The organism is Shewanella hanedai (assembly GCF_007197645.1).
GTDB lineage: Bacteria > Pseudomonadota > Gammaproteobacteria > Enterobacterales > Shewanellaceae > Shewanella > Shewanella hanedai.
The window spans coordinates 1-45,082 of the sequence record NZ_VKGK01000041.1 but is presented as its reverse complement, the minus strand read 5'-3'; the positions used below and the strand labels follow the sequence as shown (position 1 = coordinate 45,082).

General features: G+C 42.1%; 33 protein-coding genes and 2 pseudogenes. 17 read left to right on the top strand and 18 right to left on the bottom strand.

The annotated features are described in order from the left end of the window. The first annotated feature begins 59 nt into the window (after positions 1–59). Positions 60–587, top strand: coding sequence for an FAD-dependent 5-carboxymethylaminomethyl-2-thiouridine(34) oxidoreductase MnmC1 (gene mnmC1, locus FN961_RS22690; RefSeq protein ID WP_342353821.1), 528 nt, complete (start codon positions 60–62; stop codon positions 585–587). A gap of 81 nt (positions 588–668) precedes the next feature. Here the strand turns inward: mnmC1 and FN961_RS22685 are convergent, their stop codons facing one another. Both FN961_RS22685 and FN961_RS22680 read right to left on the bottom strand, forming a co-directional pair. Then, positions 669–1,922, bottom strand: a complete 1,254-nt coding sequence (locus tag FN961_RS22685; RefSeq protein ID WP_144042435.1) for a sensor histidine kinase — start codon at positions 1,920–1,922, stop codon at positions 669–671. Between the two features lie 47 nt (positions 1,923–1,969). Then, positions 1,970–2,638 carry a response regulator transcription factor gene (locus FN961_RS22680; RefSeq protein ID WP_144042434.1) on the bottom strand — a complete coding sequence of 223 codons (669 nt, stop codon included), beginning with the start codon at positions 2,636–2,638 and terminating at the stop codon, positions 1,970–1,972. A 100-nt stretch (positions 2,639–2,738) separates the two neighbouring features. On the opposite strand from FN961_RS22680, the gene FN961_RS22675 reads away from it, so the two are divergent. Further along, positions 2,739–4,067, top strand: a complete 1,329-nt coding sequence (locus tag FN961_RS22675) for a DUF5666 domain-containing protein (RefSeq protein WP_144042433.1) — start codon at positions 2,739–2,741, stop codon at positions 4,065–4,067. 99 nt (positions 4,068–4,166) lie between these two features. Here FN961_RS22675 and FN961_RS22670 read toward each other — a convergent pair whose 3' ends face one another. From FN961_RS22670 to prmB, 6 genes are all read right to left on the bottom strand, one after another. Next, positions 4,167–4,700 carry an RNA methyltransferase gene (locus FN961_RS22670; RefSeq protein ID WP_144042432.1) on the bottom strand — a complete coding sequence of 178 codons (534 nt, stop codon included), beginning with the start codon at positions 4,698–4,700 and terminating at the stop codon, positions 4,167–4,169. Further along, positions 4,697–4,966 carry a YfcL family protein gene (locus tag FN961_RS22665; protein ID WP_144042431.1) on the bottom strand — a complete coding sequence of 90 codons (270 nt, stop codon included), beginning with the start codon at positions 4,964–4,966 and terminating at the stop codon, positions 4,697–4,699. The genes FN961_RS22670 and FN961_RS22665 overlap by 4 nt, the downstream gene beginning before the upstream one ends. Before the next feature lie 65 nt (positions 4,967–5,031). Continuing rightward, positions 5,032–6,156 (bottom strand): ATP-NAD kinase family protein, encoded by a 1,125-nt coding sequence (locus FN961_RS22660; RefSeq protein WP_144042430.1) that lies wholly within the window; start codon positions 6,154–6,156, stop codon positions 5,032–5,034. 36 nt (positions 6,157–6,192) lie between these two features. Continuing rightward, positions 6,193–7,356, bottom strand: coding sequence for an MFS transporter (locus FN961_RS22655; protein WP_144042429.1), 1,164 nt, complete (start codon positions 7,354–7,356; stop codon positions 6,193–6,195). A 157-nt stretch (positions 7,357–7,513) separates the two neighbouring features. After that, positions 7,514–8,608: a chorismate synthase gene (gene aroC, locus FN961_RS22650; RefSeq protein ID WP_144042428.1), complete on the bottom strand. Its 1,095-nt coding sequence runs from the start codon at positions 8,606–8,608 to the stop codon at positions 7,514–7,516. 147 nt (positions 8,609–8,755) lie between these two features. Next, positions 8,756–9,700: a 50S ribosomal protein L3 N(5)-glutamine methyltransferase gene (gene prmB, locus FN961_RS22645; protein WP_144042427.1), complete on the bottom strand. Its 945-nt coding sequence runs from the start codon at positions 9,698–9,700 to the stop codon at positions 8,756–8,758. A 123-nt stretch (positions 9,701–9,823) separates the two neighbouring features. Here prmB and smrB point away from each other — a divergent pair, with 123 nt between their 5' ends. Next, complete coding sequence (smrB, locus tag FN961_RS22640) at positions 9,824–10,354, top strand: endonuclease SmrB (RefSeq protein WP_144042426.1); 531 nt, start codon at positions 9,824–9,826, stop codon at positions 10,352–10,354. Positions 10,355–10,442: 88 nt separating this feature from the next. Here smrB and sixA read toward each other — a convergent pair whose 3' ends face one another. After that, positions 10,443–10,913 carry a phosphohistidine phosphatase SixA gene (sixA, locus tag FN961_RS22635; RefSeq protein ID WP_144042425.1) on the bottom strand — a complete coding sequence of 157 codons (471 nt, stop codon included), beginning with the start codon at positions 10,911–10,913 and terminating at the stop codon, positions 10,443–10,445. 228 nt (positions 10,914–11,141) lie between these two features. Here sixA and FN961_RS22630 point away from each other — a divergent pair, with 228 nt between their 5' ends. From FN961_RS22630 to FN961_RS22620, 3 genes are all read left to right on the top strand, one after another. Beyond that, the gene (locus FN961_RS22630; protein ID WP_144042424.1) at positions 11,142–13,931 is read left to right on the top strand and encodes an insulinase family protein; all 2,790 of its coding nucleotides are present in this window, start codon (positions 11,142–11,144) and stop codon (positions 13,929–13,931) included. 393 nt (positions 13,932–14,324) lie between these two features. Continuing rightward, a complete protein-coding gene (locus FN961_RS22625; protein WP_144042423.1) occupies positions 14,325–18,605 on the top strand; it encodes an EAL domain-containing protein in 4,281 nt (1,426 codons plus the stop codon). Between the two features lie 147 nt (positions 18,606–18,752). Continuing rightward, a complete protein-coding gene (locus tag FN961_RS22620) occupies positions 18,753–19,328 on the top strand; it encodes a hypothetical protein (RefSeq protein ID WP_144042422.1) in 576 nt (191 codons plus the stop codon). A gap of 908 nt (positions 19,329–20,236) precedes the next feature. Here FN961_RS22620 and fadJ read toward each other — a convergent pair. Both fadJ and fadI read right to left on the bottom strand, forming a co-directional pair. Continuing rightward, positions 20,237–22,375: a fatty acid oxidation complex subunit alpha FadJ gene (gene fadJ / locus FN961_RS22615; protein WP_144042421.1), complete on the bottom strand. Its 2,139-nt coding sequence runs from the start codon at positions 22,373–22,375 to the stop codon at positions 20,237–20,239. A gap of 6 nt (positions 22,376–22,381) precedes the next feature. Further along, positions 22,382–23,692 (bottom strand): acetyl-CoA C-acyltransferase FadI, encoded by a 1,311-nt coding sequence (gene fadI, locus FN961_RS22610; RefSeq protein ID WP_144042420.1) that lies wholly within the window; start codon positions 23,690–23,692, stop codon positions 22,382–22,384. Positions 23,693–24,114: 422 nt separating this feature from the next. Between fadI and FN961_RS22605 the strand changes: the two genes are divergently transcribed. The 10 genes from FN961_RS22605 (at position 24,115) to FN961_RS22560 (ending at position 35,876) form a co-directional block, all read left to right on the top strand. Then, a complete protein-coding gene (locus FN961_RS22605; RefSeq protein WP_144042419.1) occupies positions 24,115–25,071 on the top strand; it encodes an AAA family ATPase in 957 nt (318 codons plus the stop codon). Then, entirely contained in the window at positions 25,072–26,001 is a 930-nt protein-coding gene (locus FN961_RS22600; protein WP_144042418.1) for a DUF58 domain-containing protein, read from the top strand. Continuing rightward, positions 26,001–26,534, top strand: a complete 534-nt coding sequence (locus tag FN961_RS22595; RefSeq protein WP_144042417.1) for a DUF4381 domain-containing protein — start codon at positions 26,001–26,003, stop codon at positions 26,532–26,534. Before FN961_RS22600 ends, FN961_RS22595 begins: the two co-directional genes overlap by 1 nt. Further along, complete coding sequence (locus tag FN961_RS22590; RefSeq protein WP_144042416.1) at positions 26,528–27,520, top strand: vWA domain-containing protein; 993 nt, start codon at positions 26,528–26,530, stop codon at positions 27,518–27,520. Before FN961_RS22595 ends, FN961_RS22590 begins: the two co-directional genes overlap by 7 nt. 2 nt (positions 27,521–27,522) lie before the next feature. Continuing rightward, positions 27,523–29,496 (top strand): vWA domain-containing protein, encoded by a 1,974-nt coding sequence (locus tag FN961_RS22585; RefSeq protein WP_144042415.1) that lies wholly within the window; start codon positions 27,523–27,525, stop codon positions 29,494–29,496. An 85-nt stretch (positions 29,497–29,581) separates the two neighbouring features. Then, positions 29,582–31,225 (top strand): BatD family protein, encoded by a 1,644-nt coding sequence (locus FN961_RS22580; protein WP_144042414.1) that lies wholly within the window; start codon positions 29,582–29,584, stop codon positions 31,223–31,225. A gap of 118 nt (positions 31,226–31,343) precedes the next feature. Then, positions 31,344–31,907, top strand: a complete 564-nt coding sequence (locus tag FN961_RS22575; protein ID WP_144042413.1) for a sigma-70 family RNA polymerase sigma factor — start codon at positions 31,344–31,346, stop codon at positions 31,905–31,907. Further along, the gene (locus FN961_RS22570; RefSeq protein ID WP_144042412.1) at positions 31,900–32,604 is read left to right on the top strand and encodes a DUF3379 domain-containing protein; all 705 of its coding nucleotides are present in this window, start codon (positions 31,900–31,902) and stop codon (positions 32,602–32,604) included. The genes FN961_RS22575 and FN961_RS22570 overlap by 8 nt, the downstream gene beginning before the upstream one ends. Positions 32,605–32,762: 158 nt before the next feature. Continuing rightward, positions 32,763–34,214 (top strand): sodium/proline symporter PutP, encoded by a 1,452-nt coding sequence (gene putP / locus FN961_RS22565; RefSeq protein WP_144042411.1) that lies wholly within the window; start codon positions 32,763–32,765, stop codon positions 34,212–34,214. Positions 34,215–34,571: 357 nt separating this feature from the next. Beyond that, a complete protein-coding gene (locus FN961_RS22560) occupies positions 34,572–35,876 on the top strand; it encodes an OmpP1/FadL family transporter (protein WP_244950675.1) in 1,305 nt (434 codons plus the stop codon). Positions 35,877–36,395: 519 nt separating this feature from the next. On the opposite strand, the gene FN961_RS22555 is transcribed toward FN961_RS22560, so the two are convergent. Then, a complete protein-coding gene (locus tag FN961_RS22555) occupies positions 36,396–39,410 on the bottom strand; it encodes a Tn3 family transposase (RefSeq protein WP_144042410.1) in 3,015 nt (1,004 codons plus the stop codon). A 219-nt stretch (positions 39,411–39,629) separates the two neighbouring features. Here FN961_RS22555 and FN961_RS22550 point away from each other — a divergent pair, with 219 nt between their 5' ends. After that, complete coding sequence (locus FN961_RS22550; protein WP_144042409.1) at positions 39,630–40,265, top strand: recombinase family protein; 636 nt, start codon at positions 39,630–39,632, stop codon at positions 40,263–40,265. A gap of 394 nt (positions 40,266–40,659) precedes the next feature. On the opposite strand, the pseudogene FN961_RS26255 reads toward FN961_RS22550, so the two are convergent. From FN961_RS26255 to FN961_RS22525, 6 genes and pseudogenes are all read right to left on the bottom strand, one after another. Next, positions 40,660–40,779: pseudogene (locus tag FN961_RS26255) on the bottom strand (tRNA dihydrouridine(20/20a) synthase DusA); the annotation flags it as partial. A gap of 47 nt (positions 40,780–40,826) precedes the next feature. After that, entirely contained in the window at positions 40,827–41,567 is a 741-nt protein-coding gene (locus tag FN961_RS22545) for a hypothetical protein (RefSeq protein WP_144042408.1), read from the bottom strand. Between the two features lie 703 nt (positions 41,568–42,270). Continuing rightward, positions 42,271–42,459 (bottom strand): annotated as a pseudogene (locus FN961_RS22540) (transposase); the annotation flags it as partial. Between the two features lie 203 nt (positions 42,460–42,662). After that, on the bottom strand, positions 42,663–43,010 hold the full coding sequence (locus tag FN961_RS22535; RefSeq protein WP_144042406.1) for a hypothetical protein: 348 nt from the start codon (positions 43,008–43,010) through the stop codon (positions 42,663–42,665). Positions 43,011–43,212: 202 nt separating this feature from the next. Then, entirely contained in the window at positions 43,213–44,352 is a 1,140-nt protein-coding gene (locus FN961_RS22530; protein ID WP_144042405.1) for a hypothetical protein, read from the bottom strand. 137 nt (positions 44,353–44,489) lie between these two features. Beyond that, positions 44,490–44,813, bottom strand: coding sequence for a hypothetical protein (locus FN961_RS22525; protein WP_144042404.1), 324 nt, complete (start codon positions 44,811–44,813; stop codon positions 44,490–44,492). Positions 44,814–45,082: the final 269 nt, after the last annotated feature.

Below are 45,082 nucleotides of genomic sequence, written 5' to 3'. Positions count from 1 at the left end.
CAATGGACTTCGTTACATTGTCAGACTCGCTGCTTTATTCAGAGTCTTAGGGTCATCTAGTGATACAGATGGTTCACTCTTATCGCGGTGAACAGCGCTTCATACGACCTCAGGTCGCACGTACAGGTGCAAGTTACATTAAAAATCCTGAGCACCTTGAGTATTGCCCAAATGAGCAAATAGAAAACTTACACAAGGTTGAACAAAGTTACCCAGATAAGAGCTGGACGGAAGATGTGGATATCAGCGGTCACAGTGCGCGAATTGGCGTGAGAATGGTGACTCGCGATCATGCACCGATGATGGGATGTGCACCTGATCTCGATGAAATACTCGTCAATTACCAAGAGCATCAACACACCAAAGCCAGTATCAAGTATTGGCAGGAAACGCCAGCGCCAATCCATCAAGGTCTGTTTATCTTAGGTGGTCTGGGATCCCGCGGGATCACCTCTGGTCCATTAGCGGCAGAGGCATTAGCCGCGCAACTTTGCGGTGAAATAATCCCACTCGATGGACCAACCCTGGATATGCTGAACCCCAACCGCATGTGGATGCGTAAATTAATTAAGGGCAAAGCCCTGTAGTTTCACGCTTAACCTTACACATGAATGTAATGTAAAAGATGGTGTGTGACATCGCTTTGTTCATTAACGAACAAAGCGAGTTTACGTTTCGATATTGACCGCGAAATTAACTACCGCGGTATAAAACTCGGCGCTGTTTTCATGTTCAAACGTCCAATCCATACGCTCACATATTCGCTCTACAATGACTAATCCGCAGCCATAACCTTCGTTATACACATCATGACCATCATGGCGATTGCAGATCGTAAGCTTAGTACCTGCGAGGTTAATGTCGATATCACCAAGACTGTAACTAAAGGCATTTTTAATCAGATTGTTAATGATAACCGTAATGAAACTTTTCGGAGCGTACACTTCACTTGTTTCACTGACCTTAAGCTGATAGCTGGCATCATTTTTAGCAAATAATATCGCCAGCTCACCGATCTGTTTAGACAGTAAATTTTCCAGAGATTGCACTGCCATATACCTTGGTTCAATCGATGAACGTCCCAGTAAGAGAAAGGTCTCAGTAAGTAGTTCCATCTCATCACTGGCACGCTCTAAACGCGCAATGGCTTTAGTGGCAAGAGGTGGCAAATCTGGGATTTTTTGTAACAGCTCAGTAGAGCCCTTAATCACCATAATCGGCGTTCTTAATTCATGGGAGGCAAAGCGACTAAACTCCTTTTCTCGAATAAAGAAGTTACTGATATTGATTTTACTTTCAAGCAGAGTGCTCTCAATTTCGCGTGTTTCACGAAATTTAGTTTCAACATCAAATAGTGGATTTCCCGGTGGCATTTGACTCACTTTTTCCTGAATTTTAGCCAAAGGCTTCGACAGAGTACGCACAAAATAGAGCCCGTAAAACAACATCGCGATTATTAGAAAGCCGCCGAGGAAAAAGGTTAAATAGTGCAGTTCTGCTTCATAATTATCTAAATAGTCATCCGCATCATCTTGAAAAACAATATAGAGCAAACCTTTGCCTGAAGGATGTTCGCTAACAATGAAATGCTTATCTTCACTGCCAATTAAATGTTCGTAGAAGCCCATTTTTGTGTATTGGGAGAGCCAATCAGGTACCTTTTCTTCACTCCAGTAACTCTTGAACTCCGACCTATTCGGTAGCGGTGCTTTTAAACCAAATTGCTCATAACTTTTTGCATATTGACTCGCTTCAGTATCAAGCCAATGATGTAGGCTCAACACTTCAAGTCTATCCTCTGCAAAATAGATAAGTGACCCAAATAAGCTAAAAGTCAGCAAGGTCATCAAGCCGAAACTCCAGCGAATTTTCCAGTAGAAGCTTGGGAAGTGACGATGGTCAGCGATTGGGATCTTATCCATTGAGTTCTCGATTTCGTATGAGTAAACACGGTTCGGTACAATAGCGGTTATGCTTTAATTCTGTAGCCCTGTCCATGTAATGTTTCTAGTCTGGATTCATCAAACCCTTTATCCAGTGCAGTTCTTAAACCATATACATGGCTTCGTAACGAATCACTATCAGGGGATTCATCACCCCACAGTGCTTGAATGAGTTCTTTTCTACTGACGATTGCTGGCGCATGTTTAAGCAGCAACTTTAAAATCTTCAGCTGAGTACGACTCAACTTTATGGCGACACCATCGCGACTCACTTTATCGGTACTGGTATCAATGACGATATCTGCAAAAGTGACCTGACCAACATCACGTCTTGGCCCTCTGATATCAAGGGCATGCAGACGTAAACTTAACTCTTCTAACGCAAATGGCTTAAGCAGGTAATCGTCCCCGCCCGCATTAAATGCCGCAATTTTATCTTCTAGGTGATCCTTTGCCGTTAAAAATAGAATAGGCGTCGGACAAAACAGCTCTTGTCGCAGTTTTTTCACGGTAGAGATACCGTCTAGCTTAGGCATCATGATGTCCATGATAATCACGTCATAATAGTTGTCACCAATAAGCTTGATGGCACTCTCGCCATGATATGCACAGTCGACAACCATGCCCTCAAGTTCTAAATAATCAGCAATAGTTTCAGATACATTGTGATTATCTTCGACAATTAGCACTTTCATAGATTTTACGCCTTTATTCTTTCTTCACGATACCTTCACGCTCGCGACATTATAATACAAATAAGCAATCTATCTCATTGAATTTTAGGTAAAACGACTAATGAAAAATACCAGTGTTAAAAATGTAGTATTGGCAAGCATACTCGCAACCTTTGTTGTTGGATGTGGTGGTGGCAGCGACTCTAACGGCGACACAACGCCTCCAATCCCAACGCCGACTCCAGCTAAAATTTTTGGCACTGTAGATAGCATTTCACCTACTAACCAAACGATTACAGTCAATGGACGTACGCTGGCAACCGCCAGCACAATGGTTTCTTATCAGCAAGATACACTGACTACTGATGCAATATCCAAAGGTATGCAAGTCGAAATACTCACTGCAAACAATAATGCTAAAGCCATTGCATTAAACCCTGCGTTTACTGGCATCGTCTCTGCAATTGGCAAAGATACTATCACGGTTAACGGAGTACAATTTACCTCAGCTCAACCTCAACTCAGAAATGATATCGCCATTGGTACTTGGGTGATGATCTCTGCCAAGCTACAAAGTGATGGTAGCTGGTTAGCATCATCTGTTACCTCACCTGCTGGCGTAACCACACAGGACTCTGAAATTGAAGGTCGTGTATCACAGCTAAATGAAGTCGCGCATCAGTTCAACATTGGCAAGGTTATCGTCAATTACACTAATGCTGAATTTGACCTTTTAGCCAATCAACTTGCCAATGGCCAATGGGTTGAAGTTGAAGGTCGTTATGACAGCCAAAATCTTACCCTCTTTGCTGAAGAAGTCGACATCGAAAATGAGATGGACTTTAATGACGCTGAAATTGAAGGCGTGGTGACTTGGGTAAATGCTGAACAAAATAATTTCGAGATTGATAGTCGCACAAGAATTCTAGTCACACCAACAACCCAATTTGAAGACGGTAAGCGAGTTGATTTGAAAAACGGTCGTGTTATCAGCGTCGATCTGATTTCAAAAGGAATGGGACTTGAAGCCACCGAAATTGAGTTTGAAGATGCAACAGGCACAATCCCACAGCCATTTGTGCGTGAACTGTCTGTCGAAGGACTAGCACAAGTGACCAATGATGTATTCACTATCAATGGTATTGAATTTACCTTAGATGCTGGCACTTATTATGACGATGGCTTAACAGCTGCAACACTCAACAATGCTTGGGTAGATGTAGAAGGCATTGAAGTAAAAGCCACCACTGTGACACCTGCACACTGGTTAGTTAAAGAGATTGAGCGCGAATTTGAGCAGAGCAACATCAGCTTAGAAGGCCCAGTAAGCAACAACAGCTTATGGGGCTACACCTCATCAGATAATACATTAGCTAAGTTTAACGGTAAGTGGGTCGAAGTTGAATGTACACGTAATGGTGACGACTTACTAAATTGCCGTTTAGATTAATCTTCAACATACGCTAAAAAGAAACCCAGTAACGTGAGTTACTGGGTTTTTTATTGTCTCTTGATGGTGAGCGATAACAATGAATGAATAAGCTCGTCGTTATGACTTCACTCTCACCCGATTGTTATTATCTCGGCTGCGCTTAATCAATTCATCATTGCCAATCTGGCTCGCTGATTTGGCGAGTCTGTCATAAAGCAATACGTTCACCGACGCTGCCAGATTCATACAACCGACAGTCGGCACATACACCACGGCATCGGCATGATCGACAATCTCTTGACCTATGGTGCCATCTTCAGGACCAAACACATACAGCGCTTTTTCTGGGTGGATGAATTCAGGCAGAGGAATCGCGCCCACCACGAGATCAACACAAACAATTTTCACGCCATCGGCTTTCGCCGAAAGTAGACTCTCGACACGCTGAAGCGGAATATGGTGCCCTGCTCTTTTGGTATCCGTATTGTATTGAGCATTGCCACTTCTGGCCGCCAATTCATATCGGTTGCCCGTATAGAACACTGCATCAGCTTGATAACAGCCCGCAGCGCGCATTATACCGCCCACATTGGTTGGACTCTTAGGGTTAACAAGCCCTATCTGAACCACACTATTACGCTCAGAACTCACGCGGCTAGTCGATCACTAAGCTGCTTCCATGCAGAGTCAACAAGTGCGTAATCGGTATCGGCCAATTCTTCTTTAGCCAGTTCCATACACACATCCATCTTTTCACTTAAAGCTGAAAAATCTTGTTCAGTTTCAGCTTCAAGTTGTGAAATGGCCACAGCAAAATGTCCTTGTAGATAACCACTGGCAAACAGGGAATCTTCATTACCTTGAGCAACGATATCTTCAATCCACTCATACAAGGTTGTTTCATACTGCTCTAACATAGATAACTCCACTATTTTTACTTACAGCAAGCTGCAAAATTTATTTCAATTTAATTTAACGGTGTTTATACCAGATCGGGATTCGCCACCTGATACATCACATGATCATGAAAACCCGTAATGACGCGATAATAGCCACACAGGTCTCTGTCTAATTCTGGGTCGCCACTATCCACAATTAATGGGCGTCCTTCAAGTGCTTTTAGCTTACTTTTAGTTGCCAGGATAATAATATTGTCTTTTGTGACCCGTTTTATCAGTTCACTGGACAGTTGCTGGTTTCCTCGGCCTAAAATATGCCCTTGACCACCAATTAACGTGATGACCAATTTTACCGGTTGATTAAGGGTCTGTTCAAGCAATTGAGCAGCGCTGAGATCAGACGCCACCAGCTCTCTATCGCGAACCAGATCGACACCTAGCAAGGTATTTTCAAGATTAAGCTCATCCATCACCGCGGCAACAGTGGATCCCGACCCCATGATGTACAGTTCATCTTCCATGGTATCGAGGACTTCTGCAGCAATGTCGAGTAACACCAGCTCATCGACCTCTACTCCCCCCATCTTTACCGATTGAATATATCGAGGTTCAGCAGGCACTAACATCTCGCCATAACGACGCGCTTTTACAGTGCCCTGCCTAAAGGCGACTTCATCAATGTCCATCACATCGGCATTCATCAGGCTCACAAGCTCGCCATCGAGTAACATCTTAACCACTGTACCACTGGCATGAGGCGTGATCCCATACACGCCAGAATGGATTTTAACTCCCGCCGGAACGCCCAACACAGGCAGATAATCCCCAGCAACACTGTAGATATCACGCGCCGTACCATCGCCACCTGCAAACAGCAAAAGATCTAAGGTTTCATCCAACAAAACCTTAACTACCGCTTGGGTATCTGTCGCTAACGTCTCTTGATTGGCTTGATGTACAACTCTGACATCAAATCCCATCTCTTTGGCTAAAGACTCCCCCATGGGGCCCGATGCGGTAATGATCTCAATACGATCTCGATAAGGTAATATCACCTCAAGCGCCTGTTGCATACGCAGATGGGATTTTGGCTCTGCACCTCTGGCGATAGCCTCAGCCGCAACACCATCACTGCCTTTTAATGCAACACTGCCGCCTAATCCTGCAAGAGGGTTGATGATCAAGCCTAAACGAAATCGAATTGTCATTAAGTATCCTTGTTCAATTTATAATAAGGTCAGGACTTAAGCCCGACTCTTGTCTGCATTGGGTATAAAGAATATGGCTAACATAGAGATAAACGCACAAACCGCCGCCGCAATCCACGCAAGTGATGCACCAGAGCCATCACCCCAAATCATGCCACACAACCAAGTACCCAGCGCACCGCCAACACCAAAGCTGAGGCTAGCATAAAGTGCTTGGCCTTTACTGCGATGACTGATGTCAAAATGTCGATGCACAAACTGAATCGAAGCTGCATGCACCAAACCGAAAGTAAACCCATGCAATAGCTGGCTAACGCCCAATAGGATATAGCTTTCAACAAAATATGCCATCAACAACCAGCGCACCGTCGTAAAACCCAGACTCACGATTAAGAGTCGATTTACCCCAAAGCGCCCTAATAAACGTGGCGCTAACATAAACATTAAAATCTCAGCGAGCACGCCTAATGCCACATATATGCCGGCTAACGCTTCGCTGTAACCTGATTGCTTAAGGTACAAAACAAAGAAGCCATAAAATGGCCCTGCACTCATCTGTAATAATGTGGCTGAGGCCAGAAACCAAAATAGCGCTTTATCCAGCACGAGTTTAGGTTTATCAAACCGATGTTTCGTCACCACTCGCTCTGATGGCAACGGCAAAGCGCTTAAGAGTAACCCGATAAAGAGGGTCATTCCGACATAGGGTAAGATTTCTGTCCCCCACGCACTAATGGCAAAACCAACGGCCACAACAAAAACCAAATACCCTAAACTACCAAAGCTACGAATTGAACCGTAACGCGAGGTATTTTCCCCTAATGTTTCAAGAGTTATCACTTCTAGCTGCGCTAAAATGGCATTCCAGAAGAAGGTATATATGGCCAAACTAACAGCTAAATAGGTAAAGCTACCATTATAAAAGAAAGTCAGATAACTCACGGCTGCAGCTGCTGCACCCCACTTTACCAATTGAGCCCGCATCCCAGTTCTATCCGCAACCATGGCCCAAATGTTCGGTGCAATGATTCTGGTCGCCATTAAGATGGCGAGTAAAAAACCGATCTCCTGCGCGTTAAAGCCTCTATTTTCGAAGAAGACACCAAGGTATGGCACCATCACGCCTAAAATAGCGAAAAAGAAAAAATAGCAGGCGCTTATCCAACGCAACTGCACACTAGCAAGGGAGGTTTGAGTCATTGAGTTTATTTGAATTATGTATGTGTCATAGGGTCGCGCTATGTTAACGTCAAGCGGGCTAAACAGTAAGCAGATTTTTCAACATTCTTGATGAAAAAGACAATAAAAAAGGCGCTTAATGCGCCTCTAAATATTCACTCGAGCTAAACACACAAGATTATCGCATTCCGATAATCGGTGTATCGCAATTCACATCCATATTCTGAGCTCGATGTCTGAGCAGATGATCCATTAGGACTATCGCTAACATCGCTTCTGCAATTGGCACTGCGCGAATGCCAACACAAGGATCATGGCGCCCTTTGGTTATCACCTCTGCGCTCTCACCTTGAGCCGTCATGCTCTCGCCGGCAATGCTGATACTCGATGTCGGCTTCATGGCAATATGAGCCACTATAGGCTGACCTGAAGATATGCCACCTAAAATACCGCCAGCATGGTTAGAAGCAAAGCCTTCTGGTGACATTAAATCTCTGTGTTCTGAGCCTTTTTGAGTGACAACCTCGAAACCATCACCAATCTCAACGCCCTTAACAGCATTAATGCCCATAAGTGCATGCGCGATTTCGGCATCAAGTCTATCAAAGACTGGCTCACCTAATCCTACTGGTATGCCAGTGGCGATAACGCTCACTTTTGCACCGATAGAATCGCCACTCTTTTTAAGATCTCTCATGTACTCATCGAGTTCATCGAGCTTTGATGCGTCAGGAAAGAAAAATGCATTTTGCTCAATTTGAGTAAAATCGATGGTCTCAGCCTTGATAGGACCAAGTTGAGATAGGAAACCATTAATCTCGATACCATGAACTTGCTTGAGGTATTTTTTAGCAACAGCGCCTGCTGCAACCCGCATTGCGGTTTCACGTGCAGATGAACGTCCGCCACCACGATAATCCCTTAAACCGTATTTCTGTTGGTAGGTATAATCTGCATGACCTGGACGAAAAAGATCTTTAATGTTGGAGTAATCTTTGCTGCGTTGATCGGTATTCTCAATCAACAGTCCGATCGAAGTACCCGTGGTTTTACCTTCAAATATTCCGGACAGCACACGGACTTCATCAGGTTCACGTCTGGCGGTGGTATAACGAGAGGTGCCCGGACGTCGACGATCTAAGTCATGCTGCATATCGGCTTCATTGAGCTCGAGACCCGGTGGGCATCCATCAATAATACAGCCTAAAGCAACACCGTGGCTTTCGCCAAACGTTGTTACCACGAAATTTTGACCAATACTGTTTCCCGACATCCTATTTATCTACCTCTGAACTAATGATTAAAATACTCTAAATTACATACACTCCCTGAGATTAGCCCATATGCGCTTGGAGTAACAGAATTAAAAAAGGCTAACATATTCGTTAGCCTTTTTTATGCTCAGATTCGTAACGAACGATTATTCGGTATCTTTGTAGATAGCGAACACGGATTCATTTTCAAGAAGTTGATCACGGGTTAGTACAAACACCCCGTCGCCACCATTTTCGAAACTGACCCAAGTAAAAGGTACGTCAGGAAATTGCTCATCGAGGTGAACCATGGAGTTGCCCACTTCTACCACTAAGATCCCATCTTCAGTCAGGTAATCTGCAGCATTGGCTAAAATTCGCTTAGTGATCTCTAAACCATCTCGACCCGAAGCTAAACCAATCGCTGGCTCATGGTGATATTCTTGTGGCATATCATCAATATCCTCAGCATCGACATAAGGAGGATTTGAGACGATCAGATCATAATGCGCGCCTTTAGGAATGGCTGAAAACAGATTCGACTCCATCGGGAAAACCCTGTCCATCACGCCTAAGGTTTCGATGTTAATCTGCGCCACTTCAAGCGCATCTTCACTGATGTCTAGCGCATCGACTTCCGCTTCATCAAATTCGTATGCACAAGCAATGGCGATACACGCACTGCCGGTGCAAAGATCCAACACACGATTAACCGGCTTATTGTATAACCAAGGGCTGAATCGATTACCAATCATCTCTGCGATAGGTGAACGCGGCACAAGTACTCGCTCATCAACATAGAACTCTAACCCAGCGAATACCGCTTTATTGGTTAAATAAGGAACCGGTAAACGCTCACGAATTCGTCTGAGGATCAGCTCAACAATTTTGTGTTTTTCGCTACTGGTAAGGTTTGAATTTACTACTTGCTGACCAATTTCTTCAGGAAGGTGAAGCGCATGAAAAACCAATGCAATGGCTTCATCCCAAGCATTGTCGGTACCATGACCATAATAAATGTTAGCATCGTTAAAACGACTGACACTCCAACGCAACATATCTCCGATAGTACGCAGTTCAGTCACAGCTTCATCAACAAAAATCTTATCCAAAACGCTCTCCAGCATAATTATTCCGAATCATTGTAACTGAACTCTATTCATATGGCATCGGATTCAATAAAATAGAGGGCCAAATTGAAAGCTAATGAGCATAGATTTAAAGAAAATAGTGATATGAATAAGAAAAACAATACTGAAGACCAAGATCTATTTTCAACGTTAACTGAGGGGATCATCCCCTTTAAGCAGAATAAACGTCATTTTGGCACGCCTCAGAAAGATAAAAAACAACTAGAAGAGAAAGAGCAACAGTTACACGCCGACAGCTACTTTTCTGACACCTATCAACCACTCCTGCCCAGTGAAGGCGCGATGCGCTGGAGTCGTGATGATATTGACAATTTTGAGGTTAAACGTTTGCGCCGAGGAGATTACCAGCCTGATCTGCTGTTAGATCTACATGGTATGCGTCAATCAGAGGCCAAACTTGAGTTGGCTGCATTGATCCAAGCCTGCATCAAACAACAAATCCACTGCTGTTGTGTCATGCATGGTCATGGCACCGGTATTTTAAAGCAAAATATTCCCATGTGGTTAGCTCAACACCCCCATGTAATGGCGTTTCATAAAGCCCCTAAAGAGTGGGGAGGCGATGCTGCGTTGTTGGTATTAATCGATATTGGCGATCAACCATACAGAAGATAATCAAGTGGTGAGCTAAAGACAGGGCAAGAAAGTCTCGAAAATTTTCAATGATGCTTAACCAGTATCATTGCCCTGTTAATAATGCGATTTAACTTATTGAATGAGGAGTGTGTTGCCAGACTAAATTTGTCTTTTCGCCATCTTTATCGATAAGAGACACCCCGGAAGTCGCAAACAATGGAGGCTCTGTACCCGCCACTAATTCGCTCACCATATAACCGAGTAGTGGCATATGGGCTATCACTAATACGTTATCGGCTTTATATTGCTCTGCATACGCTAAGGTTAAATCAGCTGCAGTGCTTGGATCACCCGATGGAACAAGCTCATCGAGCACAAGCCACTTTCTTGGCTCAGGAAAATGTTTACTGACCTCTTGCCAGCTCTGTTGAGCTCGCAAATAGGGACTCACCAATACCAAATCAAATTCCACGACCGACTTAGCCAACCAGTTACTCATCTCACTAGTGTGAAACCGACCAGCTTCGGTCAACGTCCGTTCTCTGTCAGAATGAGCTAGGTAACTTGCTTCACCATGACGCATTAAAAATAGCTGCATACCACTCTCGCTACTCATTATTATTATTTTAATCCCACATTGTAGCGCTAAAGCTCATTTGGAAAAACCTTAAATAAGTTATTAATTAGTCGAATAGATCGTGAGATATTTGCCAAACTCAGCGAAGGAGACCAATATGTAATACCTTGGCAATGAATAACCACTAGTGGTACACATATTTTGTGACTTAGTGGTAACAAAAAAACGTCTCAACATGGAGTTTGCGACTTGAGTGAATCTTTGCAAATAATTAAAAGCCCAAATGATCATCGCCGCTATCAATACCTTCAATTGGACAATAATTTGTCGGTATTACTGGTCGAAGATAAGCTGGCTAGCCAAGCTGCTGCATCAATGGCCGTCAATGTTGGCCATTTTGACGATCCTGTTTCACGTCCCGGCATGGCACATTTTCTTGAACATATGCTTTTTCTTGGTACAGAAAAATTTCCTGATTCTGGCGAGTATCACGCATTCATAAATCAACACGGTGGTAGTAATAACGCGTGGACAGGTACGGAACAAACTAACTTTTTCTTTAGCATTGACGCAGACGTCTTTGCCGAGTCTCTCGACAGATTCAGCCAATTTTTTATTGCCCCTCTATTTGACCAAGATTTAGTTGATCGTGAACGACATGCTATCGAATCTGAATTTAGTCTCAAACTGAAAGATGACATACGCAGAACTTATCAAGTTCAAAAGGAAACGGTTAACCCAGAGCACCCTTTTTCCAAATTCTCTGTCGGTAACCTAGAAACATTAAGTGGCGATCAAACAGAATTAAGAGCTGAACTGCTTAACTTTTACCTCAGTCACTACAGCGCAAACTTAATGACGCTTTGTCTCGTTGCCCCTCTCCCTCTAACAGAACTTGAAAAACTAGCTGGGGAGTTTTTTAACAGTATCGAAGACCGACAATTAACTAAACAATACCCAGATGTACCAATTTACCAAGCAGAGCAACTGCAAACACGCATCAATATCATCCCGATAAAAGATCAAAAGCGCGTGGCAATCACCTTTTCCTTGCCTGCTATTGATCCCTACTATAAACATAAACCGCTCACTTTCATCAGTCACTTGCTAGGCTACGAAGGCCATGGCAGCCTGCTCTCCTATCTCAAAGATAATGGCTATGCGGTTAACCTATCTGCAGGTGGTGGGGTCAATGGTTATAATTTTAAAGATTTCAACATCAGTATCCAACTCACTGACAAAGGGGTTTTGGAACTCGACACTGTTATAGACTGTGCGTTTGAATATCTTGAATTAATTAAAACTCAAGCCATGCAAGAGTGGCGATACCAAGAGCGAGCGAATCTCCTCAAGTTAGCATTTAAATATCAAGAGCAAATTAAACCACTGGATCTCGCCAGTCACCTCAGTATTAACATGCATCATTATGATGTCGAAGATTTGGTTTTCGGCGACTATAAAATGGATGGCCTTAATGTTACTGAAACCTTAAACATACTGAATATGATGACGCCATCAAATATGCGTATTCAGATAATTTCACCTAAGCTAGAAACCAATAATCAAGCAGCTTGGTACCATACTCCATACCAAATGAAATCGATTCCAGAAGAAAAGCTTGCTCGTTGGAACCAGGTTAACATCCGTGCTGAACTGACATTACCCACACAGAACCCCTTTATCATCTCCGACTCAGTCGCTAGAGTTGAGAAAAGTGAAACGAAAGTCCCCGTAATTGTATCTCAACAACCTGGTTACCGTATTTGGCACAGAAAAGATGATGAGTTCAATGTGCCTAAAGGTCACCTTTACCTATCTCTAGACTCGATACAAGCCGCCTCATCACCAAGAAATGCCGCGTTAACTCGCCTATATGTTGAGATGCTGCTTGATTACCTCACCGAATACACTTATCAGGCTGAAGTCGCGGGGTTAAGTTATAACATCTACCCTCACCAAGGTGGGATCACGCTTCATCTCACCGGATTTACTGGCAAACAGGAAGTCCTACTCGCCTTATTGATTGAAAAAGCCAGAGAACGAAACTTTACCCAAGATCGATTTGACCTGATAAAGCGCCAGATCTTAAGAAATTGGTATAATCAAACCCGTGCCAAGCCGATCTCACAAATTTTTACCAGCCTAACTGTCTCTTTGCAAAAGCGAAGTTACGAGCCATTTCGTATGGCAGAAGAACTTGAATCAATTACCTTAGATGATCTTCATAATCATGTAAGAAGCTTCTATGAGAAGATACATCTTGAAGGCTTAGTATACGGGGATTGGTTAGTCAGTGAAGTTCAAGTTCTGGGTAAACGACTCGAGCATATCTTATCGTTAGTTTCTTCCCCCAGCAGAGAATCTGAAAGAGAGTTTGTCAATCTGTCGGGACGTGGTACGTTAATGCGCGAGCTTATGGTCACCCATCAAGACAGCAGTATCATTGTCTACTACCAAGCCGACTCAGCCACTCCAGACATGATGGCTTTATTCAGTTTATTGAACCACACCATGTCATCCACTTTTTTCCATGAATTAAGAACCAAAAAGCAACTAGGTTATATGGTCGGGACTGGTTACCTCCCCTTAAACCGGTATCCAGGAATGATCTTTTATATTCAGTCTCCAACATGCGGTCCACTTCAACTGCTAGAAGCGATTGATGAGTTCATTGCTGATTTTAATTATGCCATCTTGCAAATAACCAATGAACAATGGGAACTGACAAAGCAGGGGTTAATTAACCAAGTGATGGAACATGATTCAAACTTGAAAACCCGAGGACAACGATATTGGTCAAGTATAGGAAACAAAGACTATGAATTTAACCAAAGAGAACTAGTTGTAGAAGAGATCACAAAGCTGACTCGTTCTGATCTGATTAAATTCATGATGCTAAAGATGCGCAGTAAACACAGTGACCGTTTAGTACTTTTTACTACGGGTGAAAATCATCAACAACAGGAACGATTAACTTCTGACAAGATGATCACGGATCTGAGAAACTTTAAAGAAACTGCTGCCAAATTCAACTATTGAAGCATCTTTAAGAAATATCTAAATAAGGCTCACGGTCATGTAATAAATGTAGCCGTGAAGTCTTAGCAACTTTGACGCCACATTAAATACCAGCCCAATCGTCACAAAAAATATTATTTCGCATAAATATTAACCTTTCGGTAGCGAGTCGAGAAGATAGCACATCATCATAAATACGCACCCAATACAGTGTGAATCGCTAAAAAAACGCAAAAAAAACAACAATAAACCAGTTTGCATACATTATTAAGAATAAAAACTGCTTTTGAAATGAAAATAGTAATAATTATCAGCAGTAAAAACCCTTGATACTTTGACAAATAGGTCACTTTCTGAAAAAGTAAGGTTAAGTAACTGTTACAAACGCATTACTGACTAATAATTAAACTAAAAATGATGCCTAACGCGCTTATGAAAATAATTATATCTTTACTGTTAACCTTCTTCATTTTGGGTCAATCAATTGCTACTGAACGCAATGTTTTATTAGCAATAAACTCATATAGTGTTCCTGAAGGGCTCACGCAAACAACAGTGACCTCACTTGTAGAGGATGCTGAAGGCTTTATTTGGGTTGGTACACTTAATGGACTGAATAGATTTGACGGTGAAGAGTTTGAACATTATTTATCATCAAACTCAGTTAATTCTCTTCCTAGCTCATTTATCCGAAGCCTTTTAATAACTTCAAACCAAACACTTTTAATTGGTACAGATAAAGGATTAGTTACCTACAATCGGAAAACCAATGACTTTATATATGAAGATAATTTCAAAGGTTTACCTATATGGTCTATGAGCCAAGATGGCAAAGAAATATTCATTGGAACTGAAAATGCTATATTTACTGTAAATGAAAATTTAGAAATTTCCAGTACGATTAAAGGAGAGTTGTCAGGAGTAAAAGAAATTGTAAAACAGAATAAAACTTTTTTCATACGAAACTACTTTGGTAATATTTTAAAATTAAATATAAACAAGAAACAAGAAACAATACTTTCTGACGCAAGAGGTTTAATTAAAAACAATAACATTCTTTATTCTTACAACAATGATGGACTATTTATTATTTCAGAGCAGAATGTAATAAAAATAAGCTCAGATATTTACGATAGCATAACCACTTATGAGTCCAACCTACTTGCCCTATCCGGTTACAATATCTATACAGTAAACATTAATGGTTCAGATCACTTGATTGGCACACTAAACATCAAAGGGAAAAACCTTACTAAACCAGAAATAAAAACTGGTAAGGAAAATACTTATATCACGACTCAGAATGTTGGATTTATAAAAGAGTCAGAAAGAAAAAATATCATATCAAAACTAAATTTAACGAACAGTAATGTTTGGTCAATAAAGCAAGATGAACATTCTAATCTATATGTCGCAACGGATTCTAACTACATAACACAGCATGACATCTACAATAAAGAGATAACAAGATATGATTCTGAAACTACTGGGCCAAAACAAATACTAATATCAAACGACAGTATTTTCATAGCTACTGACAATGGTTTATCTATGATAGATACGGCAACAAAAGTTAAAACCAGTATAAGTAACGACCAATTTTTCGCGATAGGAGAGTCCACAAATAAAAGCTTACTGTATGCTGGCACAACTACAGGCAAGTTGTTAATTATCAATACAAAAACACTACAGATTGAAGCTAAAGTAATTGATAAAGGGAACCCTATTTTCGATATAAAAGAGTCTAATGGGACAGTTTGGGTTGCTACACAAGGCGGACTATTTAGTTTAGAGAAAAATAAAATAAAAAATATCTACAACAAAGAAATTGTTATCAGCTTACATATTAAAAACAATTTCATTTACTTTGGAACGGAATCATCTTTACTATCATATAACTTAGATTCTAAAGAAATATTTAAAATATACTCTAACAACAAGCCTATTTATTCCATCACAAGTATTGATAACAACATTTACGCATCTTCAATAAAAGAGGTCTCTGTAACTGATATTAACAGCAATAAAACAATCAAACTTTCAGAAGACCATGGTAGTCAAGCAGAATATAATGCTCAATCGATGATAAACATAGATGGAACCATTCTCATAGGTGGAATATCAGGAATAAGTAGCATATCTCAGAACAAACTAAATAATCACCTGTCAAAACAAACGGAAACCAATGTCAATTTAAAGCAACTACTGATTTTTAACACACCTGAGGAAATTGGAGGTGCAATTCTAAAGGAAAGGCTATCATCAACAAACAAAATTGAATTGAAGTATTCTGATTACCCTTTTACCTTTACATTTAATAGCCCTCAAAGTAATTATCCTAATACAGAGTATGTCTATCAAATGAATGGTTTGTCAGATACTTGGATTGAATCAAAAGGGACAAACTCTGCCACATATACAAATTTATCTCCTGGTGATTATGTTTTTAAAGTATACGCCGTAGATCCTTTAACACTGCGACATGGTCCAATAAAGAGTATCGGTATAGAGATAACACCACCTTGGTGGCTGTCTAAACAAGCAAAGCTGGTCTATTTCATTATCACACTCATCATTTCAGCCGTGATAGTACAAGCCATTCTGCGCCGCCGTGAAGTCCAGAAACAGATCGCTAAATCAGAGGAGAGACTCAAGCTTTCTCTATGGGGAAGCGGCGATGAGATGTGGGATTGGGATATTGAGACCGGACAGATATACAGATCTAATATCTGGGGCTCTTTAGAATTTCCCCGAGATGGCCAGAGATCAGGGGAAAGCGGTGAAGAGAGTAATATCCACCCTATGGATCAAGAGCGTGTTAGCACAGCACTTAATAATCATTTCGACAGTAAAACCGACCATTTTGAAGCAGCATATAGAGTGAAGGGGAAGTCTGATGAATGGGTATGGATCTTAGATAGAGCCAAAATAGTCGAACGAGATGAGAAAGATAACCCTCTGCGTATGACAGGGACAATCAAGAACATAAACAATTTTAAAAATGCCGAAGAGCAACTGAGGTTATTTGAGCGCGCCATCGCCAATATATCCGAAGGCATGTTTATTTTAGACCATAACTTCATTTTCGTTGAGGTTAATGAAGCTTGTTGTGACCTGAGTTTAATACCAAAAGAGCAGTTTATAGGCTCTCTGTTCAAGTTTAACCTCTATCCTGATAGTTATTCAGAGCAAATTCGCTCCATTTTACATCAACAAGGCAGTTGGAGTAATGATGTCGAATCTGCTAAGGGTGACGGCACCAGTTTCTTGATGGAGTTAACGGTCGATGCTATTTATGATGAACAAGGCCAGCTCTCGCATTATGTCGGAGTCTTTTCAGATATTTCACGCCGAAAACTTCAGGAAGAGGAGTTAAGAAAACTCACTAACAATGATCTTCTGACAAACCTTCCTAACCGTTCAAGCTTAATGGTGACTCTAGGTAACTTGGTTAAAAGAGACACTCACCATACGTTGATGGTATTAGATCTCGATAATTTCAAAAAAATTAACGACTCCATGGGTCACCAAGTGGGCGATGAGCTGTTAATTAAAGTAGCAAAACGCATCGAAGCGACAGTCCCTTATCACACCAGTATTTATCGTTTAGGTGGTGATGAATTTGCCATCTTAGTCGATAATAACCCCGATATTGGCTCCAGCGCAGTCATCGCAAATAATGTTATCGATGCTTTTGTTAGCCCCTTTGAGATTACTTCCGAAAAAGTGGTGGTTGGCCTCAGTATTGGTATTGTTCTTTATCCTGAAGATGATCAAAACGAACAAGCATTGCTGCGTAAAGCAGATATTGCCATGTACCATGCAAAATCAGGTGGTGGCAACCGTTACCAATTCTATTCAGAATCAATCAATCGAAATGCAATCAGGCAGTTAGAAGTTGAAAACCTTATTCGTGAAGGACTGCGAGATGATCTATTTGAAGTCTATTATCAACCAAAAATAGCCTTAAAGACGGGAAGGATGGCAGGAATGGAGGCCTTAGTCAGGCTAAATCATCCTGTTCATGGTTTAATTCCTCCAAGTGAGTTTATTCCTTTAGCCGAGGAAAACGGATTAATTGTCGATATTGGTGATCTCGTTATGAGAAAAGCCTGTTTTGCAACTCAAAAATGGCGAAGCCAAGGTTTATTCAATGGGAGAGTTGCCGTCAATTTATCATCGTATCAGTTTGCTCTTCCCGATCTGCAGCAAAGAATAGAGTCAATTTTACGACTGACCCAACTACCAGCTGAAAACTTAGAGCTAGAGATCACTGAAGGAACCGTCATTAAACAGCCAGAAAAAGCAATTAAGGTGATGCAGCAATTATCTAAGATGGGCGTCAGTTTAGCTCTAGATGATTTTGGCACTGGATATTCCTCTCTCTCTTATCTTAAACGCTTTCCGATTCATACATTAAAAATTGATAAAGCTTTTGTTGACGATATTGATAAGTCAGACAGGGATCTAAAAATGGTCGATTCTATTATCACAATTGCGCACAATATGGGGCTATCTGTCGTTGGTGAAGGCGTTGAAGATGCATCTCAACTGAGCATACTTAAAGCGCTTAACTGTGAGGAGATACAAGGGTTCATATTCAGCAAAGCAGTGACAGAATCAGAGTTTAGTAAACTGCTGCTGTTAGATTTTATCGAACCTGACATAGTACAAAAAAACATAAAAGCAACTTAAAGACCGAATAAAAGCAACAAAAATTGCAAGATATTGAAAACATGGCACAACAACTGCAACATTTATCTCAAGTGTCAAAAATAATGACAACCTTACTGACTTCGAAGGCATCAATTGTTGCCTTCAATAACTTGAGAGAAGAATAATATGATTAAAGTACTAGCTACATCTATCGCCCTTGTATTATCAGCACCAACTATGGCTTTTGACATTCCATCAACAAACTCTAATCAATCACTTCTTGAAGTTGCTGGTGTTCCTCATGTTAAATTTAAGCCAATCGAAGTTGCTGGTGTTCCTCATGTGAAATTTAAGCCTCTAGAAGTTGCTGGTGTTCCTCATGTGAAATTCAAGCCAATCGAAGTTGCAGGTGTTCCTCATGTGAAATTCAAGCCTTTGAAAGTTGCAGGTGTTCCCCATGTTAAATTTAAGCCTCTAGAAGTTGCAGGTGTTCCTCATGTTAAATTCAAGCCTCTAGAAATTGCTGGTGTTCCCCATGTGAAATTCAAGCCTCTAGAAGTTGCTGGTGTTCCCCATGTGAAATTCAAGCCTCTAGAAGTTGCTGGTGTTCCCCATGTGAAATTCAAGCCTCTAGAAGTTGCTGGTGTTCCCCATGTAAAATTCAAGCCTCTAGAAGTTGCTGGTGTTCCTCATGTTAAATTCAAGCCTCTAGAAGTTGCTGGTGTTCCCCACGTGAAATTCATCAACTCTGACATTGCATAAACTCTAGGAGACTGATTATGTTTGATTCAATCATGAAAGCTCTTGGCCTTATCAACAAGACAGAGCGTAAGCAAGTACAACTTCCTGAAGGACTTAGTCACCTAGAAGTTATCCCTGCAAAAGTTTGGTGGCATTAAAGTATAATCGTTAAAGTGACGATAGAGATTAAATGGAGCTTAATTAAGGCTCCATTTTTTTTTCTAAGCTGAGCAGGATAAAAATGTGTCACTACCAAGGCGGAAAGCCCTTACCGATGTAATAATACCAATCAGTATAAAGATTTGATCGCTCAGCGAGAGTTTAGCGGTCCTGAGGCAAGGCAACGAGTGAAGAGCATAGTTATTTACGGTAAAGCTCGTTAACGCAGGATCAGAACCGCTAAAACTCGCCTGTAAGGAGTGTTTTTGGCTGCCTACTTCTGTGTTGAATGAACTCACAAGGGAACAACCATTATGTCATCCATTCGCCTTGAATTAGTTTGCCAAAAAACACTCTGAGTAGATCAACTTCTTATACTGATTGGTATAAAACAGGTAGGGATGTAAAAAGTACGATATATGCCTCATCGCCTAGTTTATTGATGTTGATTTTTAATTACGTCTTCTTCTGCTCCACTATTCTCTTCATAGCAAATATGAAGATAAGCAGCTTACCATCTCCCACTTTCCCCCTCCCCTTTAAAAGACATGTCTACTTATCGCAAAAGCTTGAATCGGCTATGTGCTTAACGGATGGCTTATCAGTACTCAATAAAGCACAAATTCTCATGAGCTAGCCCCAGCTCAAAACACAAGAAATAGGCTAACTATTTCCGTACAGGCAAAAAAATGCGGCAATAGATTGCCGCATTTTTAAGCTTAAAAAGTCACTCTAACTAAAAAAAGTAGACCAAAGCGCCTCGATATAACTCAAGAGAAGAACTTTGCACCACTGGAAGCCATTTCAACCAGTTGATTGCATGGCTTAAATCTATCACCATAGACGCCTTGATAAGCTTCAAGCTTAGAAACCAGGTCTTTGGCACCTAGCGTATCAATATAATGGAACGGTCCACCAAGGAATGGTGGGAAACCAATACCAAAAATAGCCCCTATATCACCATCTCGTGGTGAGGCAATGATCCCCTCCTCCAAACAACGGACAGCCTCATTGAGCATCTGTACTACACAGCGTTGTGACACTTCTGCCAGTTCACTGGAGTTAGCGCCATTATTAACCGGTGTTGATAAGCCTAATATTCCATAAACTGAGGTATCAACTTGCTTCGCCTTCTTGGCTTTACTGCCATAAAGATAGAAGCCTTTGTTATTCTTACGGCCTTTACGGTCATCACTAAGTAGCTTGTCAAACGCCGCAGGTGCTTTAAATCTATCGCCAAGCTCACGCTCCAAAATAGGTGAAATTTTAGCACCAACATCTATCCCCACTTCATCTAGTAGTGTCATAGGGCCAACAGGGAAACCAAATTTAACCAGCGCTTTATCTAATCCTTCAACAGATTTGCCTTCAAGAAGAAGCTGCGCGGCTTCATTCATGTAGAGCGCCAAAATTCGGTTTACATAAAAACCTGCGCCATCTTGGACAACAATCGGGGTTTTACCTTGCTTGCGGGCAAAGGCAACCGTCGTCGCAATCGTTTCTGCTGAGGTTTTCTTATGGGCGATAACCTCAACGAGCGGCATCTTCTCTACAGGGGAAAAGTAATGTAAACCGATCACATTTTCCGGACGACTCGCGGCTTCTGCAATTTGCGAAATAGGCAATGAAGAAGTATTCGAAGCAAAGATCGTATGCTCACCACATTCACGCTCCACATCCTTCACCATCTGATGTTTCAGATCCAGATCTTCAAATACAGCTTCAACCACGATATCCGCATCTTTAATGCCTTTATACTCGGTCGTTGTCGTCATCAAGGACATAAGATTATCTCTCACAGCTGGCGTCATATGACGACGCTTCACTCCTTTATCTAACAACTTGTAAGCATATGACAATGCGTTACTGAGTCCCTGCTCACTAATATCTTTAACGCGAGCTGGGATCTTGGCTTTAGTCGTTGTGACAGAAGCAATGCCACCGCCCATCAAACCGCCACCCAATACCATGACTTTCTTGATGGTGCGAGGTTTAGCATCGCCAGCACCACTCTCTTTTTTCATCTCTGTGGTTGCAAAAAAGATACTTCTTAATGCCGCAGACTCTTTAGATAGTACAAGCTCAGAAAAATGACTCGCTTCAACCTCGAGTCCTTTTACCATTCCTTTAGCCATGCCCTGTCGAACACAGTCAATAATTTTGTCCGGTGCAGGAAAGTTACCTTGGGTCTTTTTCTGTACTTGTTTACCTGCTTGGTCGAAAATAATATTTCGGCCAATGTTAGAGCCTTCGAGTAGACGGTTAACAAGTGACAACTTAGGTTTCTTAGGTGCACGCTTGCCTTTCAGCGCCATCTCAACTGCGGTTTGCAGTAATATTGAATCTGGCACCATATCATCGACTAATCCCATTTTTAACGCTTGCTTAGGTCTTAGCTGTTTACCCGTTAACATCATATCCAAAGCGGTTGTAATGCCAACTAATCTAGGTAATCGTTGTGTTCCACCACCACCAGGAAGTAGACCCAACTGCACTTCAGGTACACCCATGACGGTTTTATTGTTATCACTACACACACGCTGATGACACGCTATTGCCAACTCAAGCCCGCCACCAAGGCAAGCACCGTTGATTGCAGCAACGACAGGAATAGTTAATGACTCAAGTTCATTAAATACCACATGACCTTGCTGTGATAATTGCTTTGCATCTGCTGCGGTTTCACATGCATCTAGCATTGAGATATCGGCGCCGGCGACAAAAGAGTCTTTCTTACCCGAAATAAGCACTAAACCTTTAATGCTGCTATCGGCCTTGATTTCTGCTAACACTTGACTAATTTCAGGTCCGAACTCAGCTCTTAGGGTGTTCATCGTCTCACCAGGGACGTCCATGGTCAGTACGGCAATACCATCTTCACGTTTAGTTAAATTAAATGTCTTGTCCATTATCATCTACTCCACTTCAACTATCATTGCCGCACCTAAACCACCCGCTGCACACGCGGTCGTTAATCCTGTTCCACCGCCACGGCGTTTAAGCTCATTACACACTTGGGTAATGAGACGAGTCCCTGTTGCAGCAAATGGGTGACCATAAGCAAGAGAGCCGCCAAGGACATTAAACTTGCTCATATCTATCTCACCGATCGCACGGTTACGACCTAGCTTTTCAGCTGCAAACTTTTTCGATCCAAACATCTGCATATTCGCTAAGGTTTGGGCAGCAAACGCTTCATGCATCTCTATTAGCGTTAGGTCTTCAAGCTCCATTCCTGCACGCTTTAGCGCAAGAGGCGTGGCATAAGAAGGCCCCATCAACATGTCTTCCCAGACATCAATGGCACTGAATGCATAGCTTTTTATGTAACCAATAGGTGTATAACCCAGCGCCTTAGCACGGCTTTCACTCATCAACAGGACAGCAGAAGCACCATCTGTAAGCGGCGTACTTGTCGCTGCAGTCACAGTGCCGTGCTTACGATCAAATGCGGGTCTTAACTTGGCATAGGATTCAAGCGACGAGTTTTCACGTATGTTGTTATCACGTTCAATAAAGTGTTTATAAGGTGGAACATGAGCGGTCATCACCTCTTGGGCCAAGTGACCGGCATTCCAAGTCTCTGTCGCCAGTGAGTGAGAACGATGGGCTAAGGCATCTTGATCAGCGCGGCTAATGTTGTAGGTCTTCGCCATCTGCTCGGCAGTTTGCCCCATGGACAGTCCAGTTGAAAACTCAGCAACAGCTGGCGGAACTGGCAAGAGATCTTTTAATCCAAGACGTCTAAAAATAGCCAACTTCTGACTAAATGTGCGCGCCTTATTAAGGTCGACCAAGGCAATGGCTAATTTCTTTGACACACCAATGGGCACCAAAGATGAGGAATCAGCACCACCAGCAATACCGATGTCGATGTTACCGGTCATAATTGACTCGGCCACATTCACGGTTGACTGAAAACTGGTGGCGCAAGCACGGGTAACACTATAGGCGTCGGTAGCGACATCCATACCTGTGCCTAACACGATTTCGCGCGCAATGTTTGGCGCCGCGGGCATCAACACTACTTGTCCATAGACGAGTTGCTGTATCTCTTTAGCATCAAGCTCTGAGCGTGAAAGCAGTTCATTGACAACCATCTTGCCCATATCTAATGCGGATACACCATGAAATGCGGTGGCTTGCTTCGCAAAAGGCGTTCTAAGCCCTGTTACTATCGCAATACGATCGCCCTTAGCGTTCGTGACCTGTTGTCTGTGACTCATTTTTCACCCTCTTCTTATACGCCCCGCTGTGTCAGCGGCTAACGATATTATGTCTGTGCGGCTATTAACGAACCGACCCAATAAACAGATATCCTTTATAACAGGTCTGACCATTAAAATGTGATCTGATTCTAACTTCTTACGACAAAGTTTTAAACACTTGTTTGGTTTTCTATCAAAATAAATATATAAAAGTCATGATTAACAATGTTTAATGAAGCATATTTGAATCTCTATTGTCCTAAAAATATCGATATAAAATATGTAAATGTAACCAAAGCGACAATCAAAAATTAATATAAGCCTTACAATAATGACCACTTTTCATACGAATGGTAAATTGGCACTAGCCAAACCCTATGGGAATTTTTTACCATGTTCATGGTCTATATCCTGACAAACTAAAATAACCGAGTAGCATCATGCCTTTGAGTCGATTTCACGCATTACGCGAATACCTGAACAAGGTCATTTTAGGACAACCTGTCCTGACCGAAAACCTGCTAATAGCATTAATAGCTGACGGACACTTACTGGTTGAGGGGCCGCCAGGTTTGGCAAAAACTCGAGCTGTTAAAGCACTATGTGATGGTGTTGAAGGGGACTTTCATCGAGTTCAATTTACCCCAGATCTTTTGCCAGCGGATCTCACTGGAACCGATATCTATCGTGCCCAAACCTCAACCTTCGAATTTGAAGCAGGTCCTATCTTCCATAATCTAATTTTGGCTGATGAGATCAACCGAGCCCCGGCAAAAGTACAATCAGCATTGCTCGAAGCTATGGCTGAAGGGCAAGTTACTGTGGGGAAAAACAGTTATAAGTTGCCTGAACTATTTTTAGTGATGGCCACTCAAAACCCATTGGAAAACGAAGGAACCTATCCTCTCCCAGAGGCTCAGTTGGATCGTTTTCTCATGCACCTAAATCTTGATTACCCCAGTGCAGAGACTGAATTTCAGATCATGCGTATGTCTCGTAAAGAAGCATTGAAACAAGATGCACCTACGGTTGAGCCTATTATTCAAAAAGATATTTTTGAAGCCCGTGAAGAGTCTCTCGAGCTCTACCTAGCTGAGCCGCTTGAACATTACATTGTCAATATTATTATGGCGACCCGTCAACCACAAAAATTCAGCGATGAACTCGCTTCTTGGCTTGAGTATGGTGTCAGCCCACGTGCAACCTTGGCCCTTGAGCGCTGTGCTCGTGCACGTGCTTGGTTGTACGAGCGTGATTTTGTTTCACCTGAAGATATCCAAGCTGTTGCGCCAAATGTGTTAAGACACAGACTGCTATTGAGCTATCAGGCACAAGCCGAAGGGATCACCAGTGACCATGTGATTAACCATATCCTCTCTCAAGTTGCGGTACCTTAAATGGCCGATACTAGACTCCCGCTTTTTTCTGACGGGGTTAACCTGACTCAAAAAGAGCTGTTGGCTTGTCAAACCATCGCCAGAGCGTTGCCAGAAAAGCGCTCTAAGGCCCGTGCAAATTTAGCCGGTCACAGAGCCAGCTTAATTAAAGGTCGGGGGATGGAGTTCGCCGAAGTACGTCATTATCAACCCGGTGATGATGTGCGCACCATTGACTGGCGCGTCACGGCTCGAACAGGAAAAGTGCACACTAAGCTTTTTGTGGAAGAGCGTGAGCGTCCCGTCCTTATCTTACTGGACCTTAGCCACAGCCTCTATTTTGGCTCAAGCTTACTGCTTCAGTCAGTACAAGCTGCACACTTAGCCACCACTTTAGGTTGGAATGCCATTCAACATGGCGATCGACTCGGCGCACTTATAGCCACTGAGAGTGAGCATTTGGAGTTAAAACCCAGAAGCCGTCAACAAGGCATCTTGCAGCTTATTTCAGGGATCAAATCGTTACATGAAAAACAGCTGAGTCAACTTTCAGAATATCAAACTGAACCAGGACATCTATTTCGTGCATGTCAGCGGCTAAGGCGCATCGCAAAACCCGGCTCCTTAATTTGGATCATCAGCGACGGCAGTAACTTCAATGAAGCCTGTCTTGCGCCTTTATCAGATCTTAAGCGTCACTGTGATATGGGGGCCTTCCTTATTACCGATCCCTTAAGACAAGGTACGTTAACTTTGCCTAAACAGTTCCAACTGCCTGTCAAAGAGGGCAATAAAGAGATGACCCTCAATAGAGCGGGTTATGATGCTTGGCTGCAAAAACAGCTGAGTTCACAAACCCACTTTACCGACATGATGCAAAAACTGAATGTGCAGACCCGAATTGTGGACGCAGGCAAAAGTTTAAACGATCAGCTAGGGGCTTTGAGATAATGCAAGCAGCAACGAATCCGGCACTGGAAGCATTAAAAGATATCCACACTCCAGCGATAATCGAGAGCTGGCCCATAGCGTTAGGCTACTGGTTAATCCTCCTCGTTTTCATCGGTGTGCTTATCTTCAGCATTCTTTGGCTAACACGCCGATATAAGCGTTCGGCGGCTAAACGCGCAGCCATCATGGAGTTAGCACTCCTCGACATTAATAACCCAAATATCTCAGTTGAGATAAATACCTTAATTAAACGGGCTGCTATCAGCTATCTTCCACGAGAGCAGGTGGCAGGACTTCAAGGGCAAACTTGGTCTGTCTGGATGGACAATCAAGTAAAGCAAGCCACACCAAAACTCCATCAGCTCTTAGACCGACGTTATCAAAGACAAGGGCTAACACCCGATGAGGCCCAAGAGTTAAAACGCTTAACCAAACTCTGGCTAAACGAAGCGCTTCCGCTCACCATAAAAGCAAGTAACCACTCACATTCTCAGACATTTGCAGAGAAGCAGGAGCAAGAAGTTAAATGCTAACACTCGCATGGGCATGGTTACTCCTGTTGTTACCTTTACCCTTAATATTTCGAAAAAAACAGCAAGATGTTGAGATTAGTGGCCACTTACACCTGCCCGGTATCGCAATAAATGGCAGTCAGCAGATAGAACAAGCCCCTGCATCCCGTAAAGCTTACTGGATCGTCTGGGTGCTATTGATTATCGCCGTCGCACGCCCACTTTGGATGGGTGAGCCTATCGAGCTGCCGAGTAAAGGCCGTGACTTGATGGTGGCTGTGGATTTATCCGGCAGTATGCAGATTGAAGATATGGTACTTGAAGGGCAAACCGTCAATCGATTTACCCTAGTTCAAAGTGTGGTCAGTGATTTTATCGAGCGCCGTAAAGGTGACAAGCTTGGCCTTATTTTGTTTGCCGATCATGCTTACCTCCAAGCCCCATTAACTCAAGATAGACGCTCGGTTGCGCAGTTCCTTAAAGAAGCCCAAATTGGATTAGTCGGCAAACAAACTGCCATTGGCGAAGCCATAGCCTTAGGGGTGAAACGTTTCGATTTGGTTGAAGAAAGCAACCGTGTATTAATCCTGTTAACCGATGGTTCTAATAACTCAGGCTCAATATCTCCAGAGCAAGCGGCACAAATTGCGGCTAAACGAGGGATCAAAATATATTCCATTGGCGTAGGCGCTGATGTGATGGAACGTCGGACCCTATTTGGTAAAGAACGAGTCAACCCGTCAATGGACTTGGATGAAAATCAGCTCACCTCATTGGCTGAAACCACCGGTGGGCAATACTTTCGCGCCAGAAATGCCCAAGAGTTAGAACAAATCTATCAAGAGATAGATAAACTTGAGCCGATTAGCAGAGATCAAATCAGCTATCGCCCTCAATCAGAGCTTTTTTATCTGCCATTAGCAGCGGCATTATTTGTTAGTATCTTAATGGCCTTAGCTCAACTTCCAATGATAAGACGCTTGAATATGAACTGGGGTAAAAAATAATCATGTTGCATTTCCTACGCCCCGAATGGTTTTTCGCGCTACTGCCTTTGCTGATCATCTTAATATTGATTTGGAAGAGCGAGCGATTAAACTCCACCTGGAGTCGCTATATCTCGCCTCACTTAGCCAATTTTTTGGTGTCGAAAAGCCAGCAAGTTAAGCGCAGTAATCTAGGTTATCTCGCAGCATCTTGGTTTATCGCCGTACTTGCGCTATCAGGACCTGCAATATCCAAACAATCTTTGCCCGTTTTTGAAGCTGCGCAAGGTCGGGTCATTATCATGGATATGTCCCTGTCGATGTACGCAACGGATCTGGCACCTAATAGATTGACGCAGGCAAAATTTAAAGCAACAGATCTCATCGAGGCATTAACGGAGGGAGAAACTGGGTTGATCGCCTATGCGGGGGATGCATTTACCATTAGCCCACTGACGCGAGACAGAGCCACTTTACTCAATTTATTACCCACCCTTTCGCCAGCCATCATGCCCGTTAGAGGGTCAAACCTGCCCGCAGCGTTAGAACAAGGTAAAAGCCTGCTTGCTCAGGGTGGTCATATTCAAGGCGATATTATTTTACTCGCGGATGGAGTCAGCACAAATCAGATTAATGCGGCTAAAAAAGTACTGCAAGGCACCCAATACCGTTTATCAATATTGGCATTAGGCAGCAAACAAGGCTCTCCCATCCGTTTACCTGATGGCCAACTATTGCGTGATAGAAGCGATCAGGTCGTGGTTGCCAAAACGGACTATTCACAACTCAATGAACTCACCCAAAGCGCCGATGGGATTTTGGTTCCCTTTCGAAGCGATGGCGCTGATCTGCAACAATTAACCTCATGGTTAGACAACAGTGGTGAGACTAAAGCCACTGAGCTTAACGGCGAGGTCTGGCAAGATGCTGGCCCATACATCGCTCTATTACTACTGCTCCCTGTACTGTTGAGTTTTAGGCACGGTTTAGTTGCCTCATTACTGATTTTTACTATTTATCAGCCCGCTCCAGTTCAAGCTTCAGCTTGGGATGATTTATGGAAAACTAAAGATCAACAAGGCATGCAAGCTTATAAAGCACAAGATTACAGCAATGCATCGACCACCTTCACTTCTCCTCAGTGGCAGGCGAGTGCTCACTATAAAGCCGGCGAGTATGACGAGGCACTCAGTTTATTTGAACAAGATAGCAGTGCATCAGGTCTCTATAACCAAGGCAATGCTCTGATGCAAAAAGGCGAGTTTGAAGAAGCAGCAAAACGCTATTCAAGCGCACTTGAACTCGACCCGAATCTTGAAGGCGCAGAAGATAATCACCAACTTGCAGAGAAATTAGCCCAACAAAAACAAGATAAGCCTGAAAGTGACTCAGATAAGAGTGACGATTCTGACAAGAGCGAAGACTCAGATCAGAACGACAAAGGCGATAAGCAAAACCAAGATAAGCAATCGGATCAGAACAAAGATTCTAAACAGGACAAAGACAAGGATCAGGACCAACAGTCAGATCAAGAGCAAGGTTCAGAACAAGATAGCAAAGAGCAGCAGAACTCTGACCAATCAGGTTCAGATCAAAATGAGCAACAATCATCGCAAGAACAAGACAACGATGCTGAAATGCAAGCTGATCCGAATCAAGCAAAAGATGAGCCTCAGGGCACTGATGATCAGCAAGAGCAATCAGCTGAAGCACAACAATCTGCAAAAGCTGAAGAGGAAAAAAATGCTGCACAAGAGCAAACTGCAGAAGCTCAAGCCGCACAGCAGAATCAAGATGAAAACCAAGCTGATAGCAATGAGCAACAAGCTCAAGCAGCACAGGCTGTATCCGGACCTGAAGAGCTGCCACCAGAGATGGAACGAGCAATGCGTGGCTTAGTCGATGACCCTCAGGTGTTACTAAGAAATAAGATGCAGCTTGAGTATCAAAAGCGTCGTATGCAAGGCTTAACCTCTAAGGATCTGGAGCAATGGTAGTTTCAAATAAGCTATTACTTACTATAAATCAGCAAGGTATTATATCTTCTATGGGTTTCAATATGATTTCAAAGGAGCACGAACAGTGCTAATACGACAACTGACTCTTTTAGCTTTCATCACGCTATTCGCCTCCTTCCCCACTTTTGCCCTGACTAGCATCGAGGCCAGTGTCGACCGAAACCCCGCCGTCGAAGGCCAATATCTAGTACTTAGTATTGAAGCTGATGACGATGTGAGTACAGGAAAACTAGACACTTCGGCCCTGCTTAAGGATTTTATTGTCGGGCGGACCAGTGTCAGCCGCAATACACAAATTGTGAATTTCGATGCCAGTAGAAAAACCACCTGGCAGGTTCTGCTCGCCCCACTCCGCGCTGGTAATGTTCAAATCCCAGCATTAACCATCGATGGTGTCAGCTCAGCCCCTATTTCGCTCACCGTCGTTACCGCGAATAGCCAGCCTGAGCAAATGGAGAGTCTGTTTATTCGCGGCACCTTGTCGACTGATGAAGCTTATGTGGGACAAATGATCACCTACAAGGTAAAGCTTTATCTGGCTGTAGATCTGCAACGTGGCGTGCTGAGTGCACCGACACCTGATGGTGCGCAAATCAAACAACTCGGTGAAGATATTGATAAAAATGAGATTGTTGACGGAAAACGCTATCGAGTGATTGAGCGGACTTACAGCATTATTGCCGATCAACCAGGAGAGCTAACCATTGACGGAGCAGGCTTCTCTGGCGACGTGTTAGTGCAGTCATCGAGACGTGGTGGCATGTTTGCCTTTAATGAAAGTAAACCCATGCAAGCAAAAGCGCCCAAATCCGTCATATTGATCAACCCGATCCCTAACGAATTTCACGGTGAATGGCTGGTTTCAGACCTTGTTGCGCTCAATGAAGATTGGCCGATCGAGGCACAAGAGTATGAAGTTGGCACACCGATAACGCGTACCATTAACTTATTAGCGTCTAATACTGATGAAACCAGTTTACCTGAGCTGACGATTCAGCTTCCTGCAGATTTAAAGAACTATCCTGAAAAATCTGTGAGAAAAACTTTTCTTCGCGATAAACAGATGGTATCTCAACTGACACAAACATTGGCTATCGTACCCACTAAAGCAGGTACTTATACCTTACCTGAGATCCGCGTTCCATGGTGGAACCCGTTTACCAAAAAGCAGGAATTGGCTAGTTTGCCTGCCCGTACAATCAAGGTTGTCGCCAGTCAAAATGTCGAAAGTGAGCTGCCAGTGGTCGACTTTGAGTCTGAAACTTCTTCAAACAGTGGATTATGGCCATGGTTAACCCTGCTCTTTGCCACTTTGTGGATCGTCACGCTTGTATTGTGGCGTAAAGCCCTGACACAGACTGGCACAAACAAGCTAAAAGTCAGTAATGAGCCAACGTCTAATGCACCTAAAAATACCGGTTCTGCATTTCAAAAACTTGAAGCGGCATGTCATGAAAAAGACGCGGGGAAAGTGCTGTCAGCTTTACAGACTTACTTCGGTGACACTTACAAAAAAACTCTGACACTCAATGAGATTGCAGGTTTATCTGATGCGCTTAACAGCGTCATTAATGAACTGCAAGTCAGCGCATTTAGTCGAAACAAAAGCGAACTGGACTATGCACTGGTGTTGTCAGCAGTAAAGTCTGCACCACATCATCAAGTACACAAAACTCACAGCCCATTAGCGCAACTCAATCCTCGCTAACATGCCCACACACATAAGTGCTTGAAGTTAACCTTGCATTAACTTCTTGCACTTAGTGTTCATAAGGTTAAGCTAACGAATACAGTCATCGCTACTCGAAACCGGCATAAATTCAAAAATGTTTAATTTCTCGCGAAATAAAAAACCAACTACCACGGTCAATTCAGACATGGTAAGCAAACAAAGACGATACGATAGCCTTGTCAGGGCACTCCACGCAGATATCTTTCGCTATGGCTATTGGCTATGCGGTGATAAACATGTGGCGGAGGATATCACTCAGGAAACGTTTTTACGGGCGTGGCGTTCACTTGAATCTTTAAAAGATGATAAGGCGGCTAAAGCATGGCTTATTACTATTTTAAGACGAGAGAATGCACGACGTTTTGAGCGCAAGCAATTTAACTATTCAGATGTTGAGCAAGACAGCCTTGAAGATCATATCTCCTCGAGCTCTGAAGAGCAGGCTGAGCAACATCTTATTCGTAGACAAATCGCTAAACTGGAAATTGAATACCGAGAGCCACTTCTACTGCAAATTATTGGTGGATTTAGTGGTGAAGAGATTGCAGGAATATTAGAGCTGAACCGTAATACGGTGATGACAAGATTATTTAGAGCGCGTAACCAATTGAAAGAAGTATTAGAACAACCCCAAGTGCGAGGTCAATCCAATGGATGAGCTGAAATTTAGACGGCAGGCATATGGCGATCCTAACTGTCAAGATCCAGACTTTTTGTCTGAGATGCATAACTCTGTAGAGCAAGAGTCATTCGTTAACGACCTTAAAAAGTTAGACAGTAAACTTGAGCGTGCGTTAAACATTGATGTCCCTGAAGATCTTGCAGCAAAATTATTGCTTAATCAACAGCTGCATCAACATCAGAAACAGCGTAAGCGTTCTGGGTTAACTTTAGCTTTGGTGGCCTCAGTGGCATTTATCGCAGGGATCAGCTTCACCTTATTAAGAATGGCTCCCGTTGATTTAGGCCAACATGCATTGGCTCATGTACATCATGAAACAAAAGCAATGACGGCTGATGACAACGTTAAGTTTTCCGATGTTAACTTCCAACTGGCTTCTCTAGGCACGTTAGGAGATTCTCACTTTACCCAGCAACCCGGTAAAGTGTATTACAGTACTTTTTGTGATTTCCAAGGGGTTCAGAGTTTGCATTTAGTCATGCAAGGTGAACACAGTAAAGTCACACTCTTTATTGTACCAGTCGAGCACCGTATGGTTCTTGAAGCCGCTTTTGCCGACAACAAGTACAAAGGTAATGGTTTTGTCAAAGACAACGCTTACATGTTACTGGTTGGCGAAACTAGCGAAGATGTTAATTTCGTTAAAAAAGAGGTTCAACAAACCTTCATCTAACCTATTTAACTGGTGGTATGATCCGTTGCGATAGCTTGCTGCAACAGGTCATACCACAAGTCAGTTCTACGTCACACTTCACATCCGGTTTGGGATTCACCTCTAACATCTGCTAGCATGTCGCTCACATTTTAAAAATAACTATAAATGGCAATAGCATGAGCATTGAATTACCGATCTTAATTACCTTTATTGGCTACCTCGCCCTAATGATGGGAATAGGACTTTGGGCCTATAAAGCGACCGACTCTGTCGACGACTATATTCTAGGTGGCAGAGGAATGGGTCCGGCGGTTACCGCTTTAAGTGTTGGCGCATCTGACATGTCAGGCTGGTTACTTCTGGGTTTACCCGGTGCCATTTACCTCGGTGGTTTAGGTGAAGCTTGGATTGGGTTTGGCTTAGTATTCGGTGCTTGGTTAAACTGGTTATTCGTTGCCCAACGTTTACGTATCTATACCGAATTCACCGACAACTCGCTCACCCTACCCGATTTCTTCGAAAAACGTTTTGAAGACAGCAAAGGATTGATCAAGCTTGTATCTGCATTCACCATTTTAATATTTTTCACCTTCTATGCTTCATCAGGCATGGTTGGTGGCGCAATACTGTTTGAGAAAGTATTTGGTTTAGACTACACCTTAGCCCTTATCATTGGCTCAAGCATTATTGTCGCATACACCTTTGTTGGCGGATTTTTTGCGGTAAGTTGGACCGATTTCTTCCAAGGCTGCTTAATGTTGGTTGCACTCTTAATCGTTCCCGTTGCCATTTTTTCTCAACCAGAAACACAAAATGCACTCGATGCGATAGATCCAGCCATGTTATCTCTGTTTAATGAGAACACCACTTTCATTGGCCTTATTTCACTGCTCGCGTGGGGACTGGGGTACTTTGGCCAACCTCACATACTTTCACGTTTTATGGCAATAAAAGATCCTAACGACATCCCACTATCGCGTCGTATCGCCATGAGTTGGATGCTTATCGCATTGGCTGGAGCACTCGCAACCGGTATCGCGGGAAGCCTATACTTTGCCAGCGAGCCACTGACTAACCCAGAGACGGTATTCATTCATTTGGCTCACGCCGCATTTAACCCTTGGATTGGCGGTCTGCTTATCGCGGCTATCCTCTCCGCTATCATGAGTACTATCGACTCACAGCTTTTAGTCTGTTCAAGTGTTATCACCGAAGACTTTTACAAAAAATGGTTACGCCCTGAAGCAAGTAGTAAAGAACTGATGCTCGTTGGCCGTATTGGTGTGCTCGCGATTGCGATTATTGCAGGTATCGTTGCCCTTGATCCGCAAAGCAGTGTACTTGGCTTAGTCAGCTACGCTTGGGCAGGGTTTGGCGCGGCATTTGGTCCAGTTGTATTGCTGTCACTTTTCTGGAAAGACTATAGCCGTAATGGCGCGGTTGCCACTATCGTCGTTGGTGCCGTAACGGTTGTTGTTTGGAAGCAGTTATCCGAGGGGATTTTTGATGTTTATGAGATTCTACCTGGCTTCATTCTGGCCACGCTAACGGGTGTCATTGTCAGTCTGATTTCAGCGCCATCAGATACGGTAAAAGAACAATTTAGAGTATTTACTTCAAAACTTTAAACAGTAAAAATAAGGGTTTCAGACCGATAAAACCATTTTTGGCGTACAGGTGTACGCCAAAAATGTCATTTATTTTTCAAGCCCTAATTTACAAGGTGTTAACCTTTATTCAAATACGCACAATCCCTTAATCTTACTACTGATAAGCCCTTCAGCCCTGAATTAAAATATCACCTTAACTTCCGCTATTTTTATCCGTTAAAAATTAACAAAAACACAACTGACAACTCACACTGGTCGGAGTTGTTGGTCATCACATCCATCCCTACTATGCACTGGTCTAATAAGTGGATCCCGCATTGAGCTTTAGCCAAACCGACACTCAATCAGAAGTGGGGCCGTAAATAATCGAGAGTTATGATGAAGAATTTCAACAAGAGCTTTAACAAAACAATGCTAGCTGTAGCAGTGACACTTGCCAGTTCACAAGCGATGGCTGCAGGTTTTCAGATAAACGCCCAATCAGCGACAGGTATTGGACGTGCATTTGCAGGTGATGCCGTCATTGCTGATAATGCATCAGTGCTTTCTCGCAACCCAGCTGCAATGGCATTGTTTGATGAAAAGCAGCTTTCAATGGGATTAACTTATGCAGACGTGCAAGTTGAAGTTCAAGATGTATTTGTTAACTCAAATCTAGGTGAACTACACTACGGCAGCGTTGATGATGCAGCTGAAGCAAAAATCATCCCTAACTTTTACTATGTTAGCCCAGTTAATGACAAATTCGCTTATGGCGTAGCTATGTTCAGTAACTTCGGGACAGGTACTGACACAACTGACTTGTCAAACAACATCGTTGCAGGTGCAATACCAGCTCCGATCGATCTGCTTGGTAAGACAGAAGTTACCACTATTAACTTCAACGTTAGTGCATCATACCGCTTCAACGATAACTTCAGTGTAGGTGCAGGTCTTGATGTCATTTATGGTTCAGGCACGTTAACTCGTGGTGGTGCTTTGCCATCAGCTGAAGGCCCACAACATGTAGATCTTGTTGATGTCGATGCTGAAGGTATTGCATTTGGTGGTATCCTAGGTGCTGTATACGAAATCAATGCTGATCATCGCTTTGGTATGAGCTATCGTTTCAGCCCTGAGTTTACTGCCGATGGTACTGTTAACTTTGGCGGAACCGATTTCGAAGAGATCAATATCCCACTTCCTGATATCTTTCAAGTTGCTGGTTTTCATCAGTTAACCGAGAAGTTTGCACTGCATTACACTGCGCAGATGACAACTTGGGGCGACTTCCACGAGATCACTGTTACCGATCCAGTTGAAGCACAATTAAAGAAATATGCTTGGGATGATTCTTGGTTATTCAGTGTAGGTGGTACTTATACGCTAAATGATAGCTGGACACTACGTGCAGGCTACATGTACGACCAAGGCGTAGTAGGTGAAGTCAGCTCTATCTCTATTCCAGACTCTGATCGTCAGTGGTACACAATGGGCGCGACTTACACCCTATCTAAGCACACGAGCCTTGATTTTGGTATTGCATTTGTTCGTGGTGAAGAGACCCATCTTACAGAACAAAGTGCAGTATTAGGTATGGTCGGTCAAACTCCAGGCCTTGGCGCTGACTTAGGCACTGTGCATGCGACCACGATATCAAATGCGACTTACTACTCAATGCAGTACAACTACAAGTTCTAATCCTTTAACCTAGTGATTAACGTAGAGCACACCAAGTGCTAGCAGCATGCCATTAATCCTATTAAGTTGGATGCTGTTCTATATTGTTTGATCAAACGGCCTATCTAGGCCGTTTTTGTTTTTCTCCTCCCTCCCCTTTTATTAGCCATCAATACAGAGCTGGTTTAGCCAACCTAAAAAGTTTACTGACTTGCCTGATAGCAAGTTTCAAATATCTTTCGATTGGGTTCATTGGGCTGGATTAGTACTTGGTTTTTACCAGATAAGCATAACTTCATTGTTATCTATAGCCTGCGGCTCGCTGAACGTATAAACAGTTCTGCGACACACCGCAAGCACATCTGACCTCCATGGTCTTAAGCGTTCCTGACGCTTTAAGGGGTATTGTGCATAAACGGCATATTATTCGCTTAGTGCTCTACAGGCCTTACAGTACCTAGCCTACTGAGGCTGTGCGTTTTTAGAAATCCTAGCCTCAATTTTTCGTCTCATCATTCCAGCTGAAAAATCACCTTGTATTTAGATAGATTCTCCTTCTAAATGCACCGTCCTGGCTAGCGCCGAGAAATCATGACTTTTTTCAGAGTCGGCAAATGAATAAAACCCCGAAAAATTAATATGGAACCAGGCTACAGGTGAAATTCTCTTTAACGCCTCAAGGTTTTCAGCTATCCCGTCATGCTCATTGAATTCTTTAAGCTCTGAGAGAATTTGAGCGTTGTAATGGATAACACAATTGGCAATCAAACGAGCACATTCATTCCATAGTGTTAACTCTGCGTGGTGACTGCCTCTGAACTTCTTACCATTGGTTTCAGCTATGACGCGCCTTAGTTGATGAAATGCCTCTCCTCGATTTAGAGCTCGTTGAACATGGCGACGAAGTGTTTCACTATCAATATAATCCAGGATGTACTGCGCTTTTATTGCTCTATCAAATTCCGCCAAAGCTTTAAGGGTAGCGGTGTTCGATTTATATCGGCAAAGCTTCTTGATTAATACACTTTGGCTGGTTTTGTGCTGCCCAAGTGAAATCATCAGTCGACAAATATTTTCCCACTCTATTGTGATTAACTCCCAATCAATAGGAACCCTCATGGTGATCAACTGTTCTGCGTCTTCAGTACTTTCGACCTGAAACATTTTTTCAAAGTGATCCTTGAAGGTCTTGTATCGCGGTGCAAATTGATAGCCAAAAAAGTGAAGTATTGCAAAATTATATCTATTTGCTCCATGTGTATCTGTCGACAAAATATCAGGCTTAACGTCAGAAGTGTTGTTATAAAGTAAATCAAAAATGTGATGGCTTTCATGATCATCAGCACTAATAATTTTGCTGTTTGCCGGTATGTGGTTGAGTATCAGTGTCATCGCCGACACGCCTTTGTCTTGGCCGAAGTATTTGGGTGAATACCTTGCCATTAATGAGCTAAAACGACATTCAAATTTCTGCCCATCGATACTTCCGTGCTGACCGTGCTCATCTATTTGGTAGTATTCGAAAATGGGTAAAGAGGCTGTCTTGTTTGAAATGGCATCGTTTGCGGCTTTCAAAGTCTCTAGGCGTAAGTAGTTGGCCTGTGTGGCTCGTAAATCATTGAATGAACGATCAGAAATATTAGCTATTTTGTATAAACCGAAGTTCGTACCATTACCCAATATACAAGCTAATATGTCATTAAGGTTGGGTTGAGTTCGCTGATATTTTGACTGAAAATGAGTAAATTCATCAAAGAAATTAGTTTCTTGGTTAACCACGCGCATCAGTTCAATGATCCCTATCTGGTCAAATTGTTCAAACACTCGGTTATTCACTATTGGCACTGGATTTTTGACCGAAAGAGACCATTTAATGGTGTTGGTCTGGTCAGAATAAATCACATAATCATTTTCCCCCTGGTTGATCCGCTTGCTTGTATTTTTCATTTGCTCTTCTAGTAATCCTTTTAATCCGGCGCTTAATTCTGAAATTGTCACTTTCAGCATCGGGAGTGACATGGAGCTGCTTAATTGCTTTTGAGCGGCTCTATCAATAAGGTAATCATCAAGCGGCCGATATAAATGGCTATCATGGATATAACAAACATCGTTATCCAGCGCTTGGAGAACTTTTCGGTACAAATAACATTCAAATAGAAAAGGATCGACAGTTGGATTTTCTGGGTCATCATTTTGGAGATAGGGTAAATCCGATGGCCGGATCAGCGCCTCATCTATCGTCTTGATTTCCCCATATTGACGGATCTCCTGCTTTGCCAAAGAGACTTGATTTGCCAATTCAAAATGAGCGTTGTCGATTTCGAATTCCAGGGTTAGAAACAGCCGCCTTAAATTACGCCTGATCGTGGCTTTATTTTGACGATAGTATTGCCAGATAAATTGTTTTTTATCCAATTCTACTTTGGCCATAAAGTCAGCCACTGATGCTAAATCGGATTGAGGTAATATTTTATAGATTTTCTTGAGCAAAGCCTTTGCCAGCATAGTTTCATCATTGGCCCCACCGGCCAATACATGTAAGACATCCGATACTTTTTTAACCTGTTTGCCGAGTCGACTAGCCTCTTGGGCTATTTGTGTATCACTATATTGGCTAGCGTTTTGTCCGTATTTTCTGAGCCCTCTATAAAAACCTTTAGTCAAATTATCATTGATGTGACCATAACGTTGACAGAGATATGAAACGACGTATATACAGGCCTTTGCCGGTGAAAATTGCTTCAGCTGAGAGGTTCGGTAGTTTTGGAACATATCACTGTAAAAAGTAATATTTCCGTCAGAAATACTGGCCTGCACCAAAATGTCTTTTGCTTGTTCAAATATAGGTTCTAGTTTTTGTTTATCTTGTAACTCTCGACTTATTTCTCCAAAAGTAAAATCTTTTGCCTGGCTTCGCAGAGTACGAAATTCGTCTGTTGTCTGATGGGGTGCCAATAAAGCGGTAATGTAATCCTTGATGCTACCTTTGAGTTGCCTGTTAAATAAAGTGACAAGCCTTTCTTCCTCTTTGTTCAATGCCTGGCTTACAACACTTTGAATACGTGAAAGAGCTGGTAATGCAATCCATTGTTGATTCAAAAAAGTTACGCACTCGTCGAACACCGCTTTATTATCTGCTCGGATGGCTACCGCTGAATCAGCTTGCTTTTGCAACCTCTTTTGATGCTGTTCTGAAAAGCGTTGAAAGCCGGTTAAAGAGAAGACCTTTTGATAGATGTTGGATTTGGCATCTTTGTTCAGATTCTTGCGGATCGGACGGGCTTTCGGAAAATAACGGCCATAAATGTAGGTAAGGTCACTTTTTACCATTCCCCAGGTGAAAGTTAACGTAACTGGCTTTGCTTTAAAATAACCCAGCAACAAGATGAAATGGGCTTTGTTCTGCACAATTCTGAATTGGTTGAGCGTTGATGTTTCGAGATCATTTAAGTTGAAAAAGTAATTACGATCATTATCATTAAAGTGCGGAGGGTCATATAAGTCTCGGTATTCGACGGTATCACTAGTATTTATGCGCGGTGAATGTTTGGGCATATATGTTGCTCAAATAGCGGAGTCAGTCGGCCATGTTACTTGAGCGAGTATCATATTGGTATTTCGCAATTCAACCTAGTGCGACACACTTACAAGTCTACATAGGGTATACCTTAAAGAGACTGTTAGAAGCTCAGTATTTAAATAGTCCATTAATTGCTACATACTATGTATAATGGACTGAAATAAAGAGACTATATAAAATGGACTATTTTCAGAATGAGCGATTATCGAACCTACTCTTATTTACGAGCTTCTACTAAGGAGCAAGATGCAGGACGTGCAAAAGATGCGTTGATACAATTTGCTAATGAACATGACTTGGTTATATCTGCATTCTTTGAAGAAAATGAATCTGGAGCCACGCTTCAAAGACCAGAACTATTTAGATTGCTAGAAATAGCTCAGAAAGGTGACGTAGTACTTGTAGAGCAAATAGATCGGATATCGAGGTTAAAAGATGATGATTGGTACTCGCTCAAGTCCATCATAAAAGCAAAAGGTTTGAAGATTGTGTCATTAGATTTACCTACGAGTCATCAGTTTGCAGTGGTAAACGATGAATTCACCGGAAGAATGTTATCAGCCATTAATGACTTGATGCTCGACATGCTAGCGGCAATTGCTAGAAAGGATTATGAAGATCGAAGAAGACGCCAAAAGGAAGGCATTGTTAAAGCTAAATCTGAAGGTCGTTATCCTGGTCGACCAATTGATGTAGAATTACAGCTAAAGATTGAAGGCTTGTTGGTAGATAAAAAATCTTATGACTATATCCAACATATTTTAGGTTGTTCTCGCTCTACAATATCCAAAGTCTCAAAAAAATTAAAACTGGAAGAGACGAAAACTTAATAACCGTTGGTGTTTTATGTAACCGGTAACCAGGTCAACTCGTCAGGAATAGGACTTGTAAAAACGAGGTTGCTCTGTAGCCCAGTGATATCATGACCTTTAGAGCATTAAGCGAATAATATGCCGTTTATGCTCAATACCCCTTAAAGATCTCTATTATCTATAAAGATCTTTATTATTCTATAAGCCTAAATCTGTGAATAACGGGGATAAAATATAAAAACATTAATGAAGCCTGGTAAACCAGGCACTCTCTCAAAAAATATAAGCAAAAACTGCACGGTTCGCTTTGCCTACGGCCATTAAACAACAATTGATACTGCTAGTACTCTAAGAGCAGTCGCTACGCGACGGTCTAGCAGAAGAGAAAATCGAAATCGAAGCATTATGATTATGTAACTATTTCAAAATTTGAGCTTAATAAAATCTTAAAATCGGTCCAATCCAGCATAGGAGCGATTGAGAAGGTACGGTTGAGAGGTTTGATAGTTGATTCCATGATTTGCGACGACATATGAGTAACCAATCAAGAGCTTGAGCTAAAAAGCTAAGCGTACAAGCCTAACCAACATTACTCACACAGGGCTTTATCACTCCCGAGGCATTACCATTGTTAAGTAGTAACGCCTCATACTGATTAATATTCCTTTCAAGTTGCTCCATTAAGCCTTCAGCACCTTTAGCTGAGGTACTTTCATATACCAAAGGCACCGTCGTCAGGTTATGTGCCTGAACTTGGGCATTAACAAACTGTAACTGCGACCAAAATAAATTAGAGATCAGATGAAACAAACAACTACTGATCCCAAGATGTCGCATCTCAGGCACCACATAAGCGTAAAGTAAATAACAACACAAGCCCACACGCTTATAGCCACAGGTATTACCATCTGCGTACCAAGAATCAAGTAAACCCACATTAAAGGTCACAAAAGCGACTGGCGTTTGTTTCTCTTCTTCTAAAAAAGCCACCAGCTGATAATGTCTTTGTTGCCGACTTTGCGATATACGACTGACGGGAACAAGACTTTTAAATATTTGATGACTAATAAATTCGTCATCTTGGTTTTTACTGCAAAAATGCCGCTGTAGATCAGCAGCTGTGGTATGGGCTGGCGCGTCATAAATACTCACACAAGGGAGATGTGATAATTCATCTAGCTTAACGGACGCAGGAGCCTGCAGACGTAGATCTTTTTCAGCTAAGGTTTTGATAAATCCGCCTTGCAATTGAAATTGGCTAAAATCATCCAGCAAATGAAATAAGGGAAACAACTGTGCCTTACTCTGATAAGAAGTCATATACCACTCCACTCAATTAGCGATTGTTTGTAAAGCGACACTCCTTTATCAAGAACTTGCCGAGTTGATAAATACATACAGATAATCCGCTTAGTTAACTACACATCTGTTAACTATAGGTTCAATATATTTTCCTGTAAAATCCGCCCAATACAAGCCAACTAGGGGATTGACGGCGAATTACCACAAGTAATTGTAAATAAAGATAACTCTACCTTTACGCTTCACAACAATGATTGAAATAAAAAGCTTACCTTAGCTCTGATACAGGCATGGGTTATACCAATTGCATTAAGTATGTAATCAATTCAGAGTGCCTCAGGGTTTTCTATTCAAGTTGCATTGACTTAAAAGGAAATGGTTATTCCCTTTTAAGTCAATGCAAAGCACTGCTTAAGTGTTGCATTTCATCTGGCAGAGGAGGTTAATTAAAGCAATTAAACAAGTGCAGTTGAATATGATCAGAAAACCTCAATAGTATGTATATCTTTAATGATATACATTGGTTAATGCCGATTTCGAGTGGATGGGCACAAAACCCCTATTACGAACGGGGCCCTGTAGGCTAGGTATTGTAAGGCCTGTAGAGCACTAAGCGAATAATATGCCGTTTATGCACAATACCCCTTTAAAGACATTTCCCATATCCCTATGGGTCAGTGGAGGAAATTCCGGAACATGTAGGGAACATTTTTGTCGATGTCACGGAAGGTACAGCCGCATTCGCGCCTGATGTATCGTTGTGGTACCACTTATCAAATGGGGTTAGGTCGAGTTTATGCTCGACGATATAACTCAAGGCGTATTCAAATGTGCCAGGGAGAACTTGTTCTGCAAAATTGATGGGGATAAATTTACTCTGGCAGGATAAATCAGGCTTGTAGTTGGCCATCACTCATTTACCAAATGGGAATAATATCTATTAGATCACAGCAAGAGGGGGCCTTCAAGTATAAAAAACAAACAATTAAAGGTTCGTTGAATTGCCCTCTAAAAAGAATAATTCTACAGCCTCAACGCCCCAATAAGGGGCTAAAAATTGTTTGCTAAAATGTTGAGGAACGAAAACAGTCAACTATTTTTTGTCCTTATTAATTAGCTTGTTAGCTGACCCTTGCTATCACACGGCAGCACTTTTGTTACTTTACCACTAAATGCCTTAAATTCACCACCTAAGCCATTTGCAGGATCTATTTCAACTAAAATAGGAGTAAAACCTCGCTCATTAGTTGGTAATATCTCAAACTCTAAAGATAAAATGGCGTTTTGATGATCAAATCCGATTAACTCAGAATCATGTATATCTTCGAATCTAAAAGTGATCAGGTTATGTTTAATAAGCTCATAATAGCCGTTTGACTTCACATGCGATGTCATTTCAAAACAGTGCACAGTAAATTCCATATAAGGACAGGTATAACCTGCTTCTTCCTTATAATACAAGTTTAAAACAACTCTTTTGATTTCAGCATCATGAAAAGATGGTCAATAGCCATAGATTTTTTCAACTGAATTATAATTCTCAAGATACTCTGATAATTTCATAAGGGTAGCTAACGCCGAATTAAGCGGACTAAAATTGTTGGTTATAATGTGTAGCGAGGCGGAACCTAACCAACTGTTTTATTTCCGTTTAAATGCCTTATTAGCTTTGTTCTACAAGCATTGAATTCCACCAATTATTCAGAACACCATTAACAAATATATTAAAAGTATCTATTGAAATAGGAAGGTCCTCCGATTTCCAACTTGCACCTAATGTATGAGACGCTAAACCTAGCGCCCCTCGTTCCACTAGACCATCTTCAGCAGAAAGGCGCTCAGGAGGATCACAAAGAGGAGCAGGAAAAGGAGTTCCTCCGTGTAGAGCTTCAGATCGATAGCCGTATAGCTTATTGAGTATGTCTTTAAACCCCGTCTTACTCCATTTAACTCTTGCCCATTCAACAGGCCTTTTTCCTGGAGGCTCTGGAATATAGTTCAAACAAAACTTTATAAATTTATTTGTCGCACCAAGTGTATGAGATATTTCATTTGCAACTTTAAGCAATAAAGAATCACCACCACTTTCTAACAATATTTTAGCAAGATCAGGTTTTGATGCTTTTAGTTTTTCAACCGGAGTAGATTTTGCAGACGACCATTCATTGGCGGCTGTCTCCAAGGCAGAAATTAACATTAACCATGCTAATTCAGGTTCACTTTCAGCAATCCATTGAGCGTTTTGATACATTCTAGCAGAGCGAATTAATGCTACATATTGTCGTTCGGTCAAACAACTTAATGAATATAGTTCCCCTAGGTTAGAAATATTAACTGTTTTTACAATACTTGGTAGAACAGGTCCTCTAACACCTATGTTTAGTTCAGGACTCTTTTCTTTTGTAGATCTTGGGCTACCCAATTTATCATCAGAGTAATTATCATACGAGCGATTCATCGCTCCAGCTTTTATGCGTATACCTAATTTTAATGAGACTAAAGCAGAAATTTCATCAGTAACCCATCCTCCATGATATTTGGTTGTATCAGTTTTTACACCATAAGTGCTTTTATCATCAACATACCAAAACATTCTTAGAGTGATTGCATTAGTGATTTCACCTGGTTTATTTACACCTGAGATCATATTAAGAAATTTGTATGGACCTTTATCGTCATTTAACTCACCAGTAATGTGTGAGTCACTATATAAAGGGAACTCTGCAATTGATTTTGGGTTTGCATCTGCATGGAATTCTTTCATGTTCCAATAAGATAAAACTCCACCAGTATTATTTGACAAATAAGCCTCCGCTTATTGGGGTAAAGCTAACGCCACAAGGAACTGCAGCTGGAACGGAACTTGTGTTTGTGCGAGTATTTTAGCGCACAAACACAAGTGGAGAGTAAGCTGTCAGATTGACTTGTTTTGTTAAGCATTTACTTGGCGCTGCCTAAGTATTTTGAATTAGCCACTGTATCACAGACCTCTCCGGGCCATACAACGCGAATATATGGTATGTATCCTTCTTTCTTCGGTGCGGAGAAATCACCACTTACAACACTCCAGTTAAACCAAAACTTAAGCTCCTCGGTGATATCAGGGACTGCCTCGCCGCCAGATGATTTTGAATATGAAAGGTACACCCTTGCAGACCCAGATCCTTCTAGTTTCTTTGGAACCTCTATATGAAAGGAATTTGGCTCCTTGTTGTTTTGTACAACAATCAAGTCATCAAATTCAGAACCAGAATTAGGAAACATGCACGCAAACGCGGATAAGCTAAATAAAAACGTAAGTACTAGCAGAAACACTCGGATCATAATGATGCTTAACGTCTCGTTAAGCGGATAAAAATAATTGGCTATAATCGCGGAGCGATGGCCAAATATTTTTATTCCGTTTGAACGACTTGTGTACGCCCAGCATGGGCATGAACTAATGAGGTGAAAGTCCTCTGTAGGAAGGTCACCGTTCAATAACATGCTGTTATTAAACGTTAACTACTAGCGAATGGCAAGGGCTTATCCGT

What these genes read in the sequence shown, in the direction of transcription:
- FN961_RS22660 (WP_144042430.1), bottom strand. Translation starts at nt 6,156, where the DNA reads ATGACAATTCGATTTCGTTTAGGCTTGATCATCAACCCTCTTGCAGGA.
- FN961_RS22655 (WP_144042429.1), bottom strand. Translation starts at nt 7,356, where the DNA reads ATGACTCAAACCTCCCTTGCTAGTGTGCAGTTGCGTTGGATAAGCGCC.
- putP (WP_144042411.1), top strand. Translation starts at nt 32,763, where the DNA reads ATGAGCATTGAATTACCGATCTTAATTACCTTTATTGGCTACCTCGCC.
- fadJ (WP_144042421.1), bottom strand. Translation starts at nt 22,375, where the DNA reads ATGGACAAGACATTTAATTTAACTAAACGTGAAGATGGTATTGCCGTA.
- fadI (WP_144042420.1), bottom strand. Translation starts at nt 23,692, where the DNA reads ATGAGTCACAGACAACAGGTCACGAACGCTAAGGGCGATCGTATTGCG.
- FN961_RS22545 (WP_144042408.1), bottom strand. Translation starts at nt 41,567, where the DNA reads ATGACTTCTTATCAGAGTAAGGCACAGTTGTTTCCCTTATTTCATTTG.
- FN961_RS22570 (WP_144042412.1), top strand. Translation starts at nt 31,900, where the DNA reads ATGGATGAGCTGAAATTTAGACGGCAGGCATATGGCGATCCTAACTGT.
- FN961_RS22685 (WP_144042435.1), bottom strand. Translation starts at nt 1,922, where the DNA reads ATGGATAAGATCCCAATCGCTGACCATCGTCACTTCCCAAGCTTCTAC.
- FN961_RS22560 (WP_244950675.1), top strand. Translation starts at nt 34,572, where the DNA reads ATGATGAAGAATTTCAACAAGAGCTTTAACAAAACAATGCTAGCTGTA.
- FN961_RS22590 (WP_144042416.1), top strand. Translation starts at nt 26,528, where the DNA reads ATGCTAACACTCGCATGGGCATGGTTACTCCTGTTGTTACCTTTACCC.
- FN961_RS22550 (WP_144042409.1), top strand. Translation starts at nt 39,630, where the DNA reads ATGAGCGATTATCGAACCTACTCTTATTTACGAGCTTCTACTAAGGAG.
- FN961_RS22585 (WP_144042415.1), top strand. Translation starts at nt 27,523, where the DNA reads ATGTTGCATTTCCTACGCCCCGAATGGTTTTTCGCGCTACTGCCTTTG.
- sixA (WP_144042425.1), bottom strand. Translation starts at nt 10,913, where the DNA reads ATGCAGCTATTTTTAATGCGTCATGGTGAAGCAAGTTACCTAGCTCAT.
- FN961_RS22625 (WP_144042423.1), top strand. Translation starts at nt 14,325, where the DNA reads ATGATGCCTAACGCGCTTATGAAAATAATTATATCTTTACTGTTAACC.
- aroC (WP_144042428.1), bottom strand. Translation starts at nt 8,608, where the DNA reads ATGTCGGGAAACAGTATTGGTCAAAATTTCGTGGTAACAACGTTTGGC.
- FN961_RS22605 (WP_144042419.1), top strand. Translation starts at nt 24,115, where the DNA reads ATGCCTTTGAGTCGATTTCACGCATTACGCGAATACCTGAACAAGGTC.
- smrB (WP_144042426.1), top strand. Translation starts at nt 9,824, where the DNA reads ATGAATAAGAAAAACAATACTGAAGACCAAGATCTATTTTCAACGTTA.
- FN961_RS22600 (WP_144042418.1), top strand. Translation starts at nt 25,072, where the DNA reads ATGGCCGATACTAGACTCCCGCTTTTTTCTGACGGGGTTAACCTGACT.
- FN961_RS22575 (WP_144042413.1), top strand. Translation starts at nt 31,344, where the DNA reads ATGTTTAATTTCTCGCGAAATAAAAAACCAACTACCACGGTCAATTCA.
- FN961_RS22680 (WP_144042434.1), bottom strand. Translation starts at nt 2,638, where the DNA reads ATGAAAGTGCTAATTGTCGAAGATAATCACAATGTATCTGAAACTATT.
- FN961_RS22525 (WP_144042404.1), bottom strand. Translation starts at nt 44,813, where the DNA reads ATGTTTCCTAATTCTGGTTCTGAATTTGATGACTTGATTGTTGTACAA.
- FN961_RS22555 (WP_144042410.1), bottom strand. Translation starts at nt 39,410, where the DNA reads ATGCCCAAACATTCACCGCGCATAAATACTAGTGATACCGTCGAATAC.
- FN961_RS22595 (WP_144042417.1), top strand. Translation starts at nt 26,001, where the DNA reads ATGCAAGCAGCAACGAATCCGGCACTGGAAGCATTAAAAGATATCCAC.
- FN961_RS22665 (WP_144042431.1), bottom strand. Translation starts at nt 4,966, where the DNA reads ATGTTAGAGCAGTATGAAACAACCTTGTATGAGTGGATTGAAGATATC.
- FN961_RS22620 (WP_144042422.1), top strand. Translation starts at nt 18,753, where the DNA reads ATGATTAAAGTACTAGCTACATCTATCGCCCTTGTATTATCAGCACCA.
- FN961_RS22675 (WP_144042433.1), top strand. Translation starts at nt 2,739, where the DNA reads ATGAAAAATACCAGTGTTAAAAATGTAGTATTGGCAAGCATACTCGCA.